Here is a 57,671-nt window from a genome sequence, read left to right as displayed (position 1 = left end):
TATCAGCGCAGGTCTTCGCCGCTTCCTGGCCCTTGTGCACGAAATGCTCGAAGAAGAATTTCTGATGTTCTTCGCCTGCATGAAAGTGATGCGGCGTGAGCACGACCGAAAACACCGGCACTTCGGTTTCCAATTGGACCTGCATCAGGCCGCTGATCACCGATTGGGCGACGAATTCGTGACGGTAGATGCCGCCATCCACTACCAAGCCTGCAGCGACGATGCCGGCGTACCGGCCGGACTTTGCCAGCAGCTTGGCGTGCAACGGGATTTCAAAGGCGCCGCCAACCTCGAAGAAGTCGATGTCGCTTTCCTGATAACCCTGGCTGATCATCTCGGCGACGAAGCCCTTACGGCTCTGGTCGACGATTTCCTTGTGCCAGCAGGCCTGGATGAACGCGACGCGCTCGCCCGGATGGGTTTTGGTTTTACTGTCGATTGCAGTGGGTTGCATGTTCTGGTTCCTGTTTGTGTGAAAAACAGGGCGTCATGAATCGAAGGGGATTCGAGGGTACGCAGCGCACAAGACAGTCGCAGGCGGCCCTTGGGTGTCAATCCCGTTCTCTCTTCATCCGGACTATGACCGTCGGCCCCGGGATCGCACCGGGTCTGCTGACCTTGTCGCTGCACCGCAAGAAAGTGGTGAGTGCCAAGCGCTCGCGGGCTATGCGCATTGCGCGCAATTACCGCCGGTGGGGAGTTGCACCCCGCCCTGAGAACGTTTTTGTCGCCGTGGTTGGCGGCGGAGGATTTTTAACACATATTTCGGTGCAGCGCATGGGCAACTGGCTTGATTATTCATCGCCATGCCCGCAGTAATTGCCCTTCGAAAGGGAATTCTCCCCACCCGCACCCGAGGCCAGATTCATGAGTGTTATCGATCTTCGCAGCGACACGGTCACCCAACCTTCCGCCGGCATGCTCGATGCCATGGCCAATGCGCCAACCGGCGACGACGTCTACGGTGAGGACCCGACCGTCAATCGCCTTGAAGCCGAACTCGCCGAGCGCCTTGGCTTCGCGGCGGCGCTGTTCGTGCCGACCGGTACCATGAGCAACCTGCTGGGGTTGATGGCTCATTGTGAGCGCGGCGACGAATACATCGTCGGCCAGCAGGCCCACACCTACAAATACGAAGGGGGCGGTGCGGCGGTGCTCGGTTCGATCCAGCCCCAGCCTCTCGAGGTACAGGCTGATGGCTCGCTGGACCTGACCCACGTGGCTGCGGCGATCAAACCCGATGACTTCCACTTTGCCCGCACCCGCCTGCTGGCCCTGGAAAATACCATGCAGGGCAAGGTGCTGCCGCTGGAATACCTGGCTCGGGCCCGGCGTTTCACCCAGGAACATGGCTTGGCGCTGCACCTGGACGGGGCGCGGTTGTACAACGCCGCGGTCAAGCTGAACGTCGACGCACGCGAGATAACCCAGCATTTCGATTCGGTGTCGGTGTGCCTGTCCAAGGGCTTGGGTGCGCCCATTGGCTCGGTGCTGTGTGGCAGCGTCGAGCTGATCGGCAAGGCCCGGCGGCTGCGCAAGATGGTCGGTGGCGGCATGCGCCAGGCCGGGATCCTCGCGGCGGCGGGGCTGTATGCCCTGGAGCATCAGGTCCAGCGCCTGGCCGATGATCACGCCAATGCCCAGCGGCTCGCCGACGGCTTGCGTGCGGCAGGCTATGACGTCGAGCCCGTGCAGACCAACATGGTTTACGCACAGCTTGGCGAGCGGGCCGAGGCGATCAAGGCATTCGCCGCGGAACGTGGCATCAAGCTCAGTGCCGCGCCCCGTTTGCGCATGGTGACCCACATGGACGTCAGCGCCGGGCAGATCGACCAGGTCATCGACACTTTCGTCGACTTTTCCCGCAACTGATCGCCCCGGCGAGCCAATTGACAGTTTCTATCGCATAAACACGCTGTACCCCACGCAAAGGGCCGATATAATGCGGCCCTTTGCCGTTGCTTCGTCTGTTGACGTTTTGCACAGGCCTTTGGCCGCAGCCTCCGTGGAAGAACCTAATGAAAAGCGCAGAAATCCGTGAAGCCTTCCTTCGCTTCTTCGAAGAGCAAGGCCACACCCGAGTAGCCTCCAGCTCTTTGATTCCGGGCAACGACCCGACCCTGCTGTTCACCAACGCGGGGATGAACCAGTTCAAGGACTGCTTCCTGGGCCAGGAAAAACGTGCCTACACCCGTGCGGTGAGCAGCCAGAAGTGCGTCCGCGCCGGCGGCAAGCACAACGACCTGGAAAACGTCGGCTATACCGCTCGTCACCACACCTTCTTCGAAATGCTGGGTAACTTCAGCTTCGGCGACTACTTCAAGCGCGACGCCATCACCTTCGCCTGGAACTTCCTGACCTCCGAGAAGTGGCTGAACCTGCCCAAGGAAAAGCTCTGGGTCACGGTCTACGCGACGGATGACGAAGCCTATGACATCTGGACCAAAGAGGTCGGTGTCCCGGCTGAGCGCATGGTGCGCATCGGCGACAACAAAGGCGCGCCTTACGCGTCCGACAACTTCTGGACCATGGGCGACACCGGCCCATGCGGCCCTTGCACCGAGATTTTCTACGATCACGGCGCCGACATCTGGGGCGGCCCACCCGGCTCGCCGGAAGAAGACGGCGACCGCTACATCGAGATCTGGAACAACGTCTTCATGCAATTCAACCGCACCGCCGATGGCGTGTTGCATCCGTTGCCAGCGCCGTCGGTGGACACCGGCATGGGCCTGGAGCGGATCAGTGCGGTGCTGCAGCACGTTCATTCCAACTATGAAATCGACCTGTTCCAAAGCCTGTTGAGCGCTTCGGCAAAGGCCATCGGTTGCTCCAACGACAACCAGGCTTCGCTCAAAGTGGTGGCGGACCACATCCGTTCGTGCGGCTTCCTGATTGCCGATGGTGTGCTGCCATCCAACGAAGGCCGTGGCTACGTGCTGCGCCGGATCATTCGTCGCGCGTGCCGTCACGGCAACAAGCTGGGCGCCAAGGGCAGCTTCTTCTATCAGATCGTCGCCGCGCTGGTGGCCGAGATGGGCGAGGCTTTCCCGGAACTCCAGTCCCAGCAGGCGCACATCGAGCGCGTGCTCAAGGGCGAAGAAGAGCAGTTTGCCAAGACCCTGGAGCAGGGCCTGAAAATCCTCGAGCAGGACCTGGCCGAGCTCAAGGGCAACGTGGTTCCGGGCGATGTGGTGTTCAAGCTGTACGACACCTATGGCTTCCCGATGGACCTGACCGGCGACATCGCCCGCGAACGCAACCTGACCCTCGACGAGGAAGGTTTCGAGCGCGAGATGCAAGCCCAGCGCGTGCGTGCGCGTTCCGCCAGTTCTTTCGGCATGGACTACAACAGCCTGGTCAAGGTTGACGTGGCAACCGAGTTCACCGGTTACGCCGCGACCACCGGCTCGGCCAAGATCGTCGCGATCTATAAGGACGGACAATCGGTCGACATCCTGAGCGAAGGCCAAGAAGGCGTGATCGTACTGGACAAGACGCCGTTCTACGCCGAGTCCGGTGGCCAGATCGGCGACAGCGGCTACTTGCAGGCTGGCAATTCGCGCTTCGATGTGCGCGACACCACCAAGACCGGCGGCGCGTTCCTGCATCACGGCGTGCTGGCCTCCGGCAGCCTGATGATCGCCGCACCCGTGGCCGCTCATGTCGATGCCGAAGTTCGTCATGCGACGTCGCTGAACCACTCCGCCACGCATTTGCTGCACGCCGCGTTGCGCCAAGTGCTGGGCGAACATGTCCAGCAGAAGGGCTCGTTGGTGGACAGCCAGCGCCTGCGTTTCGACTTCAGCCATTTCGAAGCGATCAAGCCGGAGCAACTCAAGGCGCTGGAAGACATCGTCAATGCCGAAATCCGCAAGAACTCCCCGGTAGAAACCGAGGAAACCGACATCGAGACCGCCAAGCGCAAGGGCGCCATGGCGCTGTTCGGTGAAAAATATGGCGACAACGTGCGCGTGCTGAGCATGGGCGGTGATTTCTCCGTGGAGCTGTGCGGTGGCATCCACGCCAGTCGCACCGGTGACATCGGCCTGCTGAAGATCATCAGCGAAGGCGGCGTGGCTTCCGGCGTGCGGCGTATCGAGGCGGTCACCGGCGCTGCGGCGCTGGCGTACCTCAATGCGGCGGAAGAACAACTCAAGGAAGCGGCGAGCCTGATCAAGGGCAGCCGTGACAACCTGATCGACAAGCTCTCGGCTGTGCTGGAGCGCAACCGCCTGCTGGAAAAGCAACTCGAGCAGTTGCAGGCCAAGGCCGCCAGCGCCGCGGGCGACGATCTGTCGGCCCAGGCCGTGGATGTCAAGGGCGTGAAGGTGCTGGCCGTGCGTCTCGATGGCCAGGACGGCAAGGCGCTGCTGGCGCTGGTCGATCAACTGAAAAACAAACTCGGCCGCGCAGTGATCCTGCTCGGCGGTGTCCATGAGGAAAAGGTCGTTCTCGTCGCAGGCGTGACCAAAGACCTGACTGGCCAACTCAAAGCCGGTGATTTGATGAAGCAGGCCGCTGCGGCAGTGGGCGGGAAGGGCGGTGGTCGTCCGGACATGGCGCAAGGCGGCGGTACCGACGCCAGCGCCCTGGACGCGGCACTGGCCCAGACCGTTGCATTTGTAGAGCAGGGTATTTAAGGCAGCGCTCCGGGCTCGCCAAGCGTGGGCCCGACCGCTGTTGATTGATTATTGGGCGCCCTTCATGGGCAGAGGCGGCTTTGAAATGGCTTTGATCGTACAGAAATTTGGAGGCACCTCGGTCGGCACCGTCGAGAGAATCGAGCAAGTCGCCGACAAGGTTAAGAAATTCCGTGATGCGGGCGACGACCTGGTGGTCGTGCTGTCGGCAATGAGCGGCGAGACCAACCGTCTGATCGATCTGGCCAAGCAAATCAGCGGCGACCAGCAACCGGTCCCCCGCGAGCTGGACGTGATCGTGTCCACTGGCGAGCAGGTGACCATCGCCTTGCTGGCCATGGCCCTGATCAAGCGTGGCGTGCCGGCGGTGTCCTACACCGGCAACCAGGTTCGTATCCTGACGGACAGTGCGCACAACAAAGCGCGTATCCTGCAGATCGACGACCAGAAAATTCGCGGTGACCTGAAGGCCGGTCGCGTTGTGGTTGTCGCCGGCTTCCAGGGCGTGGACGAGCACGGCAATATCACCACCCTGGGCCGTGGCGGTTCCGATACCACCGGCGTGGCGCTGGCGGCAGCCCTCAAGGCTGACGAGTGCCAGATCTACACCGATGTGGATGGCGTCTACACCACCGATCCGCGGGTTGTCCCCGTGGCTCAGCGCCTGGACAAGATTACCTTCGAAGAGATGCTGGAAATGGCCAGCCTCGGTTCCAAGGTGTTGCAGATCCGCGCGGTCGAATTCGCCGGCAAGTACAACGTTCCGCTGCGCGTTCTGCACAGCTTCAAAGAGGGTCCGGGCACCCTCATTACTATTGATGAAGAGGAATCCATGGAACAGCCGATCATCTCCGGCATCGCTTTCAACCGCGATGAAGCCAAGCTGACCATCCGTGGTGTGCCAGACACTCCCGGCGTGGCCTTCAAGATTCTCGGCCCGATCAGTGCCGCCAACATTGAGGTGGACATGATCGTGCAGAACGTCGCGCACGATAACACCACCGATTTCACCTTCACCGTGCACCGCAACGACTACCAATCTGCTGAAACCGTGCTGAAAAAGACGGCTGTCGAGATCGGCGCCCGGGAAGTGGTGGGCGATACCAAGATCGCCAAGGTCTCGATCGTCGGTGTCGGCATGCGTTCCCACGCAGGCGTGGCTAGCCGCATGTTCGAGTCCCTGGCCAAGGAAAGTATCAATATCCAGATGATCTCCACCTCGGAAATCAAGGTGTCCGTGGTGATCGAAGAGAAGTACCTGGAGTTGGCCGTGCGCGCCCTGCACACGGCTTTTGAACTCGACGCTGCTGCCCGACAGGGCGAGTAAGGCGTTGTACTGAGGGCGCGGCGTTGACCGCGCCCTTTGTTTTTCTGCATGGCGTGCCCCCAAAACTGTTCTTTTGCGCGCGCTGGTCAATACTAGGCCTGTAGGCTGCGACCGTTTCGGTTGTAGGTCCCATGCCTTTTTTTTGCAGACTGTTGTCCCTTAAGTGAATTGCGTGAGGAGAAAGGTATGCTGATTCTGACTCGTCGGTGTGCAGAAAGCCTGATTATTGGCGATGGCGAAATCACCGTGACCGTGCTCGGCGTCAAAGGAAACCAAGTACGTATCGGCGTCAACGCCCCGAAAGAGGTCGCTGTGCATCGGGAGGAAATTTACCTGCGTATCAAGAAAGAGAAGGACGACGAACCAAGCCATTAATTTTTATCGATTTTTATGTTTGCAAACGGGGATGAAGGTGGTTAATATACGCCCCGTGTTGCGGAGAGCTGGCCGAGTGGCCGAAGGCGCTCCCCTGCTAAGGGAGTACACCTCAAAAGGGTGTCGGGGGTTCGAATCCCCCGTTCTCCGCCATTATTCGTTTAGTGCGCTGTAGTCTGGCTTGATCGGTAAGTGATTGAAATTACTGAAAAAAGCGCTTTACAAAAAGATTCGGCGACCTATAATGCGCGGCAACAAATGCACTCGTAGCTCAGCTGGATAGAGTACTCGGCTACGAACCGAGCGGTCACAGGTTCGAATCCTGTCGAGTGCACCATTTAAGAGTTGCTTGCAGCGATGCAAATAACTTGGCTTCAACCAGTTGTGATCTGGTATAAAACCACAATCTGCACTCGTAGCTCAGCTGGATAGAGTACTCGGCTACGAACCGAGCGGTCACAGGTTCGAATCCTGTCGAGTGCACCAAACACCAAAAAGCCCGCATTCAATGCGGGCTTTTTGCTGTCTACGATTTGCCTTTTATACATCCTTTCTCATCGAATACGACTTCTGTACTACGGCCTTTCTTCGCTTTGTAGGTATACCGCGTACTCGAATTCCGAACCCTGATCGTGTCGGGCTTGCCCAGCGCGCTGATGACATCCTGCTGGCTCATGCCGGCGATGATGCGTTGATCGATGATGGCTTCGCGGCGCTGGCCGGCGTTGATCAGATTTCCGCAGTTGTCTTCGAACTGGCCAACAATGGTCGGTTCCTTGCGCCTGGTTTTGTTGCCGGATGTTTGACGGGGTTCCGCTTCGGGCAGCATCGGCTCGGCGTGGCTCGGCGTGAACGAATGAATCTGCTGCAGCGACAGGGTCTCGCCTGCTTCGCAACTCAAACTCGTAAACGTAACCTGCCCGGCGACGTTCTCGCAGCGATGCACGTTTTGCTCGGTAGCCCATAAAGGCAGGCAGGGCAGGGCGGCGAGCAAAAATAGACAGTGACTTGGCGACATCATCCTGGCGTCCTCCTTGACGTAGAAATGAAAGGGTAGCCGCTGGGTTTTTGCCCTGGCGTGTGTTTTATTTTCAAGATGAGTCGTCGTAAATGCCGAGGTTTAGCCTGTGTCCAGGTTTGTCTCGCAAGCGCTTGTTCTTGCCATGATTTTTTAACGTTTTACGGCGTCAAGCGGTGTATGATTGCGCCCGTCAGCCCCGCCGGGGCTTTGGAATATCTTCATGGACTTACCCAGTAGTTACTCAATATCCCGTTTTGCCAATCATGAATTGACTGATTGATCCTTCCGGCGTGGTCCACTGCTGGGAGTGGAGTTCGCCTATGACCGAAGTAGAAGTAAAAAAAACGCAGGAAAGCCTTCAGGATCGCCTCGCTCAAGTCGTTGAGCTGCTGCATCGCCAGCGGGTCGTCGAAGACCTGACGCATCGCCAGGAAGGCCCTCACTCCGACCGGGTCGGGAACCTGGTCCACCGGCAGAATCTCGTCGAGTTGCAGCGCAAGCTCGATGACCTGCACTCAGCCGACGTCGCCTACATCCTTGAAGCCTTGCCCCTGGAAGAGCGTCTGACGGTCTGGCAACTGGTTCAGGCTGATCGCGACGGTGACATTCTGCTCGAAGTGTCCGACTCGGTCCGTGAGACCTTGATCGCCGACATGGATGATCACGAGTTGCTGGCCGCCGCGAAGGAGATGGACGCCGACGAACTCGCCGACCTTGCCCCCGAACTGCCGCGCGACGTTGTCCATGAGCTGATGGAAGCCCTCGATGGCCAGCAGCGGGAGCGTGTGCGCTCGGCGTTGTCCTATGACGAGGAGCAGGTCGGTGCGCTGATGGACTTCGAGATGGTGACCATCCGCGAAGACGTCAGCCTTGAAGTGGTCTTGCGCTACCTGCGTCGCCTCAAGGAGCTGCCGGGGCATACCGATAAACTCTTCGTGGTCGATTACGACGGCGTGCTCAAGGGCGTGCTGCCCATCAAGCGCTTGCTCGTCAATGACCCAGAGAAGCAAGTGGCCGAGGTCATGGCCAGCGATCCGGTGAGTTTCCACCCGGACGAAAATGGCTACGATGCCGCCCAGGCGTTCGAGCGTTATGACTTGATTTCCGCGCCGGTGGTGGACAAGAACGGCAAGCTGATCGGCCGTCTCACGATCGACGAAATGGTTGACCTGATCCGTGAGGAAAGCGAAAGCGAAGTCCTCAGCATGGCCGGTCTGCGCGAAGAAGAAGATATATTCGCCTCGGTCTGGAAATCCCTACGTAACCGTTGGGCCTGGCTGGCGATCAACCTGATTACGGCTTTTGTCGCTTCCCGCGTCATCGGCCTGTTTGAAGGCTCCATCGAGAAGCTGGTGGCACTCGCTGCGTTGATGCCGATCGTTGCCGGTATCGGTGGTAATTCCGGCAACCAGACCATTACCATGATCGTTCGCGCCATGGCGCTGGACCAGGTCAGCACCGGCAATACCTCGCGATTGATGCGCAAGGAATTGGCAGTGTCCTTGATCAACGGCGTGATCTGGGGTGGGGTGATCGGCGTGGTGGCGTATCTGCTATATGGCAGCTGGTCACTAGGTGTGGTCATGACTGCCGCGATGACGCTCAACCTGCTGTTGGCCGCGCTGATGGGAGTATTGATCCCGATGACCTTGGCTCGTCTGGGGCGCGACCCGGCAATGGGGGCCAGTGTGATGATTACCGCCGTGACGGACAGTGGCGGTTTCTTTATTTTCTTGGGTTTGGCGACGATTTTCCTGCTCTGAGCACCTCATAAAAGAAGCCCGCCTGATTGGCGGGTTTTTTCTGGGCGATGACTTTGCAATCAAATGCCGAATTGAAGCCCAAAAAAAGCCAGCACAAGGCTGGCTTTAATGTCTGGGTTGCGATCAGGACGCGTCTGCGGCCATTTCGGCGTCGTGAGCGATCAGCGAAACGAGGGCGTTTTGCTGGCGATGGGAGAGTTGTCGGAAGCGTTGAAGCAACTCGCGCTCATGCAACGACAGCTCCGGGCTGTCCAGGCGCATGCTCAGCTCTTCACCCAAGGCACCTTCCTGAATCAGGCTTTGCTCTAGGCGCGCGATGATTTCGGAGTTCATGCTGCGGTGATGATTACGAGCCACCTCGGCAATGCGTTCCCGCATTCCGTCTGGCAGACGTACGACGAACTTGTCAGCCGTACGGCTGGAATAAATTGCCTGTTTCATTGGGCGCATATTTATTTAACCGGTTAGTTCAGGGAAGCGGTTCTCGGGATTGGCCGCAGGATGTCGATAGGACAAGGTCTGCAGCCAAATGTTCAACCTGAATTGTTAAGAGGCCCGCATCATGCCTCAAAATTGCCAGATCATTGGCGCCAATTCTGTGACAAATTCTGATCCGCGTAAAGGCGTTATGCCAGTACCCTTCATCAAAAAATGCGGACTGGTTTGAAAAAACACACAGGTTCCGCATTTGTGACCACTGCATCGTGTCGTTGTGCCATACCGTTGGGCGGATAACCGGTACGGAGCGAAACCTCTGCCGTCCTTGTTCTGTATAGGATAGTGGCAAATGGCCGATTTACTAGGCCGGGATGCTGTGGGGCGGATGAATGGCGGTCGCATTCTCTAGGGATGCGATCGCAGCGGCTACCGAGCCGCACCATTTGCCTACACTTAAAAACATGGACGACATGACAAACGCAGGGCTGGCCGTTAACATGCTCGCCGTCCAACGCACCGCGGTTCTCGCGGTCGACTTGTGTCTCAGTAGCTCAATTGGATAGAGCATCCCCCTCCTAAGGGGAAGGTTGGCAGTTCGAACCTGCCCTGGGACACCATATTCCTGCCCCGCCCTGCAAGTCTCTCTCGATCCCCTTAACGGAACGCCAACCGCTGCCGATAACCCGATGAGCCCGTTTTCCTGACGCCCCGAGGTTCTGGATTGGCTCGCGCTGTGCGCTGCGAGTGTCTATCCTTTGCGCGCGTCGCCGGGCTGCGGGGCGGTGTTTCGTTGTTTTGCCATTGAGTTCATCTTCTTATTTGCCTGGACATCCTCGATGCTCGCGTACCACCAAAAAAGTTTTCTGATCGTCGATGATTTCTCGGATTTCCGCAGTTCTGTCCGGTCTATGTTGCGTGAGCTGGGCGTCAAGGACGTGGATACCGCCGACACCGGTGAGGTGGCGCTGCGCATGTGCTCGCAAAAGCGCTATGACTTTATTCTGCAGGACTATCATTTGGGCGATGGCCGCAAGAATGGCCAGCAAGTGCTGGAAGACCTGATGGTCGAAAAGCTCATCAGCCATGAAAGCGTGTTCCTCATGGTGACTGCCGAAAGCAGCCAGGCGATGGTGCTAAGTGCCTTGGAGCACGAGCCGGATGCGTACCTGACCAAACCGTTCAATCGCTCCGGCCTGGCCCAGCGCCTGGAGCGCCTGGAGCAGCGCAAAACGCTGCTCAAACCGATCCTGCAAGCCCTTGATCGTGGCAAGCCGATGGAAGTGCTCAACGCCTGCATCGCGCTGTGCAAGCAGGATCCACGCTACGGACCGTTGTGCCTGCGCTATCGAGCCGATGCGTTGCGCGACTTGAATCAGAACGAAGCGCTGGAGCGCCTCTACAACACCATTCTTGCGGACCGCCCATTGCCATGGGCGTACGCGGGGCTGGGAAAATTGTTGTTCAAGCGCGGTCAGGTCCTTCAGGCCAAGGATGTTTATGAGAAGGCTTTGAAAGTATTCCCGATGATGCCGGCCTTATATGACGGCATGGCTGAAGTACTGGTGGCGGAAGGCGATACGAAACAGGCGCAACACGTACTGGAAGAAGCGGTTCGCTTGTCACCGCTGGCGGTGCGCCGGCAATCGTTGCTGGGCAAGCTGGCAATGACCAATGAAGACTACGAGACCGCGTCGAAAGCCTATCGCCAGGCGGTCGGGCAGGGTGCGCAGTCGCGCTTCAAGGATCCGGAAAGCAATCTCGGCCTGGCCCACGCGTTGATCAGCAAGGGTAGCGAGAAAGGCCTGGACACGCGTACCCGGCTGGAAATCAACACGACGCTTAGTGCCGTGGCGAAGGAAAATCCCAGCGATCCAGGGTTACAGGTCCGGGCGCGCTTGATGAAGGCCACGAGTCTGCTGCTCAACGATGCCGAAACCGCCGAGAAGCTGACCGAGCAGGCCTTGCAGCGCCTCGACGGCATGGAACAGTTCATGAGTGCCGAAGCCGCTTTGCTGGTTGCCAAGCAGTTGCAGATGCTTGGGCAGACCAGCGCCGGCGAGTCGATGCTCAAGAACTGCGCGGAAATTTATGGCGATGACCCAGCCGTGATGCAGGGTATCGCCAAGCTGACCGATGACCCCAACATCCTCAACCAGGGCAACGCCGCCGCCGAGCTGAACCGTGAGGGCGTGCGCGTCTACAAGACCGGCGCGTTGCCTGAGGCGCGAGAGCTGTTCCGTCGTGCCCTGAAGATGCAGCCGAAGAACATCAGTATTGCCCTGAACATGGCGCAGTCGTTGTTGCATGGCACCGATACCAGCGTGGAATCGGAGCTGCTGCAGGAATGCCGCGCCTGCCTGAAACTGGTGGGCATGATGCCCGACACCGATGCGCGTCATGCGCGTTATCAGAAACTGCGAAGCAAGGCATTTGGCGATGAATGACAGCGAACAGGCGCTCGATTTTTCCACGGTGATCGCGTCTACCGTGCACGACATGAAAAACTCCCTGACCTTGCTCATGCAGGCCCATACGCAATGGCTCGAGCGCTTGCCAGAACCCGAGCGGCAAACCTCGGAGCAGGGTGTGATGGATTTCGAGTTCGCCCATCTCAATGGCTTGCTGGTGCAGCTGCTGGGGTTGTACAAACTCGGCGTCAATCAGTTGCCGCTGCATCCGGCCTATCACGAGCTGGATGATTTCATCGAAGCGCAACTGGCCGGCCATCAGGACGTGTTCCGCAGTCGCGGGATCATGGCCACTTATGAAGTCGATCCGCTGAGCCCGCTGGGTTTCTTCGATCGCGAGTTGATTGCTTCTGTGCTTGATAACATGATCAACAACGCCATTCGCCACGCTCGGCAGACCGTGTTGATCAGCGTGAGCGACGAGGCCGGGCAACTGGTGCTGACCATCAATGACGACGGTGAGGGTTATCCGCCCGAAATGATCGAGCGCCAGGCCGAATACGTCCAGGGCATCAACCACAGCAGTGGCAGCACCGGGCTGGGCCTGTATTTCGCGGCGAGAATTGCCGGGCTGCATCAGCGTGGCGGTTTGAGCGGGCGTACCGAGATTGCCAATGGCGGTGTGCTGGGTGGCGGGGTGTTCAGGCTTTACTTGCCTTGAGCCCGTTGCGCCAATAGCGCCGGTGATGCATATGGTCTTCTCTGCGCCGGTGTTTATTGTTTTCAGGCGCTTGATATTCCGAACAGCTGGAGCCTATTTTGTACGGGTTGCCGTTCGCGGCTCGCACATAACAAGGATTGCGTCATGACGACCGATGGCCAGCGTTCACTCGCGCAGCGACTGACGGGCATTGATGAGATTGAATGTGTCACGCCGGATTTGAATGGCGTGCCCAGGGGCAAGGTAATGACCGCCGAGGGCTTTTTGGAGGGCCGGCGGTTGCAGATGGCGCGAGGCGTGCTCCTGCAATGCATCATGGGCGGTTACCCGCCGTCGCGTTTTTACGGTAGCGACGATGGCGACCTGGCGCTGGTCGCTGATCCAAGGCAAGTCCATCGCTTGCCGTGGAGCCAGTCGCCGCGGGCCTTGGCTATTTGCGACGCCGATGAGCTGACCGGCGAAAGCTCGCGACTCTCCACACGTGGCCAGCTCAAAGCGGTGATCGCCCGGTATGCAGCTCGCGGCTTGGCGCCGGTGGTGGCTACCGAGTTGGAATTTTTCGTGTTCGCACCCAACCCGGACCCCACCCAGCCATTCCTGCCGCCGGTGGGGCTCGATGGCCGCCGCGAAGACGGCCAGTCTGCGTTCAGTGTGAGTTCCAACAACGGCTTGCGCCCGTTTTTCAACGAAGTCTACGCATGCATGGCGGCGCTGGGGTTGCCCCGCGATACCTTCATGCATGAAATGGGCGTGAGCCAGTTCGAGATCAATCTGCTCCATGGCGATCCGTTGTTGCTCGCCGACCAGACGTTCCTGTTCAAGCATCTGCTCAAGGAGGTCGCCCTCAAGCACGGCCTGACCGTGGTCTGTATGGCCAAGCCCCTGGCCCATACCCCGGGCAGCTCGATGCATATCCATCAGAGCGTGGTTGAGCTGGGCAGCGGTCGTAATGTATTCAGCGACGAGGCGGGGGAGCCGACGGCCGCTTTCCGGCACTTCATTGGCGGGCAGCAGGCCGGCATGGCGGATTTCACTGCGCTGTTCGCACCGAACGTGAACTCCTACCATCGGTTGTGTCATCCATTCGCCTCGCCAAACAACGCGTGCTGGTCCCATGACAATCGTTCCGCCGGGTTGCGCATTCCCGCCAGTGCGCCGCAGGCCCGACGGGTCGAGAACCGCTTGCCGGGTGCCGACGCCAACCCTTACCTGGCGATTGCCGCAAGCTTGGCGGCGGGCCTTCATGGCATCGAGAACCAACTTGAGCCGAGCGCTGTGATCCAAGGCGAATTCGAGGTGCCGGATAATTTGTCCCTGCCGTGTACCTTGCACGCGGCCCTCGAACGTCTCAAGCGTAGCCAGTTGGCGAAGGAACTGTTCGGTGCCGAGTTCATCGAAGGTTACATCGCTTCGAAGACCATGGAACTGACCAGTTTCTTTGACGAAATCACTCCCTGGGAGCGGCGTGTCCTAGCGGCCCAGGCATAACGAACCGTCGCATTCGGGCTACCTTCAATAGATAGCCCTCACTCACCTCAAGGAGCCGCTCGGAACGCCGATGCGCCAAATCTGGAAACCTTTTCGAGCGCTTTATTTTTCCTCGCTGATGATGCTCATCGGCTCGGGCCTCCTGAGTACTTACCTGGCCTTGCGCTTGGCCGCCGACCACGTCGACAGCCTATGGGTCGGTGCGCTGATGGCCGCGAACTATTTCGGCCTGGTGCTGGGCGGCAAGATCGGTCACCGACTGATTGCCCGCGTCGGGCATATTCGCGCCTATTCGGCCTGCGCCGGAATCGTCGGCGCGGCGGTATTGGGACATGGGCTGATAAATTGGCTGCCGGCCTGGATCGTGCTGCGGATGATTGTTGGCCTGGGCATGATGTGCCAGTACATGGTCATCGAGAGTTGGCTCAACGAGCAGGCCGAGGCCAAGCAGCGCGGGGTGGTGTTCAGCGGCTACATGATCGCCTCGTACCTGGGGCTGGTGCTGGGGCAATTGATTCTGGTCATGCACCCGGCCCTTGGATTGGAATTGCTGATGCTGGTGGCGTTGTGCTTCGCCCTGTGCCTGGTGCCGGTTGCGCTGACCCGGCGGATTCACCCGGCGCCGCTGCATCCAGCGCCCATGGAGCCGCGTTTCTTTATCAAGCGCGTGCCGCAGTCGTTGACCACGGTCCTGGGTTCCGGGCTGATCGTCGGCTCCTTCTACGGCCTGGCGCCACTGTATGCCTCCCAGCAGGGCCTGACCACCGAACAGGTCGGTCTGTTCATGGGTAGCTGCATTTTTGCCGGGCTGCTGGTGCAATGGCCGCTGGGCTGGCTATCGGATCGTTACGACAGGGCGCTGTTGATCCGCTGCTTCGCGCTGATCCTGGTGGTGTGCGCGCTGCCGTTGGCCATCCTGCCGAAGGTGCCGCTGGAAGTGTTGTTCGTGGCGGGATTCTTCTGTTCCCTGGTGCAGTTTTGCCTGTATCCACTAGCGGTGGCGTTCTCTAACGACCATGTCGAAGGTGATCGCCGGGTGTCGCTGACGGCCATGTTGCTGGTGACCTACGGCGTTGGCGCCAGTATTGGCCCGCTGGTGGCCGGGGTGCTGATGAAGTTGTATGGCAGCCAGATGCTCTACGGCTTTTTCGCCTTGTTTGCGTTGATCCTGGTGTGGCGGATCCGGCCTAAAGCGGTCACCAATCTGCATCAGGTCGATGATGCGCCGCTGCACCATGTGGCCATGCCGGACAACATGACCAGTTCACCCTTGGTGGCGTGCCTCGATCCGCGGGTCGACGAGCAGGTTGTGCAGGAGCAGATGCAGACGTCGCCCAATCCGGACGTCGAGCCTGAGCCCGAGCCTGAGCCCGAGCCTGAGCCGGAATTGGAGCCGGTCATCGAAGGGGCCGACGATGAACCTCCACCCTCCGATTTCACTCGGGCAAGGCCTTGAGCCTGGCATAAAAAAACGGGCAATCCCTCGTAAGGATTGCCCGTTTTTTTATGCCCGCGAAAATTAGAAATCGTCTTTATCGAACCGACGGGCTTCACGCTGTAATTGATACACGAAACGCTCGACCTGACGCTGTACCAAGCCGCTGATATTGTGAAAGCGAATACCGGCAAAAGTGGTATTGATGCGCTCTTCAAAATGCAGATAGCGCAGTTCCACCGGCGCGGTCATGTTGCCGAAAGGCAAGGCGGCGATAAAACGCTCGTAGACTTGGCCCAGTTGCAGCCGTTCGGTGATGTCGCCATCGAAGCGTAGCTTGCAGCCGGTCGCGGAGATATCCAGTAACTTGCCGTTCACCGGAGACTTCAGCTTGTCGCCCCCCAACTCCACATTCACCAGCTGCGCCAGTTTCAGGGCGGCGCGGAAAGCGTTGCGACGTTGGTGATAAACCACTTCATCAGGCAGGGCGCCGCGATAGCAGCGTCCGTCTTTCGACTCCTGGATGGTCAGCGCGCCGTTGCCTTCCCACGCGATGCGCACGCCATCATGGAAACCCTCGACTCGAAACGGCTCGCCCGCCAGCAGGAAACGCTCGCCGTCACGGGGGATCATTTCATCCAGGGCCAGGGTATTGCTTTCGCGGTCGACATCCACCAGATAGCTCTGGAAGCGCTGGCTGCGCTCATGGAAGGTGATGATCAGCGGGTCATGGCTATCTTGCAGCATCCGCAGGTTGCCGGAGATTTCCAGAGGGGTGTTGAGGACCTTCGGTGGCTGCGGAGCATCATCCGCGTTTGGGGCATTGAACACGGTAGGTCAATCTCCAGGCAAAATACGACTACAAAGAGCCAGCATTTTGCCAGCATGTAGCGCGCGTTGATAGTGCGCAGGCATCGTTCCCTTCATGCCTGGCTGAGCGGGCGGTGCTTGACCAGTTTTGCGGTCGAACCGCGAGCGTCATAAAGCGTAGGGATTTCACCACCATTGAGGATGCGCAACTGGTTGGCCGTAGCGGCCTGCTGCATCTGGATGGATTGACCGATTCGAGCGTTGGCGGCCTGGCACTGGCTGAGCAAATCAGTGAGCGCTGCGCTCTGGGATAACAGTTGATCGCCAATCGATGATTGGCTCGCCAGCCGCTCAAGGCCGCTATTGTCGGCGGGCAGGTTGAGGCTGGCAAGAATCTCGCTGCGCTTGCGGCCATGCTGATCGAGCAAAATGATCAATGCCTGTTTCTGCGCCAGAATATTTTCCAGCAGGGGCATGTCGCGACCGTGCAGTGCCAGGGATTCGGTCTGCAGCAGCTCCAGCAATTGTTGCGCTGGAGCAAAGTCGTCGTGGATCAGTTGCAATAAATGAGTGTCGTGCATGGCTGGCCTTGGGTCTTAAGCGTCCAAAAGCCTGGCGCAGGCTGCGGCCTAGCGCTGGGCTTCGAAATTGAGCAGTTTGCTGGCTACACGGTTGCTGTCGACTTGGTAGCTGCCATCGGCGATTGCTGCTTTCAACTGCGCCACGCGGGCGTTGTCGACGACAGGTTGATCGCGCAGCTTGTCAGTGACCTTTTGCAACTGCTGAGCCTCATTGCTGAGGTGTACCGACTCCCCGTTGCTGACAGTAGTAGCTTTTTCGGCTGGCTTGGATTTGTCGATGTCGACGGTTTCCTTGCTGGCGCTGGTGCGTGTGGTGCCTGTCGTGGGCGAAGAGCTGTTTAGACGGTTGAAATCGATGACCATGGTAAAAAACCTCTGGGTATTTGGACGCTTGCCATGTTTTCGGCCATTCCCAAATAAACTTTAGGCTCATTTATCAAATGAACGTGCGCACGTCTGCGCTTGCCTTTGCGTAAGGCACAGTCTAGGGAACACCGAGGTCAAGCGCCAGCCTGTCACCCTCCTTACATAGCCACTTCCACTTGGCCCGGCGCGATCACTTGCGCCTTGATGACCCGTTGGGAGTTGAGGTTTTTCACTCGAATCTGTTCACGCATGCCGCCATTGGACAGGGCTTCGCCGGGCATCCGCACGGCCAGCGTGCCGCTGCGCGCGGTGATCACGACCTGATCGCCCTTGCGGACCACTTCGGCTTGTTCCAGGTGCACGAGGGTAACGACCTGATCAGTGACCATTGGTCGGACAAGTTTCTGCCCGATGGCCTGATCGACGGAGGTCAGGAAACCCTGGGTAATCTGGCTGACATCACGTTCACGCAGCACTACATCCTGAGGCTCGACAATCCCGGCGCGCTTGAGCGGGCGAGTGGTGGTGACAATTTCGCGAAACAGGCGCACTTGAGCGGGCACGAACACCGTCCAGGGCGCGGCACTGTCACAACGAACCTTCACTGTGACGCGCCCCAAGGGCCTGGCCGGACTCTCTAGCGAGGCAGTCAATTCCTTGTCACACATTGGCATGCGCAGGCGCGGGTCGAGCTGGTTGACTTCGATCTCGTAACGACCTTCGGTTTGACTGGTTGCCAGATAGTCTTCTACGGTGAACTCAAGAAAGCCCTGAGTGACGCCGATAAGGAGATCAGGCAAGGTTACCGCAGCTGCACCAAGGGCAGGACTGCCCGAAGCGAGCAGGCAGGCAGCCAGCAACGCACCGAGCCAGTGGCGGCAGTGAGTGGTCAGGCGTCGAGAAAATGTCGTTTGTGCGTTCATGCCGGTTCAATAGCAAGCCCCGTGCCGTTTAGTGATGAATGCGCGTCGGACACATTAGCGTTAGGTAGGAGTCAGGGCATGGCGGGAGTGATGGATTCGGTAAACCAGCGTACACAGCTGGTCGGTCAGAATCGCCTGGAGCTGTTGTTGTTCCGTCTCGATGGCCAACAACTGTATGGGATCAACGTATTCAAGGTCCGCGAAGTGCTGCAATGCCCTAAGCTGACGTTGATGCCGAAGTCCAGTCCCGTCGTGTGCGGTGTGGCGAATATCCGGGGAGCGACCATCCCGATTCTCGACCTGGCAATGGCAACCGGTTCTGGCCGGCTGCTGGACCAGAGCAACCCATTCGTGATCATCACCGAGTACAACACCAAGACCCAAGGGTTTCTGGTGCGATCGGTGGAGCGCATCGTCAACATGAACTGGGAGGAGATCCACCCGCCGCCCAAGGGCACTGGCCGCGACCACTACCTGACGGCGGTGACGCGAGTCGACAACCAGCTTGTGGAAATCATCGACGTGGAGAAGATCCTCGCCGAAGTGGCGCCGACCCCAGAGGCGATTTCGGTCGGTGTAGTGGATGCCGAGACCCAGCACAAGGCGATTTCGCTGCGAGTGCTGACCGTCGACGATTCATCGGTGGCACGCAAGCAGGTCACCCGTTGTCTACAAACGATCGGCGTCGAAGTGGTCGCCCTGAACGACGGACGGCAAGCGCTGGATTACCTGCGCAAGCTGGTCGAGGAAGGCAAGAAACCGGAAGAAGAATTCCTGATGATGATCTCCGATATCGAGATGCCGGAGATGGACGGGTACACGCTGACATCGGAGATCCGCAGCGATCCGCGTATGCAAAAGCTGCACATCATCTTGCATACTTCATTGTCCGGGGTGTTCAACCAGGCGATGGTCAAGAAGGTCGGTGCCGATGACTTCCTGGCCAAGTTCCGACCCGACGACCTGGCTTCCCGGGTGGTCGAACGCATCAAGTCAGCAGGTTAAAAGGTCGGGCGCGTTGTGCGCCCGGCAAGTCAATACAGTGAAAAGAGGCGGTATCTTGTCTACGGGTAATTTGGATTTCGAACAGTTCCGGGTCTTCCTGGAAAAAGCCTGTGGCATCTTGCTTGGTGAAAACAAGCAATACCTGGTGTCTAGCCGTCTCAATAAATTGATGGAACAGCAGGGCATCAAATCATTGGGCGAACTGGTCCAGCGTATCCAGACCCAACCGCGCAGCGGTTTGCGCGAAATGGTAGTGGACGCTATGACCACCAACGAAACCCTGTGGTTTCGTGACACCTATCCCTTCGAAGTATTGAAGAACAGAGTTTTGCCGGCGGCCATCAAGGCCAGCCCGGGCCAACGCTTGCGTATCTGGTCGGCGGCCTGTTCGTCGGGGCAGGAGCCTTATTCGCTGTCGATGTCCATCGACGAGTTCGAAAGGACCAACATCGGCCAGTTGAAGATGGGCGTACAAATCGTCGCCACCGATCTGTCGGGGACCATGCTCAACAACTGCAAGACCGGCGAGTACGACAGCCTGGCCATTGGCCGTGGCCTGTCGCCTGATCGCTTGCAACGTTACTTCGACCCGAAAGGGCCGGGCAAATGGGTGGTCAAGGCGCCCATCAAGAGCCGAGTGGAGTTCCGCTCGTTCAACCTGCTCGACAGCTACGCCAGCCTGGGCAAGTTCGACATCGTGTTCTGCCGCAACGTGTTGATCTATTTCTCCGCTGAAGTGAAGAAGGACATCCTGCTGCGTATCCACGGCACCCTGAAGCCGGGCGGCTATCTGTTCCTTGGCGCGTCCGAGGCATTGAACGGCTTGCCGGATCATTACCAGATGGTTCAGTGCAGCCCTGGGATCATCTATCAGGCGAAGTGATGGGTATATTGCGGGGCGGCCGTTTACTCGTTGGATAAATCCGCCAACGGATGCCTCCCCTCCCATGCCTTGTGGAAATGCGCCTCGACTGCCGCTTCGGGCACATGGTTGATGTCAGGCCAGTGCCAGCGGGGCTTGTGATCCTTGTCGATCAACCGCGCCCGTACGCCTTCGCTGAATTCCGGATGACGGCAGCAGTTCAAGCTCAGGGTGTATTCCATGCGGAACACTCCGGCCAATGACAGATGGCGCGCGCGGCTGATCTGCTCCCAGACCAGGTGCGCCGTCAGCGGCGAGCCTTCGGTCATGGTCTTGGCCGCCCGGGCGATCAGCGGATCCGGATGGTCCAGCAGCAAGCTGAGGGCTTTCCAGGCGCAGCGCACATCACTGACGTCCAGCCATTCGTCGATTTTCTGCCGGCGCGGCAACCATTGCGCATCCGGTAACTGACCGACGGCTTCCTGTTCCAGCGCCTTGAGCAGGCTGTTGAGCTGCATCTCGGTTTGCTCCTGCCAGTTGAGCTGCAGGAGACCCTCGATCAAATCGTCCTGTTGCTCATCAAGCAAAAAGCGGTCGGCCAGGCCCAGGTCAATCGCATCCCGGGCATTCATGTGGGCGCCGGTCAGGCCGAGGAACAGGCCAAGCTTGCCGGGCAGGCGCGACAGGAACCAGCTGGCGCCAACATCTGGATATAAGCCGATGCTGATTTCTGGCATGGCCAGGCGGCTGCTTGGCGTGACGATCCGCGTACTGGCGCCTTGCAGCAGACCCATGCCGCCGCCCAGCACATAGCCATGACCCCAGCACAACAAGGGCTTGGGGTAGGTATGCAGATTGAAATCCAGCCGGTATTCCGCCGCGAAAAATTGCGCAGCCAGTGGCGGCACTTCGCCGGGTTGGGCGCGGCAGGCTTCCACCAGGCTACGGACCTCGCCGCCGGCGCAGAAGGCCTTGGCGCCGTTGCCGCGCAGCAATACACAGACAACCTGCGGCTCTCTGGCCCAGGCGTCGAGGCGATCGCGCAAGGCGTTGATCATGGGCAGCGACAGGGCGTTCAAGGATTTCTCGGCGTCCAGGGTGGCGATGCCCAGGCGCGCTCCATTGATGCCGGTGAGTTCTTCGAAGTGCAGATTCATCGTGACCTCGATCAGAAAATTGAATGATCAGTATGACCGCTGTGTGGGAATGTGCCGGATCAGCGTCAGATCAATTGACAAGCCCTGTAGGCTTTCCTAGGGTGCGCCCATTGTTTTTTTCGAGTGCAACCATGACTGCTGACGATCGTATCAAACTCGAACCGAGCTGGAAGCAGGCACTGCGTGCCGAGTTCGACCAGCCCTACATGACCGAGTTGCGCGAGTTCCTGCGCGGGGAATATGCGGCGGGCAAGGAGATTTATCCACCGGCCCCGCTAATCTTCAATGCGCTCAATTCCACGCCGCTGGACGAGGTCAAGGTGGTGATACTGGGCCAGGATCCGTATCACGGTCCGGGCCAAGCCCACGGCCTTTGCTTTTCAGTACAGCCGGGCGTGCCGACACCGCCGTCGCTGGTAAACATCTACAAGGAATTGAAGCGCGACCTGAACATCGACATTCCCAACCATGGCTATTTGCAGCATTGGGCTGACCAAGGCGTGTTGCTACTCAACACTACCCTGACCGTGGAACGCGCCAACGCCAATGCCCACGCCAAAAAAGGCTGGCAGCACTTTACCGATAAGGTCATCGAGGTGGTCAGCGCGCATCAGCCCCACTCGGTGTTCCTGCTGTGGGGCGCTCATGCGCAGAGCAAGCAGAAGCTGATCGATGCGACCAAGCACCTGGTATTGACCTCGGTCCACCCGTCACCGCTGTCGGCCCATCGAGGCTTCATCGGCTGCGGGCATTTCAGCCGGACCAACAAGTTTCTCGAGCACAACGGTGAGAAGCCGATCGACTGGCGATTGCCGCCGGTCTGAGTGGCAGGCGGAAAAAGCCCGTCGGACGATCAGGCCGAATCGGGCTTGCGAGCCCAATACCTGAATAGTGGTTCCGCCAGAAACAGCACGAACAACAGCCGCATTACTTGCAATGCGGTCACCAACGGCACCGATAACTGTAGCGTTTCCGCCGTCAGGCTCATCTCCGCGATGCCGCCGGGCATCATGCCCAGCGTCAGCGAACGCAAGTCCAGATGGGTCAGGGTGCTCAGGCCGAGGGCCGCGAGCGTGGCGATGAGCATCGTCAACACCGTGCCGATCAAGGTGCGACCCATGAACGACGGTGCCCGGCGGAAGAACTGCCGGTTGAAATGACAGCCCAGGCCGCTGCCGATCAGCCATTGGCCGATCTGGCTGCCACCATCGGGCAGACCGATGTGCAAATCCCAACCGATGCTCACTGCTGCGCTAACCAGCAGCGGCCCGAACAGCCAGGGGTTAGGTTGGCGCAAGCGCTCCCAGATCCAGGCGAGCAGGGCGCCCGCCGGGAACAGAATCGCCAGCCACAACCAATCCACTGTGGCGACGTGGTGTAGCGGCGTGCCTTCGCCCAGCAGATACTTGAAAGCGGCCGGCACGCACAGCACCACCACCAGCACCCGCAGGCTCTGACCCGCTGCGACACGGCTGAGGTCCGCGCCGTTACGAGCGCCGAGGTTGACCATTTCGCCGGAACCGCCGGGCATGCTCGAGAAGAATGCGGTGGCGCGGTCTTCGCCGGTGCGGCGCATCAGCCACACGCTCACCACGCTGGACACGCTGGTGATCAGCGCGCCGAAGAAGATCAGGCCGAAGTGGCTCAAGACTTGTTCCATCACCACCGGCGTAAAGTGCAGGCCGATACCGATGCCCACCACCCATTGGCCGCATTTGCGGCCGCCGGGGATTTCCATCAGTTGCCAGGGAGTCAGGCAGCGCACCAGGATGATCGCCAACAGCGAGCCGACCATCCAGGGCAACGGCCAGCCGATCAGGCTGGCCAGATAACCGCCGGCCAGACCGACCAGCGGTGTTCCCCACCATTGTCTGAAGGTTGGCGCCTCAGACATTGGCCAGGGCACGACGCTGGGCGCTGCGACGACGCCAGATGCGCAGCAGTGGCATGAACAACATGATCGCCGTCAGGATCCAGCAACCGAAGGCGATCGGACTCGACCAGAGGATCTCCAGCGCACCGTTGGAGATCGACAGCGCACGGCGCAGGTTCTGCTCCATCAGGCCGCCGAGGATGAAGCCCAGCAGGACGGGCGACAGCGGGAAATCCAACTTGCGCAGGATGTAGCCGAAGATGCCGATACCGATCATCAGGAACAAATCGAACGTGGTGGCGTGCACTGCGTAGACGCCGATCCCGGTAATGATCGCGATGACCGGCACCAGCGCCCAGTTCGGCACGGCCAGGATGCGTGTGAAGATACGGATCATCGGGATGTTGAGGATCACCAGCATGATGTTGGCGACGAACAACGATGCGATCAGGCCCCAGACGATGTCCGGTTGTTGCTGGAACAGCAGCGGGCCGGGCGTGATGTTGTACAGCGACAGCGCGCCGATCATCACCGCCGTGGTACCCGAGCCGGGAACGCCGAGGGTCAGCATCGGCACGAGTGCGCCGCAGGCTGCGCCACCGATGGCGGTTTCCGGTGCCGCGAGGCCGCGCTTGTCGCCTTGGCCGAACGTACCACTGGCGCCAGCCATGCGTTTTTCAGTCATGTAGGCAACGGCACTCGCCAGAGTCGCGCCCGCGCCAGGCAATACGCCCATGATGAAGCCAAGCACGCCGCAGCGGATGTTCACCCAGAACACCGAGGCCGCTTCCTTGAAGTTGAACATCATCCGCCCGGTGGCCTCCACCGCTTCCTGGCCGCGATGGGTTTTTTCCAGCAGCAACAGGATTTCGCTGATGGAGAACAGGCCCAGCACCAGCACGACGAATTGGATACCGTCGGTCAAATGGATGTTATCGCCGGTGAAGCGGTAGACGCCGCTGTTCGCATCGATGCCGACACAAGACAGGAACAGTCCGATCAGCGCAGCGATGAAGGTCTTGAGCGGCCGGTCACCGGCCATGCCGCCGAGGCAGACAATGGCAAACACCATCAGGACGAAATATTCCGCCGGTCCGAAGGCGATCGCCCATTTGGCCAGCAGTGGAGCAAACAACACCATGCCGCAGGTGGCGATGAACGCGCCGATGAACGAACTCCACGCCGACAGCGACAACGCCACCCCGGCCAGGCCTTGACGAGCCATCGGGTAGCCGTCGAGGGTGGTCATCACCGTGGAGGCTTCGCCGGGGATGTTAAGCAGGATCGAGCTGATGCGTCCGCCGTATTCGCAACCCAGGTACACCGCCGCCAGCAGGATCAGCGCCGACTCCGGCGGCAGTCCCAGTGCGAAGGCAATCGGGATCAGCAGCGCCACGCCGTTGATCGGGCCCAGGCCCGGCAGCAGGCCGACCACAGTTCCGATCAGCGTGCCGCTCAACGCGGTGACGAGGTTGTACGGCGTCAGCGCAACGCCAAAACCCTGGCCTAGATAATTCAGGGTATCCATATCAATTCTCCAGGACGCTGAGCAGGCCCAGGGGCAGCGGCACGTCCATCAGCTTGTCGAACAACAGATAAAGACCGATGGCCATCAGGCTGATGATCACCACGCTCGGAACCCAGCGACCGCCATACAGGCGCGCCATCGGCACGCCGATCAGGATGCTCGCGACGATGAAACCCAGGGGTTCGAAGGTCCCGGCGAATACCAGCAGCAGTGCCACGCAGATGCCGATCTTCTGTAGGGTTTCACGGTCCAGTTGCGGGTCATCGTCGCTGTGCACGACCGGCGTAGGGCGAAACAGCATGTACAGCAGCGCCAGCCCCATCAGCGCCAGTAACAGCAAGGGGAACGCGCGCGGACCGACCGGTTCGTAGGAAAAGGCGGCCTGATAGGGCCAAGCCATCAGTGCCAGGCCGATGCAGACCAGCAGTAGCACCGCGGCAAAAATACGTTGGATAGTGAGCATGACTAACTCCTGGGCGGCGCCGGCAGTGCCAGCGCCGCCGCGAGAACAGAGACGGTTACTGGATCAGGCCGAACTCTTTGGCCAGCACCTTGTAATCAGCCACTTGCTTCTTCACGTAGGTGTCCAGTTCCGGGCCGGTCATGGCAAACGGGAACAACTCGCGCTGGTCACGCAGCTTGGCGAACTCTTCGGAAGCCAGCAGTTTGTCGAAAGCATCTTTCCACCAGGCGTAGTCTTCATCGCTGACCTTCGGCCCGAGGTAGAAGCCACGAACCACCGGCCAGACGATGTCGTAGCCTTGTTCCTTGGCGGTCGGAATGTCTTTCATTTCCGGCTCATCAATGCGTTTTTCGGCAAATACCGCAAGCAGGCGCATGTCGCCGCTCTGGATGTGCGGCATGGAGTCGGAAATGTCCGTACTGCCTACCTGGATGTGGCCGCCGAGCAGCGCAGTGGCAATTTCGCCGCCGCCTTCCAGGGCCACATAACGCAGTTCGCGAGGGTTGATGCCGGCGGCCTTGGCGATCAAGGCAGTCTGCATCCAGTCCTGGCTGCCGACGGTGCCGCCGGAGCCGATCACCACGGAACCGGGATCTTTCTTCAGCGCCTGGACCAGGTCATCGAGGGTCTTGTAGGGCGAGTCGCTTTTCACGGCGATGGCGCCATAACTGGTGCCCACGGCAGCGAGCCAGCGTACTGCGCTTTCATCGAAACGACCGAACTTGCCTTGCGCCAGGTTCAGCAACGAACCACTGGACCAGGCCACCAGCGTGCCGGCATCGGCCGGGCGCTGGGCCACCACCGCGTTATAGGCCACCGCGCCGACACCGCCGGGCATGTAGGTGACGCGCATCGGCTTGGTCAGCAGTTTCTGGTTGACCAGCGCGCTTTGGACCAGCTTGCACGTCAGGTCGAAACCACCGCCGGGGGAGGCCGGGGCGATGCACTCGGGGCGCTTGGGCTCTTTGGATGGATCAGCCGCGAGCAATTGCCCGGCGAACATCAGGCATCCGGCGGCCAGGGCTACTTTACGCAGTGTTAGGCTCATTTTTGTCTCCACGGGAGTTGTTGTTGTGTGTTGTGAATCAGGTACTGCCAGGGTGTGACGTCGTGCTGGTTCATGCGGGTGATCAACAGCGCGACAGCTCAAGCCGCACAACCGCACCGAGACGTCGATGGAAATCGGCGCGCGCGACGGCACAGGCAAGGGTAGTCTGGTCAAGGCGAGAAAGGCGGGTGGGCGGTGAAACCTGGAGCTGCATGGACAGCATGGTGAATACTCCGCTTATTGTTTTTATTCGGCGAAAACGCTTCGAGGCGTTTTTCGTTCGCGAGGTGTGTCGCGACCGGCAGTCGAAACTGTCCGTGGGAGGACTCTAACGGGCCAACCTTTCGCGAACCTTTCAAAAGGTTTCAGGATGTTTTTTGACTCCACAGTGGTGAATGCGGCTGTAAACTCCGCGCCAAAGAATGGCCCCGACCATCCCTGAATCGAGGAAAACCCCATGCGTGTCCTGCTCGTCGAAGACCATCTGCAGCTCGCTGAAAGTGTCGCCCAGGCCCTCAAGAGCACGGGCTTGACGGTGGATGTGCTGCACGACGGGGTGGCCGCCGACCTGGCCTTGAGCAGCGAGGAATACGCCGTGGCGGTCCTTGACGTGGGATTGCCGCGCATGGACGGATTCGAGGTGTTGGCGCGCTTGCGAGCGCGGGGCAAGACCTTGCCGGTGCTGATGCTGACCGCTCGCAGCGATGTCAAGGACCGCGTCCACGGACTGAACCTCGGTGCCGACGATTACCTGGCCAAGCCCTTCGAACTCACGGAGCTCGAAGCCAGGGTCAAGGCGTTGCTGCGCCGTAGCGTGTTGGGTGGCGAGCGCCAGCAGCGCTGCGGAGGGCTGGTCTACGACCTCGACACCCGCCGCTTCACCCTCGACGACGAACTCATGACATTGACGTCCCGTGAGCAGGCCGTGCTGGAGGCGTTGATCGCCCGGCCTGGTCGGGTGATGAGCAAGGAGCAGTTGGCGGCCCAGGTGTTCGGCCTGGATGAAGAGGCGAGCCCCGATGCCATCGAAATCTACGTGCACCGTTTGCGCAAGAAACTCGACGGCCATGCGGTGGCAATCGTGACGTTCCGGGGGTTGGGTTACTTGTTGGAAACCCGCGATGCATAAGCCCGACAGCCTGCGTTGGCGGCTGCTGCGCAACCTGGCATCGCTGTTGGTGGTGCTGATGCTCGCCAGCGGCCTGAGCGCCTATTGGAACGGTCGTGAAGCAGCCGATACCGCTTACGACCGCACATTGTTGGCTTCGGCCCGGACCATTGCCGCCGGCCTTTCGCAGCGAGACGGCACGCTCAGCGCCGATGTGCCTTACGTGGCCTTGGATACCTTCGCCTATGACAGCGCCGGACGGATCTACTACCAGGTCAACGACATCCACCAGAAGCTGATTTCAGGCTACGAGAATCTTCCCGGTCCGCCGCCCGGTACGCCGCGTACCGATGACTATCCCGCGCTGGCACGTTTCTACAACGCTCGATATGAAGGCCAGAATGTGCGAGTGGTGAGCCTGCTCAAGGCCGTGAGCGAGCCGGAGATGAATGGCATGGCGGAAATTCGCGTAGCGGAAACCGAAGAGGCGCGGGTCAGCATGGCCCGGAGCTTGATGGCCGATACGCTGTTGCGGTTAGGCATGCTCGCCGTGGGCGCGCTGCTGTTGGTGTGGTTCGCTGTCAGTGCCGCGCTGCGTCCGCTGGAACGCTTGCGCACGGCAGTGGAAGAGCGTCAGCCGGACGACTTGCGACCTTTGCCGCTGATAGAGGTCCAGCATGAGCTGTGGCCGCTGGTGAGAGCCCTCAATCATTTCACCGAGCGCCTGCGCGGCCAGTTCGAACGCCAGGCGCAGTTCATTGCCGATGCCGCCCATGAGTTGCGAACCCCCTTGGCCGCGCTCAAGGCGCGCCTGGAGTTGGGCTTGCGCGCCAGCGAGCCGCCAACGTGGCGCGAGACCCTGGAAAGCGCGGCTCAGGGCACCGACCGCCTGACCCATCTGGCGAATCAACTGCTGTCGCTGGCACGAGTGGAAAATGGTGCGCGGGCGATTGCCGAGGGCGGCGCGCAGTTGCTCGACCTGAGCCAACTTGCCCGTGAACTGGGCATGGCCATGGCGCCATTGGCGCATGCGCGTGGTGTCGCATTGGCCTTGGAAGCCGAGGGGTCTGTCTGGTTGCGGGGCGAACCGACGCTGCTGAACGAGCTGTTGAGCAATCTGGTAGACAACGCCCTGGCCCATACGCCAGCGGGCGGCAATGTGATCCTGCGGGTCGCCGCGCCGGCGATACTCGAGGTCGAGGATGATGGCCCAGGCATTCCCTTGTGTGAACGAGAGCGGGTGTTCGAGCGCTTCTATCGGCGCAACCAGCAAGTGGCCGGCTCCGGCTTGGGGTTGGCGATCGTCGGGGAAATCTGCCGGGCGCATTTGGCGCAGATCACCCTGCATGACGGACAGGAGGGGGGATTGAAGGTGCGGGTGAGTTTTATCCCTGGCTCAGACTGACTCTGAATCAAGGGCCGCTGTGGCATTGACTGTCCCAGCTTATTCAGTAAAACATCGACCGCGCCTCTTCGATGTCCGCGCACCGGTCCTTGTTGTCCAGGTCCAGCCCCAGCTTCTTGACCGCGGGCACTCCAAACACGTCGATCCTGCTCAGCGGATGATTGCTGTCCCTGTGGCAGTACAGCGAGGCGACCTGCACCAGGTCGACGTAATCGATCTGCCTGGAGTCCCGGCTGAAATCCAGATACTGGCCCGGCAGTTTTACCAGCCTCTCCGGAAACTCCCAGACACTGAGCAGCTTGTCCCCCAATACGGGATGAATCGTCTCGATGACGTGGTTGAGGCTGACCGGATCGGAGAGCAACTCATTGTTGTCCTCGGCATACGTCAGGATCGGCAGGACGCCGATCTGGTGGACCAGCCCACCCAATGCAGCCTGGTCAGGCTTGAGATGGGTGTAGCTGCGGCACAGCGCGTAACTGACGCCTGCGATCTCCAAACTTCTGCGCCAGACTTCGCGCATCTTTTGTTCCACGACCTCGGAGCGGGCATGGAATATCTGTTCCATGACCAGGCCGATGGCCAAGTTGCTGCTGTAGTTGACCCCCAGCCGCGTGATGGCGGTGTGCAAGTCGGTTACTTCCTGGGTAGCCCGCAGCAGCGGGCTGTTGACGACCTTTATCAGGCGCGCCGACAGCGCCGTGTCGCGGCCGATCACTTTGCTCAGGTTGCTGACGCTGATCTCCGGGTCTTCAGCGGCCCGGCGAATCTGCATGGCCACTTCCGGCAATGTCGGCAGGACCAAGTCGTCATTATCGATGGCCGCCACCAAGTCCCGCTGGACCTTATCCGCCAAATCGCTCATTTCGTTTCTCTAGGTGCTGCGAAAAATGTTGCGATCAACGCTGGATTTCGCGGTCGCGGTCCAGTTCGTAAGGCAAGTCCAGCAAGTGTAGCGCGGGTCCTTCCAAAGCACTGAGGTGCAGATTGCCGTCTTCTGCCGCTTCGGCCTGCAAGACCGCCAGCAGTTCAATATTTCTTTCGGTGTGGGCGGCAATGACTACCTCGCCGATGGAACTGCCGTGGGTGGGAGAGAAAAGGGCGGTGCCAGGTTCTGGCAGTTCATCGGCCTCCAACTGCAGGCGATACAGTCTGCGCTTGAGTTTGCCCAGGTACTGCATGCGCGCGACTATTTCCTGGCCGGTGTAGCAGCCTTTCTTGAAGCTCACGCCGCCAACGGCTTGCAGGTTGAGCATTTGCGGAATGAACAATTCGCGGGTTGCCGGCATGACTTGGCCGATGCCCGCGCGAATCTGGCCCAGCAACCATTGGTTCAGGTCGCTTTCGGCCAGTAGCGCGCGCAGGCGAGTGCGCAGCGTATCGGCCTGTTCGGCGCGAGCCCAGAGCTCGGCGCGGCCGGGAGAGACGCGGATGGCGATCAACGATTCATGGCGTGCCACGCTGTCAGTGTCGACCGGCAGCTCCAGGCCCAGGTCGCTGAGCGCGGTGTCGGCGTTTTCCAGTCCGAAGCGGACCCAAGCTGCGCTTTCATCGGTGAGCTTGGATTTGGAAAATACAGCGTATTTCTTCAAGTCCGCCAGTTGCGGCTCCAGCAGTTCGGTGGCCATCGCCATCAAGACACCGTCACCTTCGAGCAGGATCCGGAAGCTCGATTGCATCCGGCCTTTCTGGGTGCACCGGGCACCCAGGCTGGCCCGGCTGTCGCCCAGGTAGTTGAGATTGCAAGTCAATTGGCCTTGCAGGAATTTGCCGGCATCCACGCCGCGGACCGCGAGTACGCCTTCGTGGGACAGGGTGCAGAAAAAAGCGGAATCAGCCATGGGTCATCGCAGGGTAAAAAAGTCTGGTGGACATCATAAGGGGGCGCCCTTGAAATGGGTAGTTTACAAAGAATTGGCGACGCCCGACCAAAGCCGTCTGTTGCGCCGCGGTCGGGCCTGTATACTTACGCTCTATTTGAGGAGCGCTCCATGGTTGAAGATGTTGAACTGAATCGCCTCTACTGGCACAGCCGCCGCGGCATGCTTGAGCTCGACGTACTGCTGGTGCCGTTCGTGAAGGAGGTCTACCCGCACCTCAATGACGTGGACCGTGCGTGCTACGTTCGCCTGCTCGAGTGCGAGGACCAGGATATGTTCGGCTGGTTCATGGAACGCAGTGAATCCGAAGACCCGGAGCTGCAACGCATGGTCCGGATGATCCTGGACCGTGTCCAGCCCAAGTAATCGCTTCGAATGCCGCTGGCACGTCTCCGGGCAGTTGCTGGCGGCCTACCTGCTGGCCCAGGTGTTCGCCCTGGGTTCATCGTTGCTGTGGACTGGCCCGCCCGTGTTCGCTGCCGTTGGCGTCGTGCTTTGCATATGCCACGGCGCCTGGGTATTGCCGCGACATATATTGCTGACTCATCGCCAAGCCTTTCGTGGCTTGCGTCGTGATGCCGATGGCTGGCAGCTCTGGAGTGCCAGTGGTGGCTGGCAAGCGGTGCAGTTGCGACCTGACAGCCTCGCGTTACCCTTGATCGTCGTGCTGCGCTTTCGCCTGCAGGGTGAGCGACGGGTTCGCTCGTTGTGCGTGCCCCATGACGCGCTGGCGCCGGATGTCCATCGGCGCCTGCGCGTGCGGCTCAAGTTCAGCCGGCGTAGGTGGGCGGCACCAGAATAGTGTCCAGCGCTTCCGGCAGCAGGTTCGGGTAGTCGAGCGTGTAGTGCAGGCCGCGACTTTCCTTGCGTTCCATGGCTGAGCGAATCATCAGTTCGGCCACTTGCGCCAGGTTGCGCAGTTCGATCAGGTCGCGGCTCACCTTATAGTTGCTGTAGAACTCATCGATCTCATCGAGCAGCAAGCGCACCCGATGCTGGGCCCGTTGCAGGCGCTTGTTGGTGCGCACGATGCCAACGTAGTCCCACATGAAGCGCCGCAATTCATCCCAGTTGTGGGCAATGATCACGTCTTCATCCGAGTCGGTGACCTGGCTGGCGTCCCACGAGGGCAGGGCGGCGGGAACGGCGACATGGGGCAATTGCTCAAGGATGTCTGTCGCGGCGGAGCGCGCATAGACGAAACACTCCAGGAGCGAGTTGCTGGCCATGCGGTTGGCGCCGTGCAGGCCGGTGAAACTGGTCTCGCCAATGGCGTACAGGCCAGGCACGTCGGTGCGGCCTTGCTGGTCGACCATCACGCCACCGCAGGTGTAATGCGCTGCGGGCACCACCGGGATCGGCTGCTTGGTAATGTCGATGGAAAACTCGAGGCAGCGTTCGTACACCGTCGGGAAATGGCTCTTGATGAACGCTTCAGGTTTATGACTGATGTCCAGGTAGACGCAGTCGATGCCCAGGCGCTTCATTTCATGGTCGATGGCCCGCGCAACGATGTCCCTTGGGGCCAATTCCGCACGAGAATCGAAGCGCTGCATGAAACGCTCCCCATTGGGGAGTTTCAGGTGAGCACCTTCACCACGCAGGGCCTCGGTCACCAGGAAGCTCTTGGCCAGCGGGTGATACAGGCAGGTCGGGTGAAATTGGTTGAATTCCAGGTTCGCCACCCGGCAACCCGAACGCCAGGCCATGGCAATGCCGTCGCCGCAGGCACCGTCGGGGTTGCTGGTGTACAGATAGACCTTCGCCGCGCCGCCCGAGGCCAGGATCACAAAGCGCGCGCCGTAGGTGTCGACTTCGCCGGTGCCTCGGTTGAGAACGTAGGCGCCCAGGCAGCGGTCGCCGTCCAGGCCCAGGCGTCTTTCGGTGATCAGGTCGATCGCGACTCGCTGTTCCAGCAATTCGATATTCGGCCGCTGCCGGGCTTGGGCCAGCAAAGTCTTGAAGATGGCCGCGCCGGTCGCGTCGGCCGCATGGATGATCCTCCGGTGACTGTGGCCGCCCTCGCGGGTCAGGTGGAACTCAAACCCTCCATCTTCAGTACCGGATTGCTCGTCACGGGTGAAGGGCACGCCTTGGTCGATCAACCACTGGATGGCCTGCTTGCTGTGCTCGACGGTGAACCGCACAGCGTCGGGATGGCACAGGCCGCCGCCCGCGTTAAGGGTGTCGTCGACATGGGACTCAATGGTATCGGTGTCATCCAGTACCGCGGCGACGCCGCCCTGGGCCCAGAAGGTCGAGCCGTTGGCCAGGTCGCCTTTGCTCAGCACTGCAATGCGCAAGTGCTCCGGCAGGGTCAGGGCGAGGCTCAATCCGGCGGCACCGCTGCCGATTACCAGAACATCGTGTTGGAACTGTTGGCTCATTTGAAGTTTTCCGCTCAAGGCGACCCGGTTTCGGGGTTGGCACCAGACATCCGCTACATCGGGTCGGGAAGCCACGCAGCCCACTAGTATATAGAGGGGGGGACCGGCACAATAGCCGGGCGTTCATGGCAATATGGAACCAGAGGGGCGGGAAAAACGAAGCGCTTCGTCGCAGGACGGTTTTCCTGACAGACGACAAGGCGGCCGTTTCGTCGATTAAGCGCTGTTTATCTCGTCACGCAAGGCCAATGTTTGCTTCGAAGCTCTATAAATAGTGGGAACTTTTGCCAAGCGTCCACGTTCAATAGACGGTTGCCTGCAAAAGGGAACAGCGTCGGGTTGGTGCAGGGCTTCGATTTGAGTCCTCCTCCGACAGACCCGGCGACAGATTATTCGCGCAGCCGGGGAATCTCGTGCTGCGCTTTTCGTGCGTGCCGGATCAGAGCACGCCGGAAACTTGCTTGGAAGGGGGAGAACTTTTGCGAAAAGCCCGAGTCTATGTTTGCAAGCCCGGTCAATTAGTAATGCAAGCCTCCTTCGAGCTTATCGAGGAGTGTTCATGCTAACCCAGGAAGAGGATCAGCAGCTGGTCGAACGCGTTCAGCGCGGCGACAAGCGAGCTTTCGATCTGCTAGTGCTGAAATACCAGCACAAAATTCTCGGGTTGATCGTGCGTTTTGTGCACGACACCCATGAAGCCCAGGATGTCGCCCAGGAAGCCTTCATCAAGGCTTACCGCGCACTTGGTAATTTTCGCGGGGACAGCGCGTTTTACACGTGGCTTTACCGCATCGCCATTAACACGGCGAAAAACTATCTGGTTTCACGCGGCCGTCGGCCGCCGGATAGCGATGTAAGTTCCGAGGATGCCGAGTTCTACGATGGCGATCATGGCCTCAAGGACCTCGAGTCACCGGAGCGAGCCTTGCTGCGGGATGAGATCGAAGGCACTGTCCATCGAACCATCCAGCAATTACCTGAAGATTTGCGTACGGCTTTAACTTTACGTGAATTCGACGGTCTGAGTTACGAGGACATTGCGAGCGTCATGCAGTGTCCGGTGGGTACCGTGCGCTCCCGGATCTTCCGCGCTCGGGAGGCCATCGATAAAGCCCTGCAACCGTTGTTGCAGGAAAACTGAGACAGCGGCGACAGCCAAGAGAGGAACGCCATGAGTCGTGAAGCCCTGCAGGAATCGCTGTCCGCAGTGATGGATAACGAAGCGGACGAATTGGAATTGCGTCGGGTATTGAATGCCTTTGACGATGTTGAAACCCGTGAGACCTGGGCTCGTTACCAGATCGCCCGGGCTGTCATGCACAAGGACTTGCTGCTTCCGCGTCTGGACATCGCTGCGGCCGTTTCTGCTGCATTGGCTGATGAAGCCGTACCGGCGAAAGCCTCCCGTGGTCCATGGCGTAGCCTGGGTCGACTGGCTGTGGCCGCTTCGGTGACCGTAGCCGTACTGGCAGGTGTGCGCTTGTACAACCAGGATGAGATTGCCGGTGTACAGATGGCCCAGCAATCCAACCAGCCAAGCTTGGCCACCCCACAGGTCAAAGGCCCGGCGGTATTGGCTGGCTACAGCGAAGGTTCGGAAGCTGCCGGCACCAACGGTGTCCTGCAAGGACAACCAGGCTGGCATGATCAGCGCTTGCCCAACTATCTGCGTCAGCATGCCCAGCAGGCTGCGTTGAAAGGGACTGAAAGTGCACTGCCATACGCTCGTGCAGCCAGTCTGGAAAACCGTTAAGGAGGACCATGCGCGCCATACCTCTCTTATCGCTTCTGCTCGGTGGCTGGTGCGTTGTTCCAGCCTATGCCGGTGAGGCTCAAGACTGGCTTAATCGTCTAAGCCAAGCCGAGCAACAGCAAAGTTTCCAAGGTACTTTCGTTTACGAGCGTAACGGTAGCTTTTCTACCCATAACATCTGGCATCGCGTCCAGGATGGCAAAGTCCGCGAGCGGCTGCTGCAGCTCGACGGTTCGGCACAGGAGGTCATGCGCATTGATGGACGTACTCAATGCGTCAGTGGCAGCTTGATTGCTGGGCTGGGAAATACGCCTGATGGCACTGCTCGTGCGCTCGATCCGCAAAAACTCAAGAATTGGTATGACCTTGCCGTCATTGGCAAGTCGCGTGTGGCTGGGCGACAGGCAGTGATCGTCGCCCTGACGCCCAAAGATCAGCATCGATATGGCTTTGAGTTGCATCTGGACAAGGAAACCGGTCTGCCGCTTAAGTCGCTCCTGCTCAATGACAAGGGCCAGTTGCTCGAACGTTTTCAATTTACCCGCCTGAATGTCGCCGAGCCTTCGGACGGCGATCTGCAGGCCAGCGCCGAGTGCAAGGCCGTTGCGCAAGATCCTGATAAAGCCACTGCGGTCAAGACCGCCTGGCATTCGGACTGGCTTCCGCCTGGCTTCGAACTGACCAGCAGCGTTGCGCGAAAGGATCCGGACACCAAGGTCCAGGTCAGCAGCTTGATGTATGACGATGGCCTGGCTCGCTTTTCGGTGTTTCTCGAACCGTTGAACGGTGCTGCAGCTACCGACACTCGCACTCAGTTGGGGCCGACGGCTGCTGTATCTCGTCGTCTCACCACGCCACAAGGCGAAATGATGGTTACGGTGGTTGGAGAAATTCCTATCGGTACGGCAGAGCGGATTGCGCTGTCCATGCGCTCCGACGTCGCGGCAGCCAAGTAGTCCATTGCTCAGGTGGCTCGATTGCGCATGAGGCCGGTAACGCCGAGGCTTGATCGAAATGCCGAAACTTCCTGTCAGCATTTTCATTTGCAAAAATACGATTTTTTTTCTATAGGTCAGAGCCGCTCGGCTCTGGCCTTGTCTGTTTGCGGAACAAATATACCGGCGTATCGTTACCCGGTGTTTTTGCTCCATATCGCTTAACCATGCTCGTCGTAACGGGAGCCGTATGTCGATACCACGCTTGAAAACCTATCTCTCCATATTTGCCACCGTGCTGGTTCTCGGTCAGGCCGTTCCCGCGGTGGCGGTCGAGTTGCCGGACTTCACTCAATTGGTCGAACAGGCTTCGCCGGCTGTGGTGAACATCAGTACCACGCAGAAGCTGCCGGAGCGACGGGTGATGGATCCGCAAATGCCGGACCTGGAAGGCTTGCCGCCCATGTTGCGTGAGTTCTTCGAGCGTGGCATGCCTCAGCCACGTTCCCCTGGCGGTGGTCGCCAGCGTGAAGCACAGTCCCTCGGCTCGGGCTTCATCATTTCGCCGGACGGCTACATCCTGACCAACAACCACGTGATCGCCGACGCCGATGAGATTCTCGTGCGTCTGGCTGATCGCAGTGAGCTCAAGGCCAAGCTGATCGGTACGGATCCGCGTTCCGATGTGGCGCTGCTCAAGATCGAAGGCAAGAACCTGCCCGTGCTCAAGCTCGGCAAATCCCAGAACCTGAAAGCCGGCCAATGGGTTGTCGCAATAGGTTCGCCGTTCGGCTTCGACCATACCGTGACCCAGGGCATAGTCAGCGCCATTGGTCGCAGTCTGCCGAATGAAAACTACGTGCCGTTCATTCAGACCGACGTGCCGATCAACCCGGGCAACTCTGGTGGCCCGTTGTTCAACCTCGATGGTGAAGTGGTAGGCATCAACTCCCAGATCTATACCCGTTCGGGCGGTTTCATGGGCGTATCCTTCGCCATTCCGATCGACGTTGCCATGGACGTTTCCAATCAGTTGAAAAGCGAAGGCAAGGTCAGCCGTGGCTGGTTGGGCGTAGTCATTCAGGAAGTAAACAAAGACTTGGCCGAGTCGTTCGGGCTGGAAAAACCTGCTGGCGCGCTGGTGGCGCAGATTCAGGAAGGTGGTCCGGCTGCCAAGGGCGGCTTGCAAGTCGGTGACGTGATTCTCAGCCTCAACGGCCAGCCGATCATCATGTCTGCTGACCTGCCGCATCTGGTGGGCGCACTCAAGGCCGGTGCCAAAGCCAACCTGGAGGTGATTCGCGAAGGCAAGCGCAAGAACGTCGAGCTGACGGTTGGCGCGATCCCTGAAGAAGGCAAGGAACTGGATTCACAGCCGAAGTCTGGCGTAGAGCGCAGCAGCAATCGCCTGGGCGTGGCCGTGGTTGAGCTGACCGAGGAGCAGAAGCGCACGCTGGAGCTGCAAGGCGGCGTTGTGATCAAGGAAGTACAGGACGGCCCTGCGGCCCTGATCGGCCTGCAACCGGGCGACATCATTACGCACCTGAACAATCAGGCCATCGGCTCCACCAAGGCGTTCACCGACATTGCCCAGGCACTGCCGAAGAATCGTTCGGTGTCGATGCGAGTCTTGCGTCAGGGACGCGCTAGCTTCATTACTTTCAAATTGGCCGAATGACCGATTGATCGCTGAAAAAAAACCGCCTGGAAAGAGGCGGTTTTTTTTGTCTGCCGAATGCTCAGCCCATCATGTCCTTGACCATGCGTTCCTGCTCCATGAGCTCTCGCTGCCGGGCATCGATGCGCGACGACAGCGGGAAATTGGTGCCGGCGCGCCGTTTGGCGAAATCCAGCTGCTGAATGGCCTGACGGTAATCACCCACCAGCGCGAAGTATTCGGCACGTGCCTGGTGCAGGCCGATGATATTGCCTGACAGCCCGCGGGTTTCCGCCACCATGTACCAGATGTCCGGGTCGTCCGGGCGGTTCTTGAGCAGGGTTTCGAGGGCCTTCTCGGCATCGGCGGGGCGGTTCTGCTTGAGCAACAGGTCGACACGCACTTGATTGAGCGGATAGTTGCCTGGATATTGCACCAGCAGCCGGTCGACGCGAGATTGGGCATCCGCCAGCTTGTTGCTGGTAATGTCCAGATCCACTTCGGCCAGGTTGTAGATGATCTCGTTAGGCGATTTCGCCAGCAACGGCTTGAGGTTCTCGCGAGCCTCATTCAGCTGGCCACCCTTGATTTGCGCGATCGCCAGGCCATAACGGGCGACATCGTTCTTCGGGTTTTCGTCCAGCAACGCGCGAAAACGCTTGGCGCCCAGCCCCGGCGTTTCTTCATAGGTCAACTGGACCCGTGCACGGATCAGTTGATAGCGCATGCTGTCCTCGATGCCCCCCGGCCTGGCCTGTTCGGCACGGTTGCGGGTGTCGGCAATGCGCGATTCGGTGACCGGGTGAGTCAGCAGGAACTCTGGGGGCTTGGCGTCAAATCGGTATTGGCGCATCAAGCGTTCGAACATGGTCGGCATTGATCGCGGGTCGTAGCCGGCCTTTTCCAGGTTCTGTATACCGATGCGGTCGGCTTCCTGTTCGTTCTGCCGAGAGAAGCGCCGTTGTTCCTGGATGGCGGCGGCCTGGGTTCCGGCGATGGCGGCGATGCCGGCGTCACCGCCACCGGCGGCGGCAATCACGATGCCGGCCAGCAGTGCGGCCATCATCGGCACCTGCATGCGCTGTTGGGCTTCAACACCGCGGGCAAAGTGACGTTGTGACAAGTGCGCCAGTTCGTGGGCCATGACCGATGCGTATTCGCCCTCGGTCTGCGCGTTGAGGAACAGTCCGCCGTTGACTCCGACGATGCCGCCGGGTGCGGCGAACGCGTTGAGCTGGGGACTGTTGATCAGGATGAACTCCAGGCGCCGGTCGTTGACCTGGCTGGTTTCCACCAACTTGTAGACACTTGACTCGACGTAGTCCTTTAGCTGCGGATCGTTGAGTTGCGAGACCTGGCTGCGCAGCAGGGCCAGCCAGGCGCGACCCAGTTGATGTTCCTGTTCCGGCGAGACGATGGCAGAGCTGGCATCGCCAAGTGACGGCAGGTCGTCGGCGAAGCCCGGTGAGGCGAGCAGGCAAGCGAGCGTCAGCAGGGTGGGGCGCAGAAATGTCATGCACGGAGCCTTAGTCGACAAAGACCTTACTGTAGCCGGACAGCGGGTCAGGGACCAGATATTCTAGGCGGCTCGACGACCTGTTGCGGAGTGAAACAATGACCGATGCTGTAGCCCACGATGCCGAGTTGGACGCCAGTGGCCTGAACTGTCCGCTGCCGTTGCTCAAGGCCAAGCTGGAACTCAATCGCCTGGCCAGCGGTGCCGTGCTCAAGGTGACCGCGACGGATGCGGGCTCCCAGCGTGACTTCCGTACCTTTGCCCGGTTGGCCGGTCACACGCTGTTGCGTGAAGAAGACGAAAACGGCGTCTACCGTTATTGGCTGAAGAAAGCCTGAAAACGGATAGCAATTCATAAGGATTTTTAATGTTCAAAGTGTTACGTGACTGGATCCAGCGCTACTTCTCCGATGAAGAGGCGGTGGTATTGGCCGTGCTGTTGTTCCTGGCCTTCACGGCTGTCCTGACGTTGGGAGGCATGCTCGCGCCGGTCTTGGCGGGGATGGTGCTGGCATACCTGATGCAGGGGCTAGTCACAACGCTGGAGCGCTTGCGGCTGCCAGGCTCCGTGGCGGTGGGGTTGGTGTTCGCCCTTTTCATGGGGCTGCTGGTGGTGTTCCTGGTGGTGATCGTGCCCTTGCTCTGGCACCAGTTGGTAACCTTGTTCAATGAGCTGCCAGGGATGCTCGCGAAATGGCAATCGCTGCTGCTGTTGTTGCCGGAGCGCTACCCGCATCTGGTCTCGGATGAGCAAGTGCTGCAAACGATCGAAGTGGTGCGCGGCGAGATCGGCAAGTTCGGCCAGTGGGCCCTGACATTCTCTCTGTCCAGCCTGCCGCTGCTGGTGAACATCATGATTTATCTGGTGTTGGTGCCGATCCTGGTGTTCTTCTTTCTCAAGGATCGGGAAATGATCGGGCGCTGGGTTCGTGGTTATCTGCCTCGCGAACGGGCGCTGATCACTCGCGTAGCCCAGGAAATGAATCGCCAGATAGCCAACTACATTCGCGGCAAAGTCATCGAGATTTTCATCTGCGGCGGCGTCACCTATATCGGTTTCGTCGCCCTGGGCCTCAACTACGCCGCGTTGCTGGCGCTGCTGGTGGGGATTTCGGTGGTGGTGCCTTACGTCGGCACCGTGGTGGTGACCGTGCCGGTGGCGCTGATTGCGCTGTTCCAGTGGGGCTGGAGCGACCAGTTCATCTATTTGATGGCGGTGTACGGAATCATCCAGACATTGGACGGCAACGTGCTGGTCCCGCTGCTGTTTTCCGAGGCGGTGAACCTGCACCCGGTGGCGATCATCTGCGCGGTTTTGCTGTTTGGCGGGCTGTGGGGGTTCTGGGGAGTGTTCTTCGCGATCCCGTTGGCGACGCTGTTCAAGGCGGTGCTGGATGCGTGGCCAAGCAAGGAACCGGTGGTGGCGCCGCTCTTGTAGCTGTCCTGGCCACACGGCGAGCCGGCTCGCCATGTGGGCAAGACAGGCAATAACACCTCAGGCGTTATTCAGCGCCTGAGCCGCCGCCAGCACCGCGTCCACATGGCCCGGCACCTTCACACCACGCCATTCCTGACGCAATACACCGTCCTTGTCGATCAGGAAAGTGCTGCGGTCAACGCCCAGGTATTCCTTGCCGTACAGCTTCTTCAGCTTGATCACGTCGAACAACTGGCAAACCGCTTCATCCTTGTCGCTGATCAACTCGAAGGGAAACTCTTGCTTGCACTTGAAGTTCTCGTGGGACTTGATGCTGTCCCGGGAGACGCCAAACACCTCGGTGTTGGCCGCCTGGAACTGCGCGTATTGATCGCGAAAACCCTGGCCTTCGGTGGTGCAGCCGGGGGTGCTGTCCTTGGGGTAGAAGTAGATCACCACCTGCTTGCCTTTGAGGGCCGCGAGGCTGACGGTCTGCCCGCTGGTGGCGGGCGCTTGGAAATCGGTAACCGGCTGGTCGACGGCAACGGCCATGAACGCTTCCTTACATTGGGTTTTGTGGACGCCACGGTTCGATCAATGCGTCCAGGTTCATCGCATCGGCGAAGTCCAGGAACTGATCACGCAGCCAACTGATCTGGGTGCCGGCCGGCAAGGTCACGGTGAACGTGGCGTTGAGCATGGTGCCGCCAGTCTGCGGGGCCTGATAGGTGTCGCACGTGAGGTTTTCCAGCTCGACGTGGTGGTCCATGAAAAACTGGCACAGCTCGTTGATGATGTCCGGGCGGTAGGCCGAACTCACATAGGCCACGTAGGGCAGGGCCTGGGGACGGTTTTCCAAGGCAGCGCTGCGCACTACGTTAACGGTGAAGGCGTGCTTCTTGGCCAACACGGGCAGGCTGCCCTCCAGGCGGGCGAGGGCGTCCCAGCTGCCGGAGATCTCGAGCACGAGCGCGCTGCATTCGCCATGACGGGTCAGGCGTGAGGTCACGACGGCGCAGCGATTTTCATGGCTGGCGCGGCACAGGACGTTAGTCAGCTCCATGGGGTTGGCGCCAAGGGCACTGATAACAAGGAATTGTTCGCGGACTGTGGGGGTGGACATGCAGCATTCCTAAAGCGATGAGCGGTCGGTATGTTTCAGCTCGACGGGGCGACAGCACTGGGAGAACGAACGGTTCAAGCCTTTTGCTTTTTGGGGCGCTGCGTTGCGGGACATCACGCAAACACCTGTTCAAGAGCAGGATCGGGGCTTGTAGCGACGAAAACGGAGGCTGGAAACCGGCGTATGAGCTTATCGGTACCGATCAAAGGCTGAAGGGTAGCGAAAACCATCGCCAAGGGGAATGGGAGTTCGCTTGTACAAGCATCTTGGCGCCAGTACCATTACGGCTCTCTTTTTCCGGCAGGAGCGGTTTCATGATTGCGGGCAGTATGGTGGCACTGGTCACACCCATGGATGCACAAGGGCGTCTTGACTGGGTCAGCCTCAGCAAACTCGTGGACTTCCACCTTGAAAACGGCACCCACGCCATCGTCGCCGTCGGTACAACCGGCGAGTCGGCAACCCTTGACGTCAACGAGCACATCGAAGTCATCCGCGCCGTGGTCAAGCAAGTCAATGGGCGCATTCCGGTGATCGCCGGTACCGGCGCCAACTCCACCCGCGAGGCCGTCGAGCTGACCCGCAACGCCAAGGAAGCCGGGGCCGACGCCTGCCTGCTGGTTGTTCCGTACTACAACAAGCCGACCCAGGAAGGCTTGTACCAGCACTTCAAGCGCATTGCCGAAACCGTCGACATCCCGCAGATCCTCTATAACGTTCCCGGCCGCACCTCCTGCGACATGCAGGCCGAGACCGTGATTCGCTTGTCCACCGTCCCGAATATCATCGGCATCAAGGAAGCCACCGGCGACCTCGTGCGGGCCAAGGCCATCATCGATGGCGTCAACAAGGATTTCATCGTGCTGTCCGGCGATGATCCAACGGCCGTCGAGCTGATCCTGATGGGCGGCAAGGGCAACATCTCTGTCACTGCCAACGTCGCCCCGCGCGAGATGGCCGACCTGTGCGAGGCCGCGCTCAAGGGCGACGCCGAGACTGCACGGGCACTCAACGAAAAACTGATGCCGCTGCACAAGGACCTGTTCATCGAGGCCAATCCGATCCCAGTGAAATTTGCCCTGGTCGAAATGGGCTTGATGCACGAAGGCATTCGCCTGCCGCTCACCTGGTTGAGCAATACCTGTCAAGAACCGCTGCGGCAGGCCATGCGCCAGTCCGGCGTCCTGGTTTAATTGAGGAACTACAACGCATGAAGCGAATGGCTGGCCTTTCCGCACTTGCCTTGATTATCTCCAGCACCAGTGGCTGCGGATGGATCTGGGGCCCGGATGGTTATTTCCGTGACCGTGGTAGCGACTACCTCGAAGCGCAACAGACTGCACCGATGCAACTGCCACCCGACGTCAGCGTCGCCAAGCGCCTGGATCCGCTGCTGCCGATCCCGCGCAACGTCGCCGACGACAGCGTCAAGGGTGAATACATCGTGCCGCGTCCACAGCCGCTGTCGGCCGTGGCCGATGCGAGCGACTACACCCTTCAAAAGAGTGGCGATTCGAGCTGGGTCATGGGCCAGCACCCGCCGGCCGAAGTCTGGCCCGTGGCGATCCAGTTCTTCCAGGACAACGGTTTCCGCCTGGATGAGCAGCGTCCACAGACCGGCGAATTCACCACCACCTGGCAACGCGCCGATGAACTGTCCGCCGCCATGGCCAAGCGCCTGAGCGCCGCCGGTGTCGCCGCCGACAGCGAAACCCGCGTACGGGTACGGATCGAGCCGGGCGTGCAGCGCAACACCAGTGAAATCTACGTGGTCAGCGCCGAGCGTCCCGCCGGCAGCACCGCCGACGTGGCCTTCACCAACCGCTCGGTCAACACCAGCCTCGACGCCGCGCTGGTGGACGACATGCTCGCCAGCATGAGCCGCACCGCCGAGCAGGGCGGTTCGGTGTCGATGCTGGCCACCCGGGACTACGACACCCCAAGCCGCGTCAGCCTAAGCGAGGACGGCAGCGGCAACCCGGTGCTCAACGTCGGCTCCGACCTGGATCGTGCCTGGTCGAGCGTGGGTCGTGCGTTGGAGCAGGGCGAATGGCGAGTTGAGGACATCAACCGCAGCCTGGGCCTTTACTACATCAACCTCGCTGAAAAAGCCGAGAAGAAAGACGAGAAGCCCGGCTTCTTCAGTGGCCTGTTCGGCAGCGCGCCGGACAAGGAAGAGATCGAAGCCGGTGCCGAGCGTTATCAGGTTCGCCTGAGCAAGGTCGGCGACAACGTCCAGGTAACCGTCGAGAAAAACATCAACACCGTGGCGCCGGCCGATGTGGCCCGCAAAGTGTTGGGCGTGATTCAGGACAACCTGGGCTGATCCGATGCGTTTCGCCGTTCTCGGCAGCGGTAGCCAGGGCAACGGTACGCTGATCGCCAGCGCCGGCACCTATGTGCTGGTCGATTGTGGTTTCTCCTTGCGAGAAACCGAAAAGCGCCTGTTGCGCCTGGGTGTTCACCCGGCGCAACTGAGCGCGATACTCGTGACCCACGAACATGCCGACCACGTGCATGGCGTGGGTTTGCTGTCTCGGCGCTACAATCTGCCGGTGTACCTGAGTCGCGGAACGCATGGCGGCCTGCGCAAACCCATCGAACCGGCTGGCTTCGTGGCCGGTGGCGAGCAGTTGCGCATCGGTGCCCTGGACATCAGCGTAGTCAGCGTGGCACACGACGCCCGGGAGCCGACGCAATATGTGTTCAGTGATGGCGAGCGGCGCTTCGGGTTGCTCACCGATTTGGGTTCGTATTGCGACAGGGTCATGGACAGTTATCGGGACCTCGATGCGCTGATGATCGAGTCCAACCATTGCCGCGACATGCTGGCGCGGGGGTACTATCCGTACTTCCTCAAGCAGCGGGTCGGCGGGGAACACGGACATTTGAACAACCACCAGGCGGCATTCCTGGTGGCCGAGTTGGGCTGGCAAGGCCTGCAACACCTGGTCCTGGCCCATCTGAGCAGCAAGAACAACCTGCCGCAGCTGGCCCGGCAATGTTTTGTCGACACCCTTGGGTGCGACCCGGACTGGCTGCAACTGGCCGATCAAGATTCAGGGCTCGACTGGCGACATATCGCCTAGCCCACTACTTAGCAAGCGGAGCCCATCATGGAAAAACGTGAAGAACTCTACCGCGGCAAAGCCAAGTCGGTTTACAAGACCGACGACGCTGACCGCTTGATCCTGCTGTTTCGCAACGACACCTCGGCGTTCGACGGCAAGCGCATCGAACAGCTCGACCGCAAGGGCATGGTGAACAACAAGTTCAACGCCTTCATCATGCAGAAACTCGAAGCCGCCGGCGTGCCGACCCAGTTCGACAAGCTGCTGGGCGACAACGAATGCCTGGTCAAGAAGTTGGACATGATCCCGGTCGAATGCGTCGTGCGTAACTACGCCGCTGGCAGCCTGGTCAAGCGCCTGGGCGTGGAAGAGGGCATGAAGCTCAATCCCTACACCTTCGAGCTGTTCCTGAAGGACGACGCCAAGGGCGACCCGTTCATCAACGAATCCCACGTCGTGGCCTTCGGTTGGGGCACCGCTGAGCAACTGGCGCGCATGAAGGAATTGTCCCTCAAGGTCAACGAAGTGCTGACCAAGCTGTTCGACGACGCTGGCCTGCTGCTGGTGGACTTCAAGCTGGAATTCGGCGTGTTCAGCGATGGCTCCATCGTCCTGGGCGACGAATTCAGCCCGGACGGCTGCCGCCTCTGGGACAAGGACACCAAAAGGAAGATGGACAAGGACCGCTTCCGCCAAGGCCTCGGTGACGTCATTGAAGCCTACGAAGAAGTCGCCCAGCGCCTGGGTGTACCGCTGTAATCGACGCAAGCATCTGATAGCACGGAAAAAATTTCGCCCGGGGGTTCGCTTCCGGCAAATGTGCTGGTATGATGCGCGCCACTGGAGAGATGCCGGAGTGGCCGAACGGGACGGATTCGAAATCCGTTGTACTGGCGACAGTACCTAGGGTTCAAATCCCTATCTCTCCGCCATAATTGAATACGACTAAGCCCCTGAAATGGTTGAACATTTCAGGGGCTTTTTCGTTTCTGGCGTTTTGTAGAACACCTTCGCTCAAGTAATCCCAGCCCGCCGTTCGTCTTAAATCCCATCCGACCTGTAAGTTCTGACAGTAGCCAATCCTCCCTGCCTGGAGTGTGATAACCCACATACCGAAATGCTGCGCGCGCCCGAATTTGTTGGGAGCGACGTCCCATACGGCGCTTCAGATCCTTCGGAGAAGTTTGATGCCAGTTGATCGTCGTTTTCCCCCAACCTTGTTAGCGGCAACGATGGCGCCGTTATTGAATCCGTCTGGAAGCGAAATAATCAATACCATCGTTGCACAGGCGGGCTCCATCCTGGAGCTTGCACGTCAGCCTCCCGAGCGATGGATTGAGCAGGGCTTGCGCATCGGGCAGGCTCGGGAACTACACGAGCGCGCCTTGAGCGCGGCGATATGGATTGCGCGCCAGTACCGCGAGCGCGAGCTTCGAGGGGCTGATCGCCAGACCTACGATGTGCGCCGAGGTTTTGCCGCGCTCACGGATGGGCCGCGTTACGACATGGAATTTGACGAAGACTGGTCGAACATGGCCCGTCCGAATGCCATTGAGGCAAGGACCTCTCCAGTGGCTTACCTGGTCAGTCTTTACAAAAAGGCGCTGTCCCTGGAGGGGGCGGCAGACGAGGGAAACCGGTTTCGCCTGGAGGTACGGCGGCCGGATATTGCCGCCGAGCTGATTGATTCTGCGACGATGACGCGCGAATGCTCAGTATTATCACTGTCCACCAAAATTCTAGAGTCATCGCTTCTTGAGGCTGGGCAGCTATCGGATCCTGATGCCATTGAGGCGGATAGGGTTCTTGCGAGCGCGCGTTATCCGCTGACCATGCCGTACGAGCATTCGGTCGAGCAGCTTCAAATTATCTTGTCGCTGTTCAACCCGCCTGTTTCAGGTTTTGGTGAGCTGGCGCGCGCAACTGATCCGGATTTTCATTATTTTGCCCTTCAAGGCATGCAAACCGATCGCGGTGACGATACGTTTCTCCTCAGTTTGCCGATCGGCCCTGCGCGTCGGGAGCTTCTCCTGGAAGCGCTGTTCAACGGTGCCCGACCGGACAACGAAGAGCAGATGGCAAACTTCTATTGGACGACCTATCGGGTCTACTCCAGGGGGGCTTTGGAAGATAGCGCGGAGTTCTGCACGCGCACCGGGGTAAGCAGTGATGCGCTTGCAGGCCTGTTTGCCGTCAAGGAAGACTCGCCGGTTCTGTCCAGGCATGTGTCCCAGGCGGTCATGCCCCAGCAGGAGTCCGGCCCGCATGTTTTCGGCGCGGTTTACATCAATGGTGCGCAGCTTCCTGCCATTGACCTGAAGGCTTCGCCTGGTTCGGACACCTTCCAACGGGACACGGAGGCTGTCCCGGTTAATCCACCTGTTCAGTTTGAAAACCTGGCGGATGGGCACCTGGATCGGATTCACCGGCTTATCCGGCTCAGTCGATGGCTAGGCACTTCTTTTCGCGAAATGGACCAACTGATTGTCGCAGCGCATCACGCCGAGAAAAGAAACGGTGCGCCACTCATCACGCGTAATACGCTGAAAGCACTTGGGGTCTTTTGCGAAATGCGAGGGCGCTATGGAGTGACCGCGGAAGACTTTTGCGCCTGGCTCGACAAGGTATCGATTTTTGGTGCTGGGGAGACGGTCGCTCAATATGACCGTATTTTTGTCAACCATGGGCTCCTGGGGACTCCCCTGGTTCTGGACAATTCGCCGTTCAGCGCACGGATTGAAGACAACACGGATGATCATTCGCGGGAAACTGTCCAGGCGATTTGTGCGAGCCTTGGCCTGGATTCCTCGGAATTCACCTATATGGCGCGTGTTGTCGCCAATAGCTATGACCCGCCGGAACTCAAGCGTAGCCTGGAAATCCTGTCCTCCTTTTATCGCATTGCCAGCATCGCTCGCTATTTGAGCGTGCCCCCGACGGTCTTGCTCGGACTGGTGCAGACGCTCGGCCAATCTGCGCCGATTCTCAAGCAGATTGCCGGCGTGCCTTCGGTCGAGGCGCTACCTACGCTGGGCGCTACGGATTTCTCCGCTGCGTTGATGGCGGTGGTTGATTGTGTGCAATGGTGCGGGGATAAGGGGATCGATTTGGCGTGGTTTGTGCGCGCTATGCGGTCAAACACCACCGTTCCAGTCGCCAGTGACAGTGAGCGGGCTCTGGTGGCCAGTCTACATACGATGTTGGGAAGCCTGCGCGTTACCCATGAGGTTCTGGAGCAAGCCGGTGTTCCCGCCGTATTGACCCTGGCGACGATTGATTGGGTTGCGGCATTGGGCGACGTTATCGACGCCCAGGGCATCGTGCTCGATGGCGTTTCGAGCTCGGATGTGGATTATGCGCTCAGCGTTCGCAACATCATTGCCGATGTGGTGGAGAGGATCGCCCAAGCGGAGGATCCTTTCCCTATGGATGACCCGATAGAGGCGGACACGCTTAAAAACACCATAGTGGAATCCGTGACGGCAATCATTCTTCGGATGCGAGCTTCGCAGCGGGCTCTGGTCGAAGAGCATTTGGCCACGTACCTGGCGATTTCGTCTGATCTTGTTTTGCCCCTTATAGAGTGGGCCGATCAGAGTGTTTACGATGTCTTGCGCTGGGTGTGGGAAGCCGAAGGCGTGGTGACTCCGGCGGGGTCGTTGCGCGCGCTGGCCCTACGACGGTTGAGTCCTTGCGATCCAGTTGCACGGCGTTTGCGTGCCGCCGTCCAGCCTCATGATGCGTTCCAGGACGATGGCTTTGAAGATTGGAACAATGCCGACGTCATGCTTCAGAAGCTGGGCAGCTTGCATCGCCTGGCTGACATTGTTCGCCAATTCGAATTGGACGGCGAATTCCTAAGTCGCCATGCGGCGAACAAGCGGCAATTGGAAGGATGGATTGACGCTCCCGATTTATTTGGATTCAGGCCAGGGATGGATGCCACCGGCGCGATTTCGCTTGCCACGCTGTATCACCTGCAAACCTATCGCAATGTCACGTCGCGGATGCAAGCTTCCCCATCGGCATTGATGGACTATTTGTCCTTGGTCAACGACCCGCTGGTCTTTGATCCTGATCTTTTCGCCGAGAGCGAGGATTACGCTCGCCTGATGCAGGATGCCGCCGCCGTCAAGGTCGCGGAGATGCTGGGCGTCAGCGCACGCGAGTTGCTGGAGGCAGCACGTTTCATTGCACCGATGGGAGTGCTTACACAGCTCAGTCAATTCAATGGTCTTATCCGAATGCTGGAAATGGCTCGCACGAGCGAGCTAAGCATTCTGGCTCTGCATGAACTGGGTGGATTGCCGGTGTCCGCCAATACCGAAGATTATCGCAACGCCGTGCAATACGCGCTCGGCAGCCTATACGCCGGTCGGCTTCAATCGGGCGGTTCCGGAAACGCCCCTGAGGTCGGCCAGGGGACCACAAGCGAGTCGTCGGTCGACCAGACGCGTCTGGTTGCCAATGCGCTGGACTTGGCACCCGCAAAGGCGCAGGCGAGGTTCCGCCTGCTGGTGCGGGACTTGAGCGGCAAACCGCTGGTTAATATTCGTGTGCGTTGGTCGCTGACAGGTCCCGGAGCTCTGGATACGGATATGGCACACACCGATGCGGACGGTAGGGTCGAGGTTACCCTGGCATCGAGTGCCAAGATGGGTATTGCCACGGTTTTTGCCACAATCGGACTTGATCAACGTATAGCCATGCCCACGGTGACCATCGATTGCGACGATGAAACGCTAAACCTGCGTCGGCCAAAACCGGATGCGGAGGGTGCGCCCAAACTTTCTGGTCGTCGTGAGTCTTTCGAGTTGTCCGTCACGGTGCTCGACGGTTATGACAACAGGGGACGTAACAGGCGTGTGCGTTGGAACATTGTCGAAGGGGCTGGCCAGTTCAAGAGAGACACGACAATTGCCGATGACAATGGGGTAGCCCGTGCCCAGTTGTCCAGCAACGAAGAGGGAATAACGACGGTCAAGGCAACCCTTGGCGCTGGTGTGAGTCTTGGAGGTTTTGCAGCGTTTCGTTTTATCGACGCACCCTATATAGATAGGAGCGTTTACAGGCTGCGCTTCAGGGGGCCGAATGTACTCGGTCAAGTCGTAAAAATCGCCTGCCGGGTTCTCTCCCTTAGCGGAGCGGGCAAGCCGCAAGAGCAAATCGGTTGGAGGGTGACGTTTGCCGATGAGTCGGTTTATGAAGGGCCGACTACTTCCGATCCTGACGGATACGCCCTTTTCGAGGTACCTGCCTCGGAGTTGAAGCAGGGCACCATAACCGTCCGCGCGACCCTGTTGCCTTCACGTAAAGACGACGACAGAGAGGACTTCTTCGAACAAGTCATGGTCATTCTTCCCGTGCCGAGACTTGCCGCGGCGTCACCGGCCAACGTGTCGGTGATTGCCCTGGCCGGCGAGGTGGTGCATGTGCGGGTACGGGTGGAAGCCGAGGTCGAGACAGACATCGAGACGGTGTTTCAGGGGGTGGCTGAACATCCTGTGCAATGGACCGTGGACGGCGCCAGGAATGCGAAAGAGACGTTAACCGATTCCGAAGGCACGGCGGTTTTTGCCGTTCCGATCGATCAGCCTGGCGAACATACCGTGGTGGCGACGCTGAATGAACCTGCAGGGCAGGTGGTGACTTTCACGGTGAATGTTCTCGCAGAGCCCAATTGGCGGTTCTCCTTGACGTCGCTTGCTCAGCAGGCGAGTGAAGAGCCTCGGGATTCGCTGACCTTCGTCGTCGGCAGGCGATACACCTTGACCCTTGAGGATACCTCCGACGCCAGTGATAGGGCCGGACGCGAGATTGCCTTGACCTGGAGTGGCGTCAATCCGGTCGGCCAGGGGCTGGTGGCCAATCCGAGTTTCCTGCAGATGCGCCAGCTTCCTGGAGACGGACGCTTGAGCTGGGAAATCGAGTGCAGGCAGTTGCCGGACCCAAGGGCGGTGTTTTCGATCGGCGCGACACTGCAAGGCACCCGGTACAGCCAGATCCTGCGCACAACAATCAAGTTGGATGAGGCGCTGTCCCGACGACGGCGACGCTAAGCACCGTTGTCAGCAGGAATGAAACTCCAGGAGGCCAGGCCATGACCGATCTTACGACGAAACTCGAAGCCTTGAACAAGCAACGCCAGGAAGCGCTCCTTGAGTGTTATCTGGGCGCCGTGGCGGATCGGGACGGCGATACCAATGTTCTGGCGGCAGCAGGTGATCTCGATGCCTATCATCTGTTCGACCATCATGTCGACACGGCGCCGAAAACCTCCGCCGTGGGCGAGATGATCGCCAGTTTACAGCGCTATATCCATGGCATTTATTCCGGCGACGAGCCGGGTTTCGGACAACATTTCGACGACCGCGAAGTCGAGACCTGGCGCCAGTGGGAAAGCCGTTATGCGATCTGGGCCGGCGCGGAGAAACTGCAAAGTTATCCGGAAAACTACATCGATCCGGAACTGCGTATTGTCAAAACACGTTTTTACGAAGAGTTGGAAGGAGATCTTGCGCAAGGGCGACTCAATACCGAGCGTGCACAATCGTCCGTGCTGGCCTATCTCGAAAAGTTCGAGGACGTGGCCAACATCGAGGTGCTCAACGGCTATATCGATGGGCCTTTTGTAACGTCCGACTCGACGGTCTATCGCGCGGATTATTATTTTCTCGGGCGCAAGCGTGGCGATAACAAATATTACTGGCGCAAGGCGGCCATTGTCCGCGGCGAGGGTCAAACACGCATCCCTCCCAGTGCCTGGAGCGAATGGGAGCCCATCGAGGCCGGGATTGGCGATGCCACGAGTGTGCGCCTGACCTTCTTTGGTAGCCGGCTCCATGTGTTCTGGGTGAGCAGGGTGTCCCTTAATGTGATTCGGGAAACCGATGGACCCAACTGGGACCAGGTCGATATTCGCTTCTCCTATCGCAGTTTGAGCGGCGCCTGGAGCCCGCCGTTGGTTGTCGACACGGTCACGCTCAAGCTTGAAGGCACTGGGGGTCGCCAGCGGAGCCATCGACGGGGGCGCACAGACAGTGGCGATAACCGTCTCCTTGCAATGACCAGTGATGGCAGGCTTGCCAAGGGCGAAAAGCTGATGGTGCTCGGTGTTGTCCTGTCGACCGTCGATGATACGAGCCCAGAGTACTGTTACTACGCGTGGGACGAGTTGCTGAACCGTGTCGATCTCGTCGAGGGGGAACAGCAACACGTTCATGACCTGCTCGCGACCTATGCGGATCAATCCATACTGCAAAGGCGCGCGCCGTTGCTGGGCAAAACGACGGATTACAAAGGCTGGGCCGTCGATTCCATCCGGCCAAAGGGCCCCAGTGATCAGGCAGGCTATGTGCGCTATGTGGAATTGAGGGGACTTAACCAGGGAAACGCCCTCTCCTTCACTGTGAACAGCACTGCTCGAGTCTATGAGACGACGCTGGGCGCTTCTTTCGTACGTATTGATGGTTCTATCTTTGGCGTCTCGCTGCCTTATTGTGGCATTACGTTTACTCATGTTCCAAATTCTGAAGGCCGCCCACTGGGTTATTCAGTGCTCATTGAATTTTCAGCGTTTGTTGCGCCGGGTTCATGCCGAATAGATCTTTTAAACAATGACGGTGGGGTAGGGGAAACGATTGATCTTTATTATTCGGGCTCCGGGCATCTTAAGCACTTTATTCCAGCTATTGATGCGACTGGACGTGCTAAGGATATCTTTCGATATATAGCGCGACTGTCCGATACTGCATGGAAAACGTATGGCACTTGGCTGCGGGTCACGAACGGTGGGACGTCTCCGTTTAACATAAGTTCCTCACATTCCCATCGTTCCGTTGTGCCGGCTCCCTTTGTGCTGCCCATTTGGGTTGGGGCAGAAAAGGCGCCTGCGGGTGATTTGCCGCCGTTCCGATTCAACGGCGGCGCGGGGCTTGTCAAAGCGCTTCCCCTGACAAAAAACCCTGAGATTGTTGCCGTGGGGTTGGGGGAGTATTCAGGCGATACCTGGAGCATGGGCTATCAGGAATTCGAGGTTCTGCTGAAGGCACCGCCGACCGACGGCCCGAAGGTCATCCCTGGCCCCGCGAACGCTCAAGGTCAGGCCGGACAGTTTGTCGAGTTCGGTAATGAGTTCGGGGCGACGGGGGCCGTGGAGGCCATCCGGCTGAACACCACGTTCGGTCCTGAGCTGGTGGAGCGGGCGGCGCTGTCCGTCGGCAATTTGCTCTCCTGGGACAGCCAGCACACCGAAGAGCCGCCGCGTCCGGGGTCCGATAGACTGGAATTTCTGGACTTTCACGGCGCGAACGGACGTTATTTCTGGGAAATATTCTTCCATCTTCCGCATCTCATAGCGGTTCGGCTACGCCACGAAATGAGCTACGAGGATGCGCTGGGTTGGTTGCATCATCTCTTTGATCCGTCCGCCAAGATCAATCCTGGACGGACAGAAACTACGCCCTATTGGCGCTCGCGCCCATTGCTGATGACGGGCGATCCAAGTTTTGAAGTGGTATCGCCCGTTGACCCGGATGCTATCGCCTACAGCAACCCGATCCATTATCGCAAACGGATTTTTCGCGACTACATAGAGACCCTGATCGAATGGGGGGACTGGCTCTACAGGCAGCTGACACGCGACAGTTTGACCGAAGCAAAGATGATCTACCTGAGGGCCGCGCGCATGATGGGGCCGGCCCCTGACGTGCGCGGCGCATCCGACTGGACGCCAAAAACGCTCAGTGAGTTGCAGAGCACCCAAAACCTTGCGTGTTTCGATGCGCTCGCTCCAACGCTATCGGTCGATACGCTGGTCAATCTGCCGCTGACATCCGGCCATGCACTGTTGGCTCCCATGTTGGACCATCCGGATTTTCGGCCTGAAATCAACCGAGACCTGCTGGATGTCTGGGACACCCTGAAAGCACGATTGCACAACTTGCGGCACTATCTGACCCTCGACGGCAAGCCCATCGACCTTCCCCTTTACGACACACCCATCAACCCCAAGGACTTGATGCGCGCCCAGGCTGGCGGCGGTGGTTTCAATTTGCGGGACATCCTGACGCCGCCCATCGTTCCGCCTTATCGCTTCATGGCGATCATGCCTCGCGCACAGCAGGCGGTGCAGACTCTGTGCCGGTTTGGCGATCAGCTTCGGCAATACATGGAGCAGGCCGACAGATGCGAGCAGGAAACGCTGCAACAGAAACATCTTATAGAGATGAGTGACTTCAGCCATAAGCTGCAAACCGAATTGTTGCGCCACGCCCAAGCCACGCTTGAGGCGCTCAAGGCTTCGAAACGGGCAGTTGATCAGCGGAAAACCTACTTCGCGGGGTTGGTCGAGACGGATTTGCTAAAGGATGAAATCGAGGCGGTCAATGATCTGAAACATGGAAAAAAATCCGCTCTTGCTGCAGGGTACTTCAGTGCAACAGGCCACTTGGGGGATTGCCTTCCCAATATTGGCGGACTGAGCTTTGGGGGGATAAGGTTAGGTGGTATGGGACATGGTACTTCGGCATCGAATAATTCCTACAGTCAAAGTGAAATGAATCAGGCCACCCGCCATGATCGCTACGCTTCGCAACAACGCCTGCGTGCAGAATGGAACTTCCAGCACGACGCGGCGATTGCAGAACTCGAGGCGCTGGAAAAACAAGTGGAGGCGCAGCAAATCCAGATCCAAGCATCGAATGTCTCGGTCGATCAGCAGGTTCGCGCCATCGAACAGGCCAAGGAGATGTACACCTTTCTCACCCAGACCCGCACCTCCCGGGCATCGCTTTATCGCTGGATGCAAAGCAAGATGGCCACGCTGTATTTCCAGACCTACGATGCGGTGACCGCGTTGTGCCTATCGGTGCAGGCCTGCTGGCAATACGAAATTGGCGATTATGAAACCCAGTTCATCCTGCCAGGTGCCTGGGTCGACAGCCACCATGGTTTCACCGCCGGCGAGACACTGACGCTGGGCTTGCTGCGCATGGAGTCGGCCTTTGTCCATCGCTATGAACGGCGCTTGACGATCAGGAAGATCGTGTCGCTGCGCGATTATTACGCGCCGCAAGAGTGGCCAGAGATAATCCGGGGACTCAAGGACAGCGGAACACTGGACTTCAAACTCGATTGCCGATTTTATGATAGTGACTATCCCGGCCATTATCTGCGCCAGATTCGCCGTGTATCGATCACGCTGCCGGCCCTGTTCGGCCCGTATGAAACGGCCTGCATGACGCTCACCCAACTCTCCAGCAAGCTGCTGGTCAAACCCGACCTCGGCGGGGCCCGGCATCTCTACGAGCCGACGCATGAGGACGCCGACACCACCCATGTGCGTTATAACCTGCGCGCCCAGCCGCAAATCGCCGTTTCCGACGGACTGGACGATGACGGCATCGGTTCGCGTTTTGCTTTTGATGAAGACCGCTACGCGTCCTTTGAGCGAACCGGCGCAATCTCCTCCTGGCAGATCGCCTTTCCATGGCCTGACTCAGAGAAGCAAATAGAGCTTTTCGAGTCGCTGACCGACATCGTCGTCGAAGTGGAATACACCGCCCTCGATGGGGGCAAAGATTTTGCCGAAAAAATTGAAGACCTTTTAAAAGAAACGGTGTTTCGCCAGTAGAACGGGGCCTGTTTAAAACCTCGTTCAAGCTCGGCATGTAGTCGCCCGAATTGATCCAACACAACCTGCCACGGAGTGTGGATATGAACGTGCAAAAACGAATCGAGCGCAACTTGCTGGGCCCCGCGAGCGACCTGCCCACGGAAACATGGCCTCCCGAATGGAAGCGACGCACGTCGGGAGACGACACCAACAGCGGTGCCAGTCTCTACACAGTAGACGACATCAGGCGTAGGTATGTTCATCTCTATGGCGGGGCGGAGGCCGCGATCGAATTCGACCTGCCTATCGACCTGCGCCTGACGGCAGCGTCCGGCTATCAGGTCAGGTTCCTGTATCAGCCGACGCAGCGAGCGAGCGAGAATCCCAGGGTGGTTGCGTATTTCAATGCCGGGGCGCATTTCTGGACACGCGAGTTGCAGACGAGCACCACACGTGTGGAGCAGCCGCGCGATTGGCTGGTCTGTGAAGACATCATCGTGCTGAACGACGAAAACACCACGCCAACGGCTGTCTTGGCTTTTCAGTCCGGATTGTTCGACCCCTCCGCGGCGGCTGCGGATACAACGACCGACCCAGGAAGGGATCAGCCCATCACACAAGAGCCCGGCTGGCCGGCCGGCCCGGGTGAGTTGCATTTTTCCGGCAAGGCACTGGGAGCCGGCGTCCCATCCGAGTGGGCCGATGGTGCATCGATATCCGTGCACCTTAAACCGCTGCAACTGACCACCGATCAACCCATGCCCGAATTGGACGGCGTCAGCGCTCGCTATTGGGTGGTAAAAGATGGCCATGCCTACATGCCGATCTGTCGTGGCGGCGGAGCGCACCACCTTACCCTGCCGATCGCCGAAGACTGTGGCTGGGCCGGCGGCGGGGTTTATTCCGGCACTAGTGCTTACGCGTCCTTCACCGACCAGAGCGAGGCTGGGCAGGCCAGGTTGCAAGTGACGACGACAGATCCTGATGCGGATGACGAGGCCCAGCACATCGCCAAGGCGTGGGAAATTCGCAACGATGCGGATGCGAACGATGCCAGCGTCGACGGCAGGACGGCCACCCTGTGCTTTGAAAGTGTCTATCATGCCGACCCCCATGAGGCGTTGGCCTGCATCGTCGGGCCCTACAAGCTTGATATCGTCCGGCACATACTCCCGGAGTTTTGGCCAAGCGTGGCGGAAGACGAAACCATCGATCTTCATGTCAAGGTTCGTTACACCGTTTCCGACGCCATTGAGCCTGGTATCGACGTGCAATGGCGTCAAGGTGACGCCCTATTGGATACCATTCCAACCCGGTCTGATGGTTGGTCTGCCTATGTCTACCAACCCGCCGCCGATACCCAGCTGACCGCGGCCATCGACAGTCCTTACAAGGCCGAGGCCGATACACACGCGCAAGTCTTCGACATCAAGACCATCCCGACCCGTAAATGGGCACAGTTCGAACTGAGTGTCGATGGAGACGGGATTTCGCCCGACGATCCTTGGCGGATACTGCCCGGCCACTCCTACGAACTGACGCTCAAGCCACGGTCTGGCAGTGTGATGATCGCCGAGGACCTGACGCTTACGGTCGATGCGCCAAGGCTGCAAGTCGTGCCGACAGAGGCTCTAACCCTGGTCGAGGGCGGCCTCACCTGGACCGTTACAACGTCTAGCGACGATATTGGTGACTTTACCCTGAGCCTCGGCTGCATTCGCTTCAAACAATCGCCGACATGGACGGGGACTACCAACCGTTTGCCTGCCTTGACAATCGACGAGGCGCACGACGGCCGGCTCGATCCGCTTGCGGCGCGAGATAAGCTGACGGCGGTGGTACCGCACTATGACGACATGCGGGGTACCGACAGGATCAGCGTCACCTGGACCGCTGCGGGCAGTCCGGCGGAGGGATCACACAGCACGGCACCGGTTGAGGTGGGGACCGTCGGGCCGAAGACGATCGAGTTGCCGGTGGGGTTGATCGCTTACTCGCTGGGCAAGTCGGTGACGGTTACCTACACGGTGACACGTGGTGGCACGCCGCTGCCGGCTCCTGATTCGCTCACGTTGAACGTGAGCGCCCTGCCGGAGAGTGCGCTGATACCGAGTCAACCGCGCATCCTCGAGGCCGATCAGAGCGGCGAATTGGATATAGGTAGTTTGTCGGGAAATGCCAGAATGCGTATTGAAGGTTGGCCGCACATTGCTGCGGGCCAATATGTGTGGCTGCGCCTGAAGGGCACTAAGGTCGATGGCTCGTACGAGAAAACGATCTGGAAGCCGCCATCAAAGGTTACGCAGAGCGAATTCAACGGCAATGCCTTGAACGCCACAGTCATATATACAGAGCTGAAGGAACTGAAGGATGGCAGCACCCTGACAATTGAGTTCAAGGTCGCGTTTGGTAAAAGCGAAGTCGAAGCACTGGCCACCCCGTTACCGTCGCGCACTTATACCATCCGCGCGGCATTTGACGGAGTCGCCCCTAGCGTCAAGCAAGCTCCCGGCAATGTACTTAATCCGATGGCGGCCGAGGATGCGCTGACCGTGGTGATTCCGGATTA

Annotated in this window: 46 protein-coding genes, 5 tRNA genes, 1 pseudogene and 1 riboswitch (1 of these 53 running past the window's edge); of the genes and pseudogenes, 34 read left to right on the top strand and 18 right to left on the bottom strand. The window is 59.4% G+C overall.

Going from position 1 to position 57,671, the window contains the following annotated elements:
- Positions 1–454 carry the 5' portion of a 6,7-dimethyl-8-ribityllumazine synthase gene (locus HU806_RS15810; protein ID WP_186612262.1) on the bottom strand. The gene continues 56 nt to the left of window position 1, outside the view, so only the first 454 of its 510 coding nucleotides appear in the window; its start codon is at positions 452–454; its stop codon lies beyond the left edge, outside the window.
- Between the two features lie 101 nt (positions 455–555).
- Positions 556–724, bottom strand: a riboswitch (FMN riboswitch).
- 143 nt (positions 725–867) lie between these two features.
- On the opposite strand from HU806_RS15810, the gene ltaE reads away from it, so the two are divergent.
- From ltaE to HU806_RS15775, 7 genes are all read left to right on the top strand, one after another.
- Positions 868–1,872, top strand: coding sequence for a low-specificity L-threonine aldolase (gene ltaE / locus HU806_RS15805; protein ID WP_186612261.1), 1,005 nt, complete (start codon positions 868–870; stop codon positions 1,870–1,872).
- 146 nt (positions 1,873–2,018) lie between these two features.
- A complete protein-coding gene (gene alaS / locus HU806_RS15800; RefSeq protein ID WP_186612260.1) occupies positions 2,019–4,643 on the top strand; it encodes an alanine--tRNA ligase in 2,625 nt (874 codons plus the stop codon).
- An 85-nt stretch (positions 4,644–4,728) separates the two neighbouring features.
- Positions 4,729–5,970, top strand: coding sequence for an aspartate kinase (locus HU806_RS15795; RefSeq protein WP_186612259.1), 1,242 nt, complete (start codon positions 4,729–4,731; stop codon positions 5,968–5,970).
- A gap of 186 nt (positions 5,971–6,156) precedes the next feature.
- Positions 6,157–6,345 carry a carbon storage regulator CsrA gene (csrA, locus tag HU806_RS15790; protein WP_003178872.1) on the top strand — a complete coding sequence of 63 codons (189 nt, stop codon included), beginning with the start codon at positions 6,157–6,159 and terminating at the stop codon, positions 6,343–6,345.
- A 62-nt stretch (positions 6,346–6,407) separates the two neighbouring features.
- A tRNA-Ser gene (locus tag HU806_RS15785) sits at positions 6,408–6,498 on the top strand.
- A 107-nt stretch (positions 6,499–6,605) separates the two neighbouring features.
- Positions 6,606–6,682 (top strand) — tRNA-Arg (locus HU806_RS15780).
- Between the two features lie 72 nt (positions 6,683–6,754).
- A tRNA-Arg gene (locus tag HU806_RS15775) sits at positions 6,755–6,831 on the top strand.
- Between the two features lie 40 nt (positions 6,832–6,871).
- Here HU806_RS15775 and HU806_RS15770 read toward each other — a convergent pair.
- The gene (locus HU806_RS15770; RefSeq protein ID WP_186612316.1) at positions 6,872–7,363 is read right to left on the bottom strand and encodes a cell envelope protein SmpA; all 492 of its coding nucleotides are present in this window, start codon (positions 7,361–7,363) and stop codon (positions 6,872–6,874) included.
- 323 nt (positions 7,364–7,686) lie between these two features.
- Here HU806_RS15770 and mgtE point away from each other — a divergent pair, with 323 nt between their 5' ends.
- The gene (mgtE, locus tag HU806_RS15765) at positions 7,687–9,129 is read left to right on the top strand and encodes a magnesium transporter (protein ID WP_186612258.1); all 1,443 of its coding nucleotides are present in this window, start codon (positions 7,687–7,689) and stop codon (positions 9,127–9,129) included.
- A 123-nt stretch (positions 9,130–9,252) separates the two neighbouring features.
- Here mgtE and HU806_RS15760 read toward each other — a convergent pair whose 3' ends face one another.
- Positions 9,253–9,579, bottom strand: a complete 327-nt coding sequence (locus tag HU806_RS15760; protein WP_010226671.1) for an Arc family DNA-binding protein — start codon at positions 9,577–9,579, stop codon at positions 9,253–9,255.
- Positions 9,580–10,107: 528 nt separating this feature from the next.
- Between HU806_RS15760 and HU806_RS15755 the strand changes: the two genes are divergently transcribed.
- The 5 genes from HU806_RS15755 to HU806_RS15735 all read left to right on the top strand — a co-directional run bounded on the left by HU806_RS15755 (position 10,108) and on the right by HU806_RS15735 (position 15,640).
- Positions 10,108–10,184 (top strand) — tRNA-Arg (locus tag HU806_RS15755).
- 219 nt (positions 10,185–10,403) lie between these two features.
- Positions 10,404–12,011, top strand: a complete 1,608-nt coding sequence (locus HU806_RS15750) for a tetratricopeptide repeat-containing response regulator (protein WP_186612257.1) — start codon at positions 10,404–10,406, stop codon at positions 12,009–12,011.
- Complete coding sequence (locus tag HU806_RS15745; protein ID WP_186612256.1) at positions 12,004–12,696, top strand: sensor histidine kinase; 693 nt, start codon at positions 12,004–12,006, stop codon at positions 12,694–12,696. Before HU806_RS15750 ends, HU806_RS15745 begins: the two co-directional genes overlap by 8 nt.
- A gap of 246 nt (positions 12,697–12,942) precedes the next feature.
- Positions 12,943–14,184: a glutamine synthetase family protein gene (locus tag HU806_RS15740; RefSeq protein WP_186612315.1), complete on the top strand. Its 1,242-nt coding sequence runs from the start codon at positions 12,943–12,945 to the stop codon at positions 14,182–14,184.
- Between the two features lie 70 nt (positions 14,185–14,254).
- Positions 14,255–15,640: an MFS transporter gene (locus tag HU806_RS15735; protein WP_186612255.1), complete on the top strand. Its 1,386-nt coding sequence runs from the start codon at positions 14,255–14,257 to the stop codon at positions 15,638–15,640.
- Between the two features lie 63 nt (positions 15,641–15,703).
- Here the strand turns inward: HU806_RS15735 and HU806_RS15730 are convergent, their stop codons facing one another.
- From HU806_RS15730 to flgA, 4 genes are all read right to left on the bottom strand, one after another.
- Positions 15,704–16,450 carry a flagellar regulator YcgR PilZN domain-containing protein gene (locus HU806_RS15730; protein ID WP_186612254.1) on the bottom strand — a complete coding sequence of 249 codons (747 nt, stop codon included), beginning with the start codon at positions 16,448–16,450 and terminating at the stop codon, positions 15,704–15,706.
- 92 nt (positions 16,451–16,542) lie between these two features.
- Entirely contained in the window at positions 16,543–17,010 is a 468-nt protein-coding gene (locus tag HU806_RS15725) for a flagellar protein FlgN (protein WP_186612253.1), read from the bottom strand.
- A 48-nt stretch (positions 17,011–17,058) separates the two neighbouring features.
- Positions 17,059–17,373, bottom strand: coding sequence for a flagellar biosynthesis anti-sigma factor FlgM (gene flgM / locus HU806_RS15720; protein WP_186612252.1), 315 nt, complete (start codon positions 17,371–17,373; stop codon positions 17,059–17,061).
- Positions 17,374–17,534: 161 nt separating this feature from the next.
- Positions 17,535–18,299 (bottom strand): flagellar basal body P-ring formation chaperone FlgA, encoded by a 765-nt coding sequence (gene flgA, locus HU806_RS15715; RefSeq protein ID WP_186612251.1) that lies wholly within the window; start codon positions 18,297–18,299, stop codon positions 17,535–17,537.
- Positions 18,300–18,377: 78 nt separating this feature from the next.
- Here flgA and HU806_RS15710 point away from each other — a divergent pair, with 78 nt between their 5' ends.
- Positions 18,378–19,304 (top strand): chemotaxis protein CheV, encoded by a 927-nt coding sequence (locus tag HU806_RS15710; RefSeq protein ID WP_186612250.1) that lies wholly within the window; start codon positions 18,378–18,380, stop codon positions 19,302–19,304.
- 55 nt (positions 19,305–19,359) lie between these two features.
- Positions 19,360–20,187, top strand: coding sequence for a protein-glutamate O-methyltransferase CheR (cheR, locus tag HU806_RS15705; protein ID WP_186612249.1), 828 nt, complete (start codon positions 19,360–19,362; stop codon positions 20,185–20,187).
- Between the two features lie 23 nt (positions 20,188–20,210).
- On the opposite strand, the gene dspII is transcribed toward cheR, so the two are convergent.
- Positions 20,211–21,323, bottom strand: a complete 1,113-nt coding sequence (gene dspII, locus HU806_RS15700; RefSeq protein WP_186612248.1) for an enoyl-CoA hydratase/isomerase DspII — start codon at positions 21,321–21,323, stop codon at positions 20,211–20,213.
- A 131-nt stretch (positions 21,324–21,454) separates the two neighbouring features.
- On the opposite strand from dspII, the gene ung reads away from it, so the two are divergent.
- A complete protein-coding gene (gene ung, locus HU806_RS15695; protein ID WP_186612247.1) occupies positions 21,455–22,147 on the top strand; it encodes a uracil-DNA glycosylase in 693 nt (230 codons plus the stop codon).
- Between the two features lie 29 nt (positions 22,148–22,176).
- On the opposite strand, the gene HU806_RS15690 is transcribed toward ung, so the two are convergent.
- The 4 genes from HU806_RS15690 to HU806_RS15675 are packed head-to-tail and all read right to left on the bottom strand — an operon-like array spanning position 22,177 to position 26,235.
- The gene (locus HU806_RS15690) at positions 22,177–23,217 is read right to left on the bottom strand and encodes an AbrB family protein (protein ID WP_186612246.1); all 1,041 of its coding nucleotides are present in this window, start codon (positions 23,215–23,217) and stop codon (positions 22,177–22,179) included.
- Positions 23,210–24,724: a tripartite tricarboxylate transporter permease gene (locus HU806_RS15685; protein WP_186612245.1), complete on the bottom strand. Its 1,515-nt coding sequence runs from the start codon at positions 24,722–24,724 to the stop codon at positions 23,210–23,212. Before HU806_RS15685 ends, HU806_RS15690 begins: the two co-directional genes overlap by 8 nt.
- Position 24,725: 1 nt before the next feature.
- On the bottom strand, positions 24,726–25,187 hold the full coding sequence (locus HU806_RS15680) for a tripartite tricarboxylate transporter TctB family protein (RefSeq protein WP_186612244.1): 462 nt from the start codon (positions 25,185–25,187) through the stop codon (positions 24,726–24,728).
- Positions 25,188–25,242: 55 nt separating this feature from the next.
- The gene (locus HU806_RS15675) at positions 25,243–26,235 is read right to left on the bottom strand and encodes a Bug family tripartite tricarboxylate transporter substrate binding protein (RefSeq protein WP_186612243.1); all 993 of its coding nucleotides are present in this window, start codon (positions 26,233–26,235) and stop codon (positions 25,243–25,245) included.
- A gap of 457 nt (positions 26,236–26,692) precedes the next feature.
- Here HU806_RS15675 and tctD point away from each other — a divergent pair, with 457 nt between their 5' ends.
- Positions 26,693–27,364: a two-component system response regulator TctD gene (tctD, locus tag HU806_RS15670; RefSeq protein ID WP_186612242.1), complete on the top strand. Its 672-nt coding sequence runs from the start codon at positions 26,693–26,695 to the stop codon at positions 27,362–27,364.
- The gene (gene tctE, locus HU806_RS15665) at positions 27,357–28,748 is read left to right on the top strand and encodes a two-component system sensor histidine kinase TctE (RefSeq protein WP_186612241.1); all 1,392 of its coding nucleotides are present in this window, start codon (positions 27,357–27,359) and stop codon (positions 28,746–28,748) included. Before tctD ends, tctE begins: the two co-directional genes overlap by 8 nt.
- 43 nt (positions 28,749–28,791) lie before the next feature.
- Here the strand turns inward: tctE and HU806_RS15660 are convergent, their stop codons facing one another.
- The gene (locus tag HU806_RS15660) at positions 28,792–29,613 is read right to left on the bottom strand and encodes an HDOD domain-containing protein (RefSeq protein WP_186612240.1); all 822 of its coding nucleotides are present in this window, start codon (positions 29,611–29,613) and stop codon (positions 28,792–28,794) included.
- Positions 29,614–29,647: 34 nt separating this feature from the next.
- The gene (gene ygfZ / locus HU806_RS15655; RefSeq protein ID WP_186612239.1) at positions 29,648–30,589 is read right to left on the bottom strand and encodes a CAF17-like 4Fe-4S cluster assembly/insertion protein YgfZ; all 942 of its coding nucleotides are present in this window, start codon (positions 30,587–30,589) and stop codon (positions 29,648–29,650) included.
- Positions 30,590–30,739: 150 nt separating this feature from the next.
- On the opposite strand from ygfZ, the gene HU806_RS15650 reads away from it, so the two are divergent.
- Together HU806_RS15650 and HU806_RS15645 are read left to right on the top strand one after the other, a co-directional pair.
- Positions 30,740–30,994, top strand: coding sequence for an FAD assembly factor SdhE (locus HU806_RS15650; protein WP_007930227.1), 255 nt, complete (start codon positions 30,740–30,742; stop codon positions 30,992–30,994).
- On the top strand, positions 30,978–31,430 hold the full coding sequence (locus tag HU806_RS15645; RefSeq protein WP_186612238.1) for a protein YgfX: 453 nt from the start codon (positions 30,978–30,980) through the stop codon (positions 31,428–31,430). The genes HU806_RS15650 and HU806_RS15645 overlap by 17 nt, the downstream gene beginning before the upstream one ends.
- On the opposite strand, the gene nadB is transcribed toward HU806_RS15645, so the two are convergent.
- The gene (gene nadB / locus HU806_RS15640) at positions 31,399–33,015 is read right to left on the bottom strand and encodes an L-aspartate oxidase (RefSeq protein WP_186612237.1); all 1,617 of its coding nucleotides are present in this window, start codon (positions 33,013–33,015) and stop codon (positions 31,399–31,401) included. The two genes, HU806_RS15645 and nadB, sit on opposite strands and share 32 nt — an antisense overlap.
- A gap of 559 nt (positions 33,016–33,574) precedes the next feature.
- Here nadB and rpoE point away from each other — a divergent pair.
- The 4 genes from rpoE to HU806_RS15620 all read left to right on the top strand — a co-directional run bounded on the left by rpoE (position 33,575) and on the right by HU806_RS15620 (position 37,381).
- Positions 33,575–34,156 (top strand): RNA polymerase sigma factor RpoE/AlgU, encoded by a 582-nt coding sequence (rpoE, locus tag HU806_RS15635; RefSeq protein ID WP_003172477.1) that lies wholly within the window; start codon positions 33,575–33,577, stop codon positions 34,154–34,156.
- Positions 34,157–34,186: 30 nt separating this feature from the next.
- Positions 34,187–34,768, top strand: a complete 582-nt coding sequence (locus HU806_RS15630; RefSeq protein WP_186612236.1) for a sigma-E factor negative regulatory protein — start codon at positions 34,187–34,189, stop codon at positions 34,766–34,768.
- Between the two features lie 8 nt (positions 34,769–34,776).
- Positions 34,777–35,724 (top strand): MucB/RseB family sigma factor regulatory protein, encoded by a 948-nt coding sequence (locus HU806_RS15625; RefSeq protein WP_186612235.1) that lies wholly within the window; start codon positions 34,777–34,779, stop codon positions 35,722–35,724.
- A 229-nt stretch (positions 35,725–35,953) separates the two neighbouring features.
- Entirely contained in the window at positions 35,954–37,381 is a 1,428-nt protein-coding gene (locus HU806_RS15620; protein ID WP_186612234.1) for a DegQ family serine endoprotease, read from the top strand.
- A 61-nt stretch (positions 37,382–37,442) separates the two neighbouring features.
- Here the strand turns inward: HU806_RS15620 and HU806_RS15615 are convergent, their stop codons facing one another.
- Positions 37,443–38,876, bottom strand: coding sequence for a M48 family metalloprotease (locus HU806_RS15615; protein ID WP_186612233.1), 1,434 nt, complete (start codon positions 38,874–38,876; stop codon positions 37,443–37,445).
- A gap of 98 nt (positions 38,877–38,974) precedes the next feature.
- Between HU806_RS15615 and HU806_RS15610 the strand changes: the two genes are divergently transcribed.
- Positions 38,975–39,214: a sulfurtransferase TusA family protein gene (locus tag HU806_RS15610; RefSeq protein ID WP_186612232.1), complete on the top strand. Its 240-nt coding sequence runs from the start codon at positions 38,975–38,977 to the stop codon at positions 39,212–39,214.
- A gap of 29 nt (positions 39,215–39,243) precedes the next feature.
- Entirely contained in the window at positions 39,244–40,314 is a 1,071-nt protein-coding gene (locus HU806_RS15605; protein ID WP_186612231.1) for an AI-2E family transporter, read from the top strand.
- 57 nt (positions 40,315–40,371) lie between these two features.
- On the opposite strand, the gene HU806_RS15600 is transcribed toward HU806_RS15605, so the two are convergent.
- Together HU806_RS15600 and HU806_RS15595 are read right to left on the bottom strand one after the other, a co-directional pair.
- Entirely contained in the window at positions 40,372–40,845 is a 474-nt protein-coding gene (locus HU806_RS15600) for a peroxiredoxin (RefSeq protein ID WP_186612230.1), read from the bottom strand.
- A gap of 10 nt (positions 40,846–40,855) precedes the next feature.
- Complete coding sequence (locus HU806_RS15595) at positions 40,856–41,416, bottom strand: glycine cleavage system transcriptional repressor (protein ID WP_003184325.1); 561 nt, start codon at positions 41,414–41,416, stop codon at positions 40,856–40,858.
- Positions 41,417–41,730: 314 nt separating this feature from the next.
- Between HU806_RS15595 and dapA the strand changes: the two genes are divergently transcribed.
- The 8 genes and pseudogenes from dapA to HU806_RS15555 all read left to right on the top strand — a co-directional run.
- Complete coding sequence (gene dapA / locus HU806_RS15590; RefSeq protein ID WP_186612229.1) at positions 41,731–42,609, top strand: 4-hydroxy-tetrahydrodipicolinate synthase; 879 nt, start codon at positions 41,731–41,733, stop codon at positions 42,607–42,609.
- A gap of 17 nt (positions 42,610–42,626) precedes the next feature.
- A complete protein-coding gene (locus HU806_RS15585) occupies positions 42,627–43,742 on the top strand; it encodes an outer membrane protein assembly factor BamC (protein WP_186612228.1) in 1,116 nt (371 codons plus the stop codon).
- Between the two features lie 4 nt (positions 43,743–43,746).
- Positions 43,747–44,505, top strand: a complete 759-nt coding sequence (locus tag HU806_RS15580) for an MBL fold metallo-hydrolase (protein WP_186612227.1) — start codon at positions 43,747–43,749, stop codon at positions 44,503–44,505.
- Positions 44,506–44,532: 27 nt separating this feature from the next.
- The gene (gene purC / locus HU806_RS15575) at positions 44,533–45,246 is read left to right on the top strand and encodes a phosphoribosylaminoimidazolesuccinocarboxamide synthase (RefSeq protein ID WP_186612226.1); all 714 of its coding nucleotides are present in this window, start codon (positions 44,533–44,535) and stop codon (positions 45,244–45,246) included.
- A gap of 83 nt (positions 45,247–45,329) precedes the next feature.
- A tRNA-Ser gene (locus tag HU806_RS15570) sits at positions 45,330–45,419 on the top strand.
- 255 nt (positions 45,420–45,674) lie between these two features.
- Positions 45,675–50,546, top strand: a complete 4,872-nt coding sequence (locus HU806_RS15565; protein WP_186612225.1) for a Tc toxin subunit A — start codon at positions 45,675–45,677, stop codon at positions 50,544–50,546.
- Between the two features lie 41 nt (positions 50,547–50,587).
- The gene (locus tag HU806_RS15560; RefSeq protein ID WP_186612224.1) at positions 50,588–55,120 is read left to right on the top strand and encodes a Tc toxin subunit A-related protein; all 4,533 of its coding nucleotides are present in this window, start codon (positions 50,588–50,590) and stop codon (positions 55,118–55,120) included.
- Positions 55,121–55,203: 83 nt separating this feature from the next.
- Positions 55,204–57,671, top strand: a pseudogene (locus tag HU806_RS15555) (hypothetical protein); the annotation flags it as partial.

The sequence above is a fragment of the Pseudomonas sp. SWRI154 genome, from assembly GCF_014268645.1.
Lineage (GTDB): Bacteria > Pseudomonadota > Gammaproteobacteria > Pseudomonadales > Pseudomonadaceae > Aquipseudomonas > Aquipseudomonas marvdashtae.
The sequence above is the reverse complement of the archived record's forward strand: the minus strand, read 5'-3'. Positions and strand labels throughout refer to the sequence as shown.

What these genes read in the sequence shown, in the direction of transcription:
- ltaE (WP_186612261.1), top strand. Translation starts at nt 868, where the DNA reads ATGAGTGTTATCGATCTTCGCAGCGACACGGTCACCCAACCTTCCGCC.
- alaS (WP_186612260.1), top strand. Translation starts at nt 2,019, where the DNA reads ATGAAAAGCGCAGAAATCCGTGAAGCCTTCCTTCGCTTCTTCGAAGAG.
- HU806_RS15795 (WP_186612259.1), top strand. Translation starts at nt 4,729, where the DNA reads ATGGCTTTGATCGTACAGAAATTTGGAGGCACCTCGGTCGGCACCGTC.
- csrA (WP_003178872.1), top strand. Translation starts at nt 6,157, where the DNA reads ATGCTGATTCTGACTCGTCGGTGTGCAGAAAGCCTGATTATTGGCGAT.
- HU806_RS15770 (WP_186612316.1), bottom strand. Translation starts at nt 7,363, where the DNA reads ATGTCGCCAAGTCACTGTCTATTTTTGCTCGCCGCCCTGCCCTGCCTG.
- mgtE (WP_186612258.1), top strand. Translation starts at nt 7,687, where the DNA reads ATGACCGAAGTAGAAGTAAAAAAAACGCAGGAAAGCCTTCAGGATCGC.
- HU806_RS15760 (WP_010226671.1), bottom strand. Translation starts at nt 9,579, where the DNA reads ATGCGCCCAATGAAACAGGCAATTTATTCCAGCCGTACGGCTGACAAG.
- HU806_RS15750 (WP_186612257.1), top strand. Translation starts at nt 10,404, where the DNA reads ATGCTCGCGTACCACCAAAAAAGTTTTCTGATCGTCGATGATTTCTCG.
- HU806_RS15745 (WP_186612256.1), top strand. Translation starts at nt 12,004, where the DNA reads ATGAATGACAGCGAACAGGCGCTCGATTTTTCCACGGTGATCGCGTCT.
- HU806_RS15740 (WP_186612315.1), top strand. Translation starts at nt 12,943, where the DNA reads ATGACCGCCGAGGGCTTTTTGGAGGGCCGGCGGTTGCAGATGGCGCGA.
- HU806_RS15735 (WP_186612255.1), top strand. Translation starts at nt 14,255, where the DNA reads ATGCGCCAAATCTGGAAACCTTTTCGAGCGCTTTATTTTTCCTCGCTG.
- HU806_RS15725 (WP_186612253.1), bottom strand. Translation starts at nt 17,010, where the DNA reads ATGCACGACACTCATTTATTGCAACTGATCCACGACGACTTTGCTCCA.
- flgM (WP_186612252.1), bottom strand. Translation starts at nt 17,373, where the DNA reads ATGGTCATCGATTTCAACCGTCTAAACAGCTCTTCGCCCACGACAGGC.
- flgA (WP_186612251.1), bottom strand. Translation starts at nt 18,299, where the DNA reads ATGAACGCACAAACGACATTTTCTCGACGCCTGACCACTCACTGCCGC.
- HU806_RS15710 (WP_186612250.1), top strand. Translation starts at nt 18,378, where the DNA reads ATGGCGGGAGTGATGGATTCGGTAAACCAGCGTACACAGCTGGTCGGT.
- dspII (WP_186612248.1), bottom strand. Translation starts at nt 21,323, where the DNA reads ATGAATCTGCACTTCGAAGAACTCACCGGCATCAATGGAGCGCGCCTG.
- ung (WP_186612247.1), top strand. Translation starts at nt 21,455, where the DNA reads ATGACTGCTGACGATCGTATCAAACTCGAACCGAGCTGGAAGCAGGCA.
- HU806_RS15690 (WP_186612246.1), bottom strand. Translation starts at nt 23,217, where the DNA reads ATGTCTGAGGCGCCAACCTTCAGACAATGGTGGGGAACACCGCTGGTC.
- HU806_RS15685 (WP_186612245.1), bottom strand. Translation starts at nt 24,724, where the DNA reads ATGGATACCCTGAATTATCTAGGCCAGGGTTTTGGCGTTGCGCTGACG.
- HU806_RS15680 (WP_186612244.1), bottom strand. Translation starts at nt 25,187, where the DNA reads ATGCTCACTATCCAACGTATTTTTGCCGCGGTGCTACTGCTGGTCTGC.
- HU806_RS15675 (WP_186612243.1), bottom strand. Translation starts at nt 26,235, where the DNA reads ATGAGCCTAACACTGCGTAAAGTAGCCCTGGCCGCCGGATGCCTGATG.
- tctD (WP_186612242.1), top strand. Translation starts at nt 26,693, where the DNA reads ATGCGTGTCCTGCTCGTCGAAGACCATCTGCAGCTCGCTGAAAGTGTC.
- tctE (WP_186612241.1), top strand. Translation starts at nt 27,357, where the DNA reads ATGCATAAGCCCGACAGCCTGCGTTGGCGGCTGCTGCGCAACCTGGCA.
- HU806_RS15660 (WP_186612240.1), bottom strand. Translation starts at nt 29,613, where the DNA reads ATGAGCGATTTGGCGGATAAGGTCCAGCGGGACTTGGTGGCGGCCATC.
- ygfZ (WP_186612239.1), bottom strand. Translation starts at nt 30,589, where the DNA reads ATGGCTGATTCCGCTTTTTTCTGCACCCTGTCCCACGAAGGCGTACTC.
- HU806_RS15650 (WP_007930227.1), top strand. Translation starts at nt 30,740, where the DNA reads ATGGTTGAAGATGTTGAACTGAATCGCCTCTACTGGCACAGCCGCCGC.
- nadB (WP_186612237.1), bottom strand. Translation starts at nt 33,015, where the DNA reads ATGAGCCAACAGTTCCAACACGATGTTCTGGTAATCGGCAGCGGTGCC.
- rpoE (WP_003172477.1), top strand. Translation starts at nt 33,575, where the DNA reads ATGCTAACCCAGGAAGAGGATCAGCAGCTGGTCGAACGCGTTCAGCGC.
- HU806_RS15630 (WP_186612236.1), top strand. Translation starts at nt 34,187, where the DNA reads ATGAGTCGTGAAGCCCTGCAGGAATCGCTGTCCGCAGTGATGGATAAC.
- HU806_RS15625 (WP_186612235.1), top strand. Translation starts at nt 34,777, where the DNA reads ATGCGCGCCATACCTCTCTTATCGCTTCTGCTCGGTGGCTGGTGCGTT.
- HU806_RS15620 (WP_186612234.1), top strand. Translation starts at nt 35,954, where the DNA reads ATGTCGATACCACGCTTGAAAACCTATCTCTCCATATTTGCCACCGTG.
- HU806_RS15615 (WP_186612233.1), bottom strand. Translation starts at nt 38,876, where the DNA reads ATGACATTTCTGCGCCCCACCCTGCTGACGCTCGCTTGCCTGCTCGCC.
- HU806_RS15610 (WP_186612232.1), top strand. Translation starts at nt 38,975, where the DNA reads ATGACCGATGCTGTAGCCCACGATGCCGAGTTGGACGCCAGTGGCCTG.
- HU806_RS15605 (WP_186612231.1), top strand. Translation starts at nt 39,244, where the DNA reads ATGTTCAAAGTGTTACGTGACTGGATCCAGCGCTACTTCTCCGATGAA.
- HU806_RS15600 (WP_186612230.1), bottom strand. Translation starts at nt 40,845, where the DNA reads ATGGCCGTTGCCGTCGACCAGCCGGTTACCGATTTCCAAGCGCCCGCC.
- HU806_RS15595 (WP_003184325.1), bottom strand. Translation starts at nt 41,416, where the DNA reads ATGTCCACCCCCACAGTCCGCGAACAATTCCTTGTTATCAGTGCCCTT.
- dapA (WP_186612229.1), top strand. Translation starts at nt 41,731, where the DNA reads ATGATTGCGGGCAGTATGGTGGCACTGGTCACACCCATGGATGCACAA.
- HU806_RS15585 (WP_186612228.1), top strand. Translation starts at nt 42,627, where the DNA reads ATGAAGCGAATGGCTGGCCTTTCCGCACTTGCCTTGATTATCTCCAGC.
- HU806_RS15580 (WP_186612227.1), top strand. Translation starts at nt 43,747, where the DNA reads ATGCGTTTCGCCGTTCTCGGCAGCGGTAGCCAGGGCAACGGTACGCTG.
- purC (WP_186612226.1), top strand. Translation starts at nt 44,533, where the DNA reads ATGGAAAAACGTGAAGAACTCTACCGCGGCAAAGCCAAGTCGGTTTAC.
- HU806_RS15565 (WP_186612225.1), top strand. Translation starts at nt 45,675, where the DNA reads ATGCCAGTTGATCGTCGTTTTCCCCCAACCTTGTTAGCGGCAACGATG.
- HU806_RS15560 (WP_186612224.1), top strand. Translation starts at nt 50,588, where the DNA reads ATGACCGATCTTACGACGAAACTCGAAGCCTTGAACAAGCAACGCCAG.